The following is a 56,512-nucleotide window of genomic DNA, read 5'->3' on the forward strand; positions in this document are numbered from 1 at the left end:
CCACGTCACCACCGCGCCCGCCGCCGACCTGACGCCGCGGGACCTGCTGCGGGCGATGGTCGGACGCCCCGTCGACGTGCTGTACCCGGAGGTCGAGCCCGTCCCGGACGACGCGCCGGTCGTGCTGTCGGTCCGGGGCCTCGCGCGCGGCACGGCGGTGCGCGGCGTCGGCCTGGACGTGCGGGCGGGGGAGATCGTCGGGCTCGCCGGGCTCGTCGGCAGCGGCCGCACCGAGACGCTCCGCCTGGTCTTCGGCGCGGACCGGCGCGACGCCGGGGAGGTCGTGATCGCGGGCCGCCGGGTCGCCGGGCGGCCCTCCCCGTCCCGGGCGATGGCGCTCGGCGCCGGGCTCGTCCCCGAGTCGCGGGCCGAGCAGGGGCTCGTGCTCGTCCGGTCGGCGGCGGAGAACCTGGCGCTGGCGAGCCTGCCGGAGCGGCGGCGGCTCGGCTTCGTCCGCCGCCGCGCCGAGCGGTCGGCCGTCGCCGGGACGGCGGACACGCTCGGCGTCGGCGGCGTCGGCCGTCCCGCCTGGACGCTGTCCGGCGGCAACCAGCAGCGGACGGTCTTCGGCAAGTGGCTCGTCCGCTCGCCCCGCCTCCTCCTCGTGGACGAGCCCACGCGCGGCGTCGACGTGGCCGCCAAGGCCCACGTCCACCGGCTGATCGCCGGGCTGGCCGCGCGCGGCGTCGCGGTGCTCATGGCGTCGTCGGAGGTCGAGGAGGTGCTCGGCCTCGCGCACCGCGTCCTGGTCATGCGCGAGGGCCGCGTCGCGGGCGAGTTCCCGCGCGGCGCGCGCGCCGAGGACGTCCTCACGACGGCGGGCCTGCGATGAGGTACGCGGCGGTCCGCGACCACGGCATCGTCGTCGCGCTCGCCGGGATGGTCGTCGCGCTGTCGCTGTCGACCAGCACGTTCCTCACCACGGGGAACCTGGTGAACGTCCTCGACCAGGCCGTCGTGGTCGGGCTCCTCGCCTGCGGCATGACGCTCTGCATCGTGTGCGGGGTGTTCGACCTGTCGGTCAGCGCCGTGCTCGCGGTCAGCGCGGTCGTCGCCGTGCTGGTCACGCGGTCCGCCGGGGTCCCGGCCGGGTACGCGGCGGGCGTCGCGACCGGCACCCTGATGGGAACCGCGACCGGCCTCGTCGTCGCCCTGTCCCGCGTCCACTCGTTCATCGCGACGCTCGCGCTCAGCATCGTCTACCGGGGGCTCGCGGTCGTGATCACCGGCGGCGCCATCGTCTACCCGCGCGCGGGGCAGCTCGACGCGTTCCAGTCGCTGAGCTACCCGACCGTCCTCGGGCGGGTCACCGTGCCGACGCTCGTCCTCGCGGGCGTCGCCGCCGTCTGCTGGCTGCTGCTCGCCGCGACGACGCTCGGCCGCGCCGTCTACGCGGTCGGCGGGAACGCGGAGGCGGCGCGGCTGTCCGGCGTCCGGACCGCGCCCGTCCGGATCGCCGTGTTCGCGGTCAGCGGCGCCTGCGCCGGGACGGCCGGGCTCGTCCTCGCGTCCCGCGCCGGGTCCGCGCAGGCGAGCCTCGGCAGCCTGCTGGAGCTGACCGCGATCGCCGCCGTCGTCATCGGCGGGACGAGCATCCTCGGCGGCGAGGGCGCGGTCTGGCGGAGCCTCGTCGGGGTGCTGGTGCTGACGCTGATCTCCAACGGCTTCAACCTGCTCGGCTGGGACCCCACCTACAAGCAGGTCATCGAGGGCCTGCTGATCCTGGCGGCGGTCACGCTCGACCGGCTGCTGCGCCGTTCGGCGGGAGCCCCCTAGGCGTCCGTGTCCTAGGCGTCGGCCGGGGCGGCGCGGTCGATGATCGCGCCGACGTCCAGGCCGTCCGGGAGGGTGCCGAACGCGGCGCCGGAGTCGCGGCCGAGCCGGGACGCGCAGAACGCGTCCGCGACGGCCTGGTGGCCGTGCCTGACCAGCAGCGACCCCTGGAGGACGAGCGCGAGCCGCTCCGCGACGCGGCGGGCGCGGTACTCGATCGCGGCCGGGTCGGCGAGGTCGTCCTTGGCCTCCTTCACGGCCGCGTCCAGGCGCGCGTCCGCCCCGGCGGCCCGGCCGACCTCGTCGAAGAAGGCGTCCACCGCCAGCGGCTCGCGGAGCATGGCGCGCAGCAGGTCCAGCGCGGCGACGTTGCCCGAGCCCTCCCAGATCGAGTTCAGCGGCGACTCCCGGAACAGGCGCGGCATGCCCGACTCCTCGACGTAGCCGTTGCCGCCCAGGCACTCCAGGGCCTCGGCCGCGTGCGCGGGCCACCGCTTGCAGATCCAGTACTTGCCCGCCGCGAGCGCGAGCCGCCTGAACGCGCCCTCGGCCTCGTCGCCGCGCACCGACCGGTCGGTGGCGCCCGCGAGCCGCAGCATCGTGATCGTCGCCGCCTCGGACTCCACCGCGAGGTCGGCGAGGACGTTCCGCATCAGCGGCTGCTCGGCCAGCGGCCGTCCGAACGCGCTCCGGTGCGCCGCGTGGTGGACGGCCGTGGTCACGCCGAGCCGCATCCCGGACGCCGCGCCGATCACGCAGTCGAGCCGGGTCATGTTCACCATCTCGATGATCGTCCGGACGCCGCGGCCCTCGTCGCCGACCCGCCACGCGACCGCGTCCTCGTACTCCACCTCGGCGGACGCGTTGGACCTGTTGCCGAGCTTGTCCTTGAGCCGCATCAGCCGCAGCGGGTTCAGCGAACCGTCCGGCAGGACGCGCGGCACCAGGAAGCAGGTGAGCCCGCCCGGCGCCTGCGCCAGCGTCAGGAACACGTCGCACATCGGCGCGCTGGTGAACCACTTGTGGCCGACGAGCCGGTACGTCCCGTCGGCGCCGGGCTCGGCCCGCGTCGTGTTGGCGCGGACGTCCGACCCGCCCTGCTTCTCGGTCATGGACATCCCGGCCAGCAGCCCCCGCTTGCCCAGCGGGGCGCGCAGCCCGAAGTCGTACTCCCGCGCGGCGAGCAGCGGCTCGTACTCGGCCGCCAGCTCCGGCGCCCTCCGCAGCGCCGGGACGGACGCGTACGTCATCGAGACGGGGCAGCCGTGGCCCGCGTCCACCCGCCAGACGTAGAACTTCGCGGCCCGCGCGACGTGGGCGCCCGGCCGCTCGTCGGCCCAGGCCGAGCCGTGCAGGCCGTGCGTCACCGCGACGTCCATCAGCTCGTGCCACGCCGGGTGGAACTCGACCTCGTCGATCCGCCGCCCGTACCGGTCGTGCGTCCGCAGGACGGGCGGGTGCTCGTTCGCGAGCCGCCCCCACTCCTGCGCCCGCTCGGTGCCCGCGAGGCGTCCGAGCTCGCGCACCTCCGGCACGGCCCAGCCCGCGCCCTCGCGCTCCAGCCCGTCCAGCAGGACGGCCTCGGCGGACACGTCGTGCCCCACCAGCGGGGGGACCTGATTGAACACCTCGTGCGTCACCGCTCTGCTCCTGCCTGCCGCGCTCCCGGCGGCGGCGCGACCGCCGCTGCCGCCGCTGCCCGGCAGGATACAGAACCGCGTTCGGACGGGTAAACGATCATGCCTCCGGCGGGGGTCCGCGTCCATCCTCCTGAAGTGGTGGGACGATCTCGTCCGCGCGGCGGATTGTCCCGGGGCGCGGGGGGCATACCTTCGAACCATGAGTCAGTCCAGTCCGCAGCCGGAGCGGCAGTCCGCGTGCCGCCCGCCGGACCTGCGGCCGGGCCCGCGCCCGGTCGAGGTCGCGGCGTCCGACGCCGGGCTCGACCCGGTTCCGGGGCAGGCCCCGGAACCGCCGCCCGAGGTGATCCGCGCCTCGGACGCCGAGCGCGAGGCCGCCGTCGAGCGGCTGCGGATCGCCTCGGTCGAGGGGCGGCTCACCTTCGAGGAGCTCACCGAGCGGACCGAGGCCGCCTACGCCGCCGTCACCCGCGGCGACCTCGACCGCATCACCGCCGACCTGCCCGGCATGGGCGCGCCCGGCGCGAACCCGGCGCCCGTCCAGGTCCAGCGCAAGTTCAGCGCCGTCATGGGCGACTGCAAGGAGCGCATCGTCGGCCGCATCGACGGCCCGCTGGAGGCCGTCTCGGTGATGGGCGACGTCGAGCTCGACCTGCGCGGCGCGCAGGTGCCGAGCGGCGTCGTCGACATCACCGCCACCGCCGTGATGGGCGATGTGAAGATCATCGTCCCGGACGGCGTCACCGTCGAGCTGACCGGCCGCGCCTTCCTCGGCGACCGCAGGGTCAACGTCCGCGACCCGCATCCGGGGGCGCGGGTGCCGGTCGTCCGCGTCACCGCGAACGCCGTCATGGGCGACATCAAGATCGTCGATGACCAGCACCACGCGCCGCTGCGCCGCGCGGTCGCCTCCTGGTGGCGCGACCGCGCCTGACGCGCGGCTTATCGAACGCCTCGCCTATCCGGCCGCCGCCGTGCGGGCCGTCTCCAGCGCCTCGGTGTAGCGCCGGACGACCAGGTCCGCGACCTCGGGGGCCGCCCCGAGCACCGGGGACACCGCCGCCGCGCCCGCCGCGAGGGTCTCCGCCCGGACCTTGTCGGCGAAGTAGCCGGGGGCGAGGAAGTACGACGCCACCGCCACCCGCGGGGCGCCCGCGGCCAGCAGCGCCGCCACCGCCTCCGCCGGACGGGGCCGCGCCGCCGACGCGTAGGCCGGGACGACGTCCCGCCAGCCGCGCGCCCGCCACTCCCGGGCGAGCCGCGCGATGACGGCGTTCGCCGCCGGGTCGCTGGACCCCGCCGACACCAGCACGACGGCCGTGTCCGGGTCGCCGATCTCCACCCCGGCGCCGGACAGGCGGCGCTCCAGGGCGTCGATCAGCAGCGGGTCGGGGCCGAGCGTCTCGGCCGTGCGGAGGCTCAGCCGCGGGTGCAGGGCCCGCACCCGGTTCAGCACGCCCGGGATGTCGGTCTTGCTGTGGTAGGCCGCCGTGAGCAGGAGGGGCAGGACGACCGCCGCGTCCGCGCCGTCGGCGGCCAGGCCGTCCAGGACGCGGTCGGGCGTCGGCGGGGCGTGGTCGAGGAACGAGGCGTGCACGGGCACGTCCGGCCGCCGCGCCCGGACGGCGTCGAGCAGCGCGGCGACGGTCGCGGCGGCGCGCGGGTCGCGGCTGCCGTGCGCGACCGCCACCATCGGACGGCCCGTGCGGTGCGGGGAGCTCACAGGTGGATACCGCACTCGGTCTTGCCCATCCCGGCCCACCGGCCGCTGCGCGGGTCCTCGCCGGGCGCGACCGGACGGGTGCACGGCGCGCACCCGATCGACGGGTACCCGTCGTAGTGCAGCGGGTTGACGAGCACCCCGTTGTCCTCGATGTAGTTGTCGATGTCGTCCTGGGACCAGTCCAGGATCGGGTTGACCTTGACCATGCCGCGCTTGCGGTCCCACTCGACGACCTTGCGGTCGCGGCGGCTCGCCGTCTCGTCCCGGCGGATGCCGCTGAACCACGCCATGTACCCCTCAAGGGCCCGGCCGAGCGGCTCGACCTTGCGCAGGTGGCAGCACAGGTCGGGGTTGCGGCCGAACAGGCGCGGGCCGAGCGCGGCCTCCTGCTCCTCGACCGTCCGGGACGGCGTCACGTTGATCACGTTCACCGGGTAGACGGCCTCGACGGCGTCGCGCGTCCCGATCGTCTCGGCGAAGTGGTAGCCGGTGTCGACGAACAGGACGTCGATGCCCGGCTTCACCTTCGACACGAGGTGGATCAGCGCGGCGTCCGACATGGACGAGGTGAGGCAGATGCGGTCGCCGAACGTCGCGGCCGCCCAGCGGATGACCTCCAGCGTGGAGGCGCCCTCCAGCGCGGCGGCGGCGGACTCGACGATGTCTTCGAGGTCGAGTGCGGGTCTGTCGGTCTCCAGAAGAGTCACCGAGGGACCTCCTTGCTCGCGGTGCGGGGAGCTCCGACACCGAGGAATTTCAACGTGAAGGAACGGACGCAGTCAGGGCAGAACCAGGACCCGTGCTCTTCGCGGGGTTCGAGGCTCTCCTCACCGCAGTAGGGGCAGTAGAAGGGCGCCATGCGCTCGCCTCCACCGCCGCCGTGCCGGGGAGCGCCCCCCGACGCCCCCCGGTTCGCTTCGCCCGTCATTGGAGATCGGCTTCGTCGGCGCGCCGCACCCACTCGGCGAAGGACTCTCCCTCGCCGCGCTGCTTGTCGTAGGCGCGGACGACCCGCTCGACGTAGTCGGTCAGCCCCGCCGACGTCGTCTTCAGCCCGCGGACCTTCTTGCCGAACGACGCGCCGAGCTGCCCGCCGAGGTGGATCTGGAAGCCCTCGACCTGGTCGCCGTTCTCGTCCAGGACGAGCTGGCCCTTCAGCCCGATGTCGGCGACCTGGATGCGCGCGCACGCGTTCGGGCAGCCGTTGACGTTGATCGTCAGCGGCTGGTCGAAGTCGGGGAGCCGCTCCTCCAGCTCGTCGATCAGGTCCATGGAGCGCTGCTTGGTGTCGGTGATCGCGAGCTTGCAGTACTCGATGCCCGTGCACGCCATCGTCTGCCGCCGGAACGTGGACGGCCGCACCTGGAGGTCGTGCTTGGCCAGCTCGTCGGCGAGCTCCTCGGTCTTCTCCTCCGGGACGTCGAGGATGACCATCTTCTGCTCGATGGTCGTCCGGACCCGGCCGGAGCCGTACCGGTCGGCGAGGTCGCCGATGACGCCGAGCAGCTCGCCGCTCACCCGGCCGACGCGCGGCGCGAACCCGACGTAGAAGTTGCCGTCCCGCTGCGGGTGGATGCCGACGTGGTCGCGGCGGGGGAGCGGCGCGGCGGGCTCGGGGCCGTCGGGAAGCGCGTACCCGAGGTACTCCTTCTCCAGCACCTCGCGGAACTTCGCGGCGCCCCAGTCCTTCATGAGGAACTTCAGCCGGGCGCGGCTGCGCAGCCGCCGGTACCCGTAGTCGCGGAAGATCGACGTGACGCCGTGCCACACCTCCGTGGCCTGCTCCGGCTTCACGAAGACGCCGAGGCTCTGCGCGAACATCGGGTTGGTGGACAGGCCGCCGCCGACGAAGAGCTGGTAGCCGGTCTCGCCCGCCTCGTTCACGACGCCGACGAACGCGATGTCGTTGATCTCGTGGACGGTGCAGTGCGCGGTGCACCCCGACAGGGCCGTCTTGTACTTGCGCGGCAGGTTCGAGAACTCGGGGGAGCCGATGTAGCGGTCGTGGATGTCGCGGAGCTGCGGGGTCGCGTCGATCACCTCGTCGGCCGCGATCCCGGCGAGCGGGCAGCCGATGATGACGCGCGGGACGTCCCCGCACGCCTCGGTGGTGTGCAGCCCGACGGCGTCGAGCGCCTCCCAGATCGCCGGGACGTCCTCGATCCGCACCCAGTGCAGCTGGATGTTCTGCCGGTCGGTGACGTCGGCGGTGCCGCGGGCGTACCGCGTGGAGATGTCGGCGACGGTGCGCAGCTGGGGGCCGCTGAGCTGGCCGCCGTCGATCCGCACCCGGAGCATGAAGTAGCGGTCTTCGAGCTCCTCGTCCTCCAGGGCGCCGGTGCGGCCGCCGTCGATGCCGGGCTTGCGCTGGGTGTAGAGGCCCATCCAGCGGAAGCGGCCGCGCAGGTCGGCGGGGTCGATCGAGTCGAAGCCGGACTTGGAGTAGATCTCGATGATGCGGCGGCGGACGTTCAGCCCGTCGTCGTTCTTCTTGTTCTCCTCGTTCTTGTTGAGCGGTTCCCGGTAACCGAGGGCCCACTGGCCCTCGGCCTTCTTGCGCTTGATCGCGGGTGGCACGGCGCGCGTCCTCGTCTGAGAGTGGGACGCGTAGCGCACCGGCAGTCAAAGCGGCCGGCTCGACGCTGAGCAGGAGGTGATTCAACAGTGACGCCGATGCACCACGCGCCCGGTTGTGCAGGGGCGTGGTCGGAGCGTCACCGACAGATCGCGCTGCGGACGCGGAGGAAGTCGACGTGCCGGCGCTTGGCCAGCAACGGGTCCGCGGCAGTCATACCTGAACTTTGACATGCCCTCTGTCGGGCTGTCCAGTTACGTCCGGCACCGGGGCGGGTGAGATGCGTCATCCCTGCCGCCTCCAGTTGACCGGGGGCTCGGCGTCGTCGCTGGTCGCCCCGGTGGGCGCGGCGGCGCGGTCGGCGGGCACCGCGGTGGCCGGACGGCGCTGGTGTTGGCAGTCACACCAGGAGCCGCCGCGGCACTCCTCGTGGCGGCGGTCACGGCATGACGGGCAGATCACGCCTTCCATTGTCGCCGATGGTGGCGGATGCTCTGAGCACGCGCCGGGCACACGTCGCGCCGGGTAAAAGACGATCATGGTCGGGTGGACGTTCCGTCCCGTCAAAGCGGGTATGGGCACAGGGACGTGCAGGGAACGGGCCGCCGACCGGCGAGACGATCGAGCGGGGGAGGCGGTCGGAACGGAACGTGCGAAGCGGATCACCAGGATGAGCGGAGGGGCCCGGGGGACGCGGGGGACGGGCCGGGCGCGGGAGACTCGCGAGGTCGATGCGGCATGTTCCGGACGCGGAACGCTCTACGGTGGGGCGGTGTGACCACCGTCTCCGACGCCGCGGGCGTCCCCCCGGCCGGGGACTCCGAACCCGGACCGGACCAGGACGCCCCAGCCCGGCACGCCCCGGACGCCCCTGCCCAGGACGCCTCCGCCCAGGACGCCTCCGCCCAGGACGCCTCGGCCCGGCGCGCCCCCGGCGCGGTCGCCGCGCACGCCCCGGGGCCGCGCGCCCGCGACCGGCTGCGCGCCCGCGCCGCGGCGGGCGCCCGCACGACCGGACGGGTCAGCTGGGCGCTCGTGAAGGGCACGGCGGCGGGCGCGTTCCGCTACCGGGTGACGGGCCTCGCCGCCGAGGCCGCGTTCTTCGCGCTGCTGTCCCTGCCGCCGCTCGTGATCGGGCTGATCGGGACGATGGGCCACCTGCGCGGCGCGATCGGCCCCGACGCCGTCGCCGACATCCGCACGTGGGTGATCGGGCACGCCCAGCAGGTGCTGACCGCCGAGGCGGTGAACACGACGGTCGTCCCGCTGCTCAACGACGTGATCAACGGCGGCCGGGTCGACATCGTCTCGGTCAGCTTCCTGATCTCGCTGTGGGCGGGCTCGCGCGCGACGAACGTGTACGTCGACACGATCACCATCGCCTACGGGCTGTCCGGCATCCGCGGCGTGATCCGGACCCGGCTGCGCGCCTTCTTCCTCTACCTCGTCGGCCTGCTGGTCCTGGTGGTCGTCATCCCGCTGCTGGTGGCCGGGCCCGCGCTGGTCCGGCAGGCGCTGCCGGAGAGCGCCCAGGCGGTGCAGCTGCTGTACTGGCCGGTCGTGATCAGCCTGTCGATCGTGTTCCTCGCGACGCTGTACCACGTGAGCGTCCCGGTGCGGACGGCGTGGTGGCGCGCGGTGCCCGGCGCGGCGCTCGCGCTGCTGATCTGGATCTTCGGCAGCATCACGCTCCGCATCTACCTCACCGGCTCGTTCAGCGGCGTCTCGGTCTACGGGTCGCTCGCCGCCGCGATCGCCGTGCTCGCCTGGCTGTACGTCGCCGCGCTCGCGGTGCTGATCGGGGCGACCCTGAACGCCGAGATCGACCGGCTGTGGCCGAGCGAGGTCACCGCCACGGCGCGCGCCGAGCTGGCGGAGCGGCACGCGGCCGCCGCCGACGCGGAGGCCGCCGCGGAAGCGGATGCCGAGGCGGGCGCCGAGCCGGGCGCGGAGCCGGGCGCGGGGGCGGATGCCGGGGGCGCCGCCGAAAGCGGGGCCGAAGCCGCCGCGGAAGGTAAAAAGAGAACCCGTTGAGGTCCTGAATAGGTCAAACATGTCGTAGCCTCGCGTGACATGACCCCCCGTGCGGAGGCCGGACGGCTGCGGACCGTGACCGGCACGATCCCGACGTCCGACATCACCGGACCCGTGCTGTCCCATGAGCACCTGCAGATGGACCTGCGCTGGCCGGCCCGTCCGAAGCTGGTCGAGTCCGACCCCGGGCGCTGGCTGGACGAGGAGAAGTCGGTCCAGCGGGAGCTGGCGGCGCTGCGCCGCGACCACGGGCTCGGCCTCGTCGTCGACCTGACCTGCTCCGGCATGGGGCGCAACGCCGCCGCGCTGGCCCGGATCAGCTCCGGCGCGCGGGTCGCGGTCGTCGCCGGGACGGGCGTGTTCACCGAGCCGTTCCACCCGTCGTTCGTCCGCGAGGCGATCGCGGCGGGCGACGCGCCGGACGGCCCGTCCGCCGCCGAGCGGCTCGCCGAGCGCTTCCTCGCCGAGGTCGGCTTCGGCATGGACGGCACGAACGCGCTGCCCGGCGTGATCGGCGAGATCGGGACCTGGGGCGAGGCGCCGACGGAGGCGGAGGAGCTGTGCCTGCGCGCCGCCGCCCGCGCCGCCTCGCTGTCCGGGCTGTCGGTGGCCACCTACGGCCGCGCCGGGCTCGCCCAGCTGGAGATCCTCACCTCCGCCGGGCTGCCCCCGCACCGGGTCGCGGTCGGCCAGCAGGACCGGGTGGACGACCCCGGCCAGCACCGCAAGATCGCCGAGACCGGCGGGTACGTCTCGTTCGGCACGCTCGGCCTCGCCGGGGACGACCACGCCGCGCTCGGCGCCCGCGTCCGCTCCGTGATGGACCTGCTGGAGGCCGGGCACGCCGCGCGGGTGCTGCTGAGCACGGGCGTGTCCCGGATGACGCAGATCGCCCGGTACGGCGGGACGGGCTTCGGCTACCTCTTCGAGACGTTCCTGCCCGCGCTGCGCGCCGCGGGCGCCGACGACGCGACGCTCCAGGGCGTCCTGCGCGACAACCCGCTGCGCTGGCTCACGGGCGCCTGACGCGCCGCCCACCTGGTCCCCCCCTGGGTCGGGCCTTCCGCGCCCGTATGGGACGCCCTGAGCGCCTGTAACGGCGCGGGGAGTGGGTAGGGGTGACCCCGGAAGGGGGTGCGCCGATGTCCTGGAACAGGCCCGCGAACAGATCCGCTCGCGACGACCTGGGGCAGACCGAGACCGTCCGGCTCCCCTACACCGACCGCTCCGAGGCGGGCCGGGTGCTCGCCGAGCGCCTCGCGCCGATGGGCCTCGACGGCGCCGTCGTGCTGGCGCTGCCGCGCGGCGGGGTCCCCGTCGGCCACGAGGTGGCGCGGCGGCTCGGGTCGCCGCTCGACGTCCTCGTCACCCGCAAGATCGGGTATCCGCCGCAGCCGGAGCTCGGGGTCGGGGCGATCGCCGAGGGCGGCTCCCCGGTCTTCGACGCCGGCCTGCTGCGCCGGCTCGGGCTCAGCGCGGACGACCTCGCCCGCACGGTCGAGGCCGAGCGCGCCGAGCTGGCCCGCCGGGTCGCCGCCTACCGGGGCGGGCGGCCGCTGCCGGAGACGGCCGGGCGCCCGGTGATCGTCGTGGACGACGGCCTCGCCACCGGCGGGACGGCCCGCGCCGCGGTGCGGGCGATGCGCGAGCGGGGGCCGTCGCGGCTCGTCCTCGCGGTCCCGGTGGGGGCGGCGGAGACCGTCCACGACCTGGAGCCCGAGGTGGACGACATGGTGGTGCCGGCGGCGCCGTGGGAGTTCCGCGCGGTCGGCCAGTGGTACCGCGACTTCGACCAGCTCAGCGACGCCGACGTGACCGCCTGGCTGGACCGGGCGGCGCGGGCGCGCGGCGCGGGCTGAGCCGGGCCGGGCGCCGGGAGCCGGGCGCCGCCGGAATTTAGCGTGGCGAATTTTCGGAAATTGGCCACGCGCGGGGGACGCTTGCGGTAAAAGCCCGGCGTTCCCCGGAAAGGCGTGACCGTTGTGACGCACATGTGACTCACATGTGACGAAGCGGCCCGGGCCCGGCCCCTCGGGAGGGCCGGGCCCGGGCCAACGCAAACGGCCCCGCGGGGCGGGGCCGTGTCGTTTCTCGGTGGCGTGCCGGGGTGCGCGATGGGAGCGTTTTGGGCGGTCCGCGTCTCGGCTAGGCGGCGTTGGCGCGGCGCATCCTGCGGCGGCGCTCGGACGCGCGCTCGTCTTCGTTCAAGCCGCCCCACGTGCCGTACTTCTCGGGCCTGGACACGGCGTAGTCCAGGCAATCCGTGCGGACGGGGCAGCCCATGCAGATCTGCTTCGCCTTGCGCTCGCGGATCTCCCGCTCGGGCTGACGCTCACCGTCGGGACCGAAGAAGAGGACGAGGTCTTCCCCCCGGCACGCCGCGGCGTCCTGCCAGCCCCAGCTGGGACGAGGGAGGTTTGCCTGCCGACGTACCTGAGCCATGGAACACCCACCTTGATTGGTTTCGAACAATTTCTGGACATGGACGCTCGACATGCTTCAGGTGACACGAGTCAGAAGCGCCGAATGGTCCAACGTCTGGAGTTGCCGCTCTGTTCCCCGTCCGGTTACTCCGGAAACCTGGGGACGTGCGACAGGGAGACCCACGAATGGGGCCTCAGCGAGATTACACGAGGGCAGCCGCGTTGAGAAGGGTGAGGTCCCTAACAATGTAGGTTCTCAGGTTCTCGGCGCAGTCCGGCCCGCACGGGGCGGACTGCCGCACGGCCTCCACCACGACCCGGTAACGGCTGTCCTGAACTGAAACAACGGCTTCGTACGGAGATGTTCCCGTTACGGAGTGAACGGTGACGTCGTCCAGGCCGAGGCGCCCGGTGTGCGCGCGGACGAAATGCTCGGCGGCCTGCGCGGGCTCGGGCGTCCCGGCGCGTCCGCGCAGCCGGTCCAGCACGACCTCGCCCCGCAGGTAGGCGTGCGCCGCCCGGACGGCCTCGTCCTCGCCGAGGTCGCCGTAGGAGATCGCGTGCGGCAGGCAGACCAGGTTGGCCGCGAACCGGTCGCCGCCGACATGCGTGGTCTCCCACACCATGCGTCCGAAACGCCCGGTGAGGGCGCGGGCGAGCGGGGCGCCGGTGCGGGCGCAGCAGGCGTTGTGGCGCCCGTGCGTGCAGACGAGGAGGAGCGGGGCCGTCCGCCGCTCGCCGAGGCCGGGCGAGCGCCCGGCGGCGAGCGCGGCGAGGTCGAGGGCGTCCAGTTCGGCGGGGTCGGCGAGCTCGCGCGCCTCGATCCAGGCGTCGGGGCCGTTGGAGTAAGCCGCGTAGACCTGGACGGGCGGGGTGGCGCGGCGGCGTCCCGGCCGCCGGATGAGCTGGGGCCGCACGCCCGCCCGCTTCGCCGCGCGCACGGCGGCGGCGACCGGCGCGGGGGCGGCGAGGTCGGCGACGTGCTCGGGCCAGGGGCCGGGGTGCTCGACCAGCAGCCAGGAGCGCGCCTTCTCCGTCGCGCTCGCCAGGCACGGCCGCTCGCCGGTGTGGCTCCCCGGGCAATGCCCGCAGCCGTTGCCGCGCGTCACATGAACCCCCCGTGGCACAACCGATCAATTAGGTAAGGGTAACCTAAGAGGCCGTCGGAGGGCCAGGTGGGGGCAGGTCGCCGTGGCCGTCGGAGCACGCCCGTCGCACGCTCAGCGCAGGGCGCCGCGCGGCAGCAGCGCCTCCGCCGCCGGGAGCGCGGCCGCCCGGTCGGCGGCGACGAGCCCGATGCGCGTGCGGCGGTCGAGAAGGTCGCCCGCGTCGAGGGCGCCCTCGTGCCGCACCGCCCACGCCAGCTCCACGCCGAGCACCGGCAGGCCGGGGACGACCGGCTCCAGCAGCGCCGGGTCGTCCGCTCCGAGTGCGGCCAGCAGCGGCGCCTCGGTCCCGTACCGCTGGACGAGCCGCGCCGGGGCGTCCAGCGCGTCCAGCCGGTCGCGGGGCGCCGCGCCGACGAGCGGCAGCCGGGCCGTCCCGCTCGGCCCGGCGGCGAGGCCGCGGGCGCGGACGGCGGCGTCGACGGCGTCCCGCGCCATCCGCCGGTAGGTGGTGAGCTTGCCGCCGACGATCGTGACGACGCCGTCCCGCGAGGTGAGGACGGCGTGCCGCCGGGAGATGTCGGCCGTGCTCGCCGAGCCGCCGGGACCGGAGTCGAGCAGCGGGCGCAGCCCGGCGAACGCGCCGGCCACGTCCGCGCGCCGGACCGGGACGTCGAGCGCCGAGCCGAGGATGTCGAGCAGGAAGCCGATCTCGCCGTCGGTCGGCTCCGGGACGTCGGGGATCGGGCCGTCCAAGGGCTCGTCGGTGAGGCCGACGTAGACGCGGCCGTCGCCCTGCGGCATCACCAGCATGAACCGGCTGGCCGCGCCCGGCACGGGGATCTGGAGCCCGGCGGTCAGCCCGCGCAGCGTCTCGGCCCGCACCACGATGTGGGTGCCGCGCGACGGGCGCAGGCGGACGCCGTCCACGAGCCCGCCCGCCCAGACCCCGGCGGCGTTCACCACCGAGCGCGCCCGGACCGTGTACTCGCGGCCGGTGAGCTCGTCCCGGACGAGGGCGCCGTCGCCCGCGAGCGCGACCGCGTGGACCCGGGTGAGGATCCGGGCGCCGTGCCCGGCGGCCGTCCGGGCGAGCGCGGTGACGAGCCGCGCGTCGTCGGCGAGCTGGCCGTCCCAGGACAGCAGGCCGCCGCGCAGCCCGTAGGGCCGCAGCGCGGGCGCGAGCCGCAGCGTCTCCACCGCCGACAGGCGGCGCGGGCCGGGCAGCACCGAGCGGGGCGTGCGGGCGGCGAGGCGCAGCGCGTCCCCGGCGCGGTAGGCGGCCAGCGTGGCGGCGGCGCGGGCGCGCGGCACGAGCGGGGTCAGCGGCATCACGAACGGCAGCGCCCGGACGAGGTGCGGCGCCGTGTGCCGCATCAGCACGCCGCGCTCGACGGCGCTCTCGTGCGCGACGTCCACCTGCCCGGACGCGAGGTAGCGCAGCCCGCCGTGGATCAGCTTGGAGCTCCACCTGGACGTTCCGAACGCCAGGTCGTGGGCGTCGATCGCGGCGACCGACAGGCCGCGGGACGCGGCGTCCAGCGCGGCGCCCGCGCCGGTCGCGCCGAGGCCGACGACGAGGACGTCCACGACCTCGCCCGGGAGGGCGGCGAGCTCGCGCTCGCGGCGCGCGGCGTTCAGCGAGGTTCCGGGGGGCGGTCCGGTGGTCATGGCGCGAGCGTCCTCTCCAGGATGTGGCACAGTTCGGCGTCCAGGGCGTCGGAGGCCAGGTCGGGGTCGGCGTCGTCGATCATCGTCGGGGCCGACAGCACGAAGGACTGGACGATCAGCAGCACCGTCCGCGCCTGCCGGGCCGGGTGGGCGCGGCGGATCGTCCCGTCGGCGTGCCCGGCGCGCAGGGCCTCCTCGAAGGCGTCCAGGAAGACGAGCTGGCTGGCGCCGGTCCGGTCCAGCATGTAGGGCAGCAGCAGCTCCGGGTCCACCTCGATGATCTTGCGGAGCAGCGGGTGGTCGCGGAACGCGCGGACCCCGGCGACCAGGCCGTCCACGAACCGGGGGCGGACGGGGCGGCCGTCGTCCGGGGGCTGGATCGAGTCGCCGAGCCCGACCCACTCGCGGGTCATGAGGTCGGCGACGATCGTGCGGACGTCCGGCCAGCGGCGGTACAGCGTCATCCGCGACACGCCCGCGCGCCGGGCGATGTCGGTGAGCGTCGTGCGGCGGACCCCGACGGCGAGCACGCAGGCGCGGGCCGCGTCGAGGACGGCGTCGTCCGCCGTCCGGCGCGGCTTCTTGTGACGATTCGACGTCATGTGTCACAGTGTAAGCACAGGAACGGTCCGGTGGGAGTCCGGTGACGGGGGAGGCGCTGGTGGCGACGCGGGACATGCTCTGGAGCGGCTGGGGCGACCCCGGCCGGGCGGCGCCGCTGCCGGAGCCGGTGGTGCGGCTGCTCCACGACCTGCTCGGGGTGCGTCCGGCCGAGGCGCCGCCGCCCCCGCTCGCGGACGTCGCGGTCCCCGCGTCCCGGCTGGCCGCGGGCGACCTGGCCGCGCTCGCCCGGATCGTCGGCGACCGGCACGTCGCGGACGACGCCGAGGCGCGCGTCAGGCACACCCGCGGCAAGTCGACGCCCGACCTGCTGCGCATCCGCGCGGGCGACGCCTCCGCCGCGCCGGACGCGGTCGTCCTGCCCGGCACGCACGAGGAGGTCCTCGACGTGCTGCGCCTCTGCGCCGGGCGGGGCGTCGCGGTCGTCCCGTTCGGCGGCGGCACGTCGGTCGTCGGCGGGCTCGCGCCCGAGGGCGGGGCCGCGTTCGTCGCCCTCGACCTGCGCCGCATGGACGCGCTCGTCTCGCTCGACGAGGTGTCGCGGACGGCCGTCCTGCAGCCCGGCCTGCGCGCCCCCGAGGCGGAGGCGCTGCTCGGCGCGCGCGGCTACACGCTCGGCCACTTCCCGCAGTCCTACGAGTGGGCGTCGATCGGCGGGTTCGCGGCGGCGCGGTCCAGCGGGCAGGCGTCCGCCGGGTACGGGCGGTTCGACGACCTGGTGGTCGCGCTGACCGTCGCGACGCCGGAGGGGACGCTCGACCTCGGCCGCGCGCCGAAGTCGGCGGCGGGGCCCGACCTGCGGCAGCTCGTCCTCGGCTCGGAGGGCGCGCTCGGGGTGATCACCTCGGTGACCGTCCGGGTGCGGCCGGTGCCGGAGGCGCGGGAGTACGAGGGGTGGCGGTTCGCGTCGTTCGACGCGGGCGCCGCCGCGCTGCGCGGGCTCGCCCAGGACGGCCCGATGCCCGCCGTCCTGCGGCTGTCCGACGAGACCGAGACGATGGTCGGCCTGGCCGACCCGTCCGAGATCGGCGGAGACTCCGGTGCGGGGTGCCTCGCGGTGCTCGGGTTCGAGGGCGCGGCGGAGCGGGTCGCGGAGGTCCGGGCCCGCGCGGCGGACGCGCTGCGCGCCGCGGGCGGCGAGCCGCTCGGCGCCGGTCCCGGCGAGAAGTGGGAGCACGGCCGCTTCGACGCCCCCTACCTGCGCGACGCGCTGCTCGACGCGGGCGCGTTCGCCGAGACGCTGGAGACGGCCGCGTTCTGGTCGGACGTCCCGGCGCTGTACGAGGCCGTCCGGACGGCGCTGACCGCGACCCTGTCCGAACTGGGCACGCCGCCGCTGGTCATGTGCCATATTTCGCATGTGTACGCGTCCGGGGCGTCGCTGTACTTCACGGTCGTGTCGGCCCAGGGCGCGGACCCGGTCGCCCACTGGGCGCGGGCCAAGCGCGCCGCCTGCGACGCGATCATCGACGCGGGCGGCACGATCAGCCATCATCACGGGGTGGGCACCGACCACCGCGACTGGTACGCCCGGGAGATCGGGCCGCTCGGCGCGGCGGTGCTGCGCGCCGTCAAGGAGCGGGTCGACCCGTCCGGGATCCTCAACCCGGGCGTGCTCGTCCCGCCCGCCGTCTAGCCTGCCGTTAGGAGCGACGTATGGGCGAGGCACGTGCGTTCACCGCGATCGTCAACCCGGCGGCGGGCGGCTCCGCGTCCGCATCGTCGCTGATCACGCTCGCCCGGCTGCTGCGCGAGGCGGGCGCCGACGTCGCCGTGGAGTACAGCCGGGGCCTGGAGCACGCCGCCGACGTCGCCCGCGCCGCCGCCGGGACCGGGCGCGTCGTCCTCGGCGTCGGCGGCGACGGCATGGCGGGCTGCGTCGGCGGCGCCCTCGCCGGGACGGACGCGCTGTTCGGCGTGGTCCCGGCGGGCCGCGGCAACGACTTCGCGCGGCAGCTCGGCGTCCCGTCCGAGCCGGAGGAGCAGGCGAAGCTGCTGCTGGAGGGCGAGCCGCGCGCCGTGGACGCGATCGACGCCAACGGGACGGCCGTCCTCGGCAGCGTCTACGCGGGCGTGGACGCGGTCGCCAACGACAACGCCAACAGGACGCGGGTGCTGCGCGGCTCGGCCGCCTACTACTTCGGCGCGCTGCGCGCGATCGCGACGTGGCGGCCCGCCGACTACCTGATCACCGTGGACGGCGAGGCGTACGCGCGGCAGGGCTACACGGTCGTGGCCGCCAACTCCGGCTACTACGGGTTCGGCAAGCACATCGCCCCGGACGCGCGCGTCGACGACGGGCTGCTCGACGTCGTCCTGATCAAGACGGCGCCGAAGCGGCTGTTCTTCGCCGTCATGCGCGAGCTGGAGGCCGGGACGCACGTCCGCCGCCCCGAGATCGAGGTCATGCGGGGCAGGGAGGTGCGGATCGAGCTGGCCGGGACGTCCGGCCGGACGCTCCCGTACGGCGCGGACGGCGAGCTGCCGGGAACGCTCCCCGTCACCGCGCGGGTGCTGCCGGGGGCGCTGCGCGTCCTCGCGCCCTGACCTGGGCGCTCGCCGGATCTTGGCCCGTTGTTTGGGTCGATTTACGCGTCCATTACGGCCCCTCGGGTAGCGTCAGTTACGTCCCGCTTAGGGACCTTGGGGTTGTCTGCGGGCGACATCATGAGAAGGCGACTGCTCGCCGTTCTGGGGGGACTCATGATGACCGCGGACCCCCGCGTCGTGGTGGCGTCGGCGTCTCTGGGGGTGGCGCCGGCGTCCACCACGGTCACCTCCCCGCCCCGGCGCCCGCGGCCGCTTCCGGCGCGGCTCCGGCATGTCGCTTGACGCTCCGGATCGCCTCCGTACAGGCTGTGAGCACCCCCTGACTCACGCCCGGAGGCGTCCTGTGTGTGCCGCGGTCCCCCCCGATCCCGACGACCCACGCAGTCCCGACAACTCGCGCACCTCCGAGGCGGGCGCGGGCTGGGTGTGCGGCAGGCCGGGCACGTTCAACGACCTGCTCCCGCCGCGCGTGACCGACTTCTCCTGGCGCCGCCCGAAGGTGCTGTGGCGGTCCCGCAACGACGTGCTCGCGCGCTGGTTCGGCGACCCGTCGAACGCGATCCGCCGCCGCTGCGTCGCCGCGCTCCGCGAGCGGGGGACGCCCGCCGCGTTCACCGTCCACCGGGCGGAGCCGGAGTTCTCGTTCGTCCTGCTCGGCGACACGGGGGAGGGCGACAGGTCGCAGTACGCGGTCGTCCCGCCGCTGCTGCACGCCGCGGGCGACACCGACTTCATGGTCATCGCGAGCGACGTGATCTACCCGACCGGGGACGCGGGCCAGTACCCCGACAAGTTCTTCCGGCCCTACAAGGACTACCCGGGGCCCATCTTCGCCGTCCCGGGCAACCACGACTGGTACGACGGGCTGCGCGGGTTCCTGCACGTGTTCTGCGGCCTGGACGCCGACTGCACGCCGCCGCCGTGGCGCGGGCCGCTGTCGTTCGTCCCGCGCCTGCTGTGGCGGCGCTCGGGCGAGGTCGACGGACCGGCGCTGGCGGAGGCCGGGCGGCGCTTCCGGGGGGAGGCGGGGCAGCGGTCCCTCCAGCCGGGGCCGTACTGGGCGATCGACACCCCGGCCCTGCGCGTCATCGGGATCGACACGGGGATCACCGGCGTCCTCGACCGGGACCAGGGCCGCTGGCTCCGGGAGGTGTCCGGGGGACCGAAACCCAAGCTGCTCGTGACCGGAAAGCCGCTGTACGTGGACGACGACCACCGTCCCGGCGGGATCGAGGGCGGCGGGACGGTGGACGAGATCGTCCAGGACCCGGCGCACAACTACGTCGCGGCGATCGGCGGCGACATCCACAACTACCAGCGCTACCCGCGCAAGTCCGCGGACGGCCGGACGATCCAGTACATCGTGTCGGGCGGCGGCGGCGCGTTCATGCACGCGACGCACACGATCCCCCGCACGCGCGTCGTCGACGAGGGCGACTTCCGCTGCTACCCGCTGCGCGGCGACTCCCTCTCCCGCTACAGCAAGCTGTACGGGCGCTGGCTGCGGCTGCCGAGGCTCTTCGAGCTGACCCCGGAGGAGGCCACCGCCGCCGTCGAGCGGCGGCTCGGCATCCGGCCGGGGCGCGGGTACAAGAACCCGGCGCCGTCCCGGCGCGCCCGCTTCGTGGCCTCGGTGCTCGGCGTCCCGCGCGGGGAGCGGCGGCGGCCCCGGGCGCTGCGGTTCCCCGTCCACAAGCTGCCGCAGCGCTTCCGCTCCGAGTTCGCCGACTGGGACGACCCGCCGTTCTTCAAGAGCTTCCTGCGGCTGGACGTCACCGAGTCGGAGCTGCGCGTCCGCTGCTACGCGGCGACCGGCTGCGGCGACCACGAGAAGGCGCCGCCGTGCGAGGACGACTTCGTCATCCCGCTGCGCTAGCCGACGCGTCGGGGCGTTTCGCCCCGAACTGCCGAAGATTGGGATGAATGTCGGCGATCCTGCCGCGCGACGTGCGCGAATGCCGTTACAGTCTTGGGTCACCAAACGGGTGAACGGTAAACGGGCGGTCGGCCGGAGAACGACCGCCCTCCCAGGAGAGCGACTCAATGAGTTATCCCCAGCAGGGGCAGGGCCAGCACCAGCAGCAGGCGGCCCACCAGGGCGGCTACGCGCCCGCCCCCCAGCAGCAGCAGGCCCCCGTCGCCGTCGGCACGGGCATCAACATGAAGCGCCGCAACCCCATCGGCGCCTGGCTAGGCCTGCCCATCATCACGCTCGGCATCTACGGCCTGGTGTGGTTCTTCAAGGTCCACAACGAGCTGAGCGAGTACGACCGCCGCATCGACAACGCGGCCGTCAACGCGCTCCTGTCGATGCTGTTCGGCTTCATCACCCTCGGCATCTGGCCGCTGGTCATGTGGGTGAAGCTCGGCGGACGCATCGCCCAGGCGCAGCGCGCCGCCGGGCTCCAGCCGTCCTGCAGCGGCGGCATCGGCTTCCTGCTCGGCATCTTCGGCTTCGGCGTGCTCTACTACCAGATCCAGCTCAACAAGGTCGTCGACCGCTACGGCGACACCCCGGCCGGCCAGCAGGTCTCCCTGGTCGCCTGATCCCCCCAGGGGCTACGGCCCTGGCCCCCGCTGAAGACCGCACAGAACCCCTCCGCGCGCACCCGTCGCGGAGGGGTTCTCGCGTTTCCGGGACCGGGTTCTGTCGGTGGCGGGAGGGAGAATCGCGGGGTGAGGGTCGCGGTCGTGGAGGACGGGCGGGGCGGGGGCGTGCTGCGGGCCCTCACCGAGGACGGCGCGGCGGACGGGCCCGCGCACCGCGTCCCCGATCTCGTCGCGGCGATCGCGGAGCGGGAGCGGGACGGCGCGCCGCGCTGGGTGTGGGCGTCCACGGCGCGGCTGTACCCGCGGCTGCTGCGCGCGGGCGTGCGGGTCGCGCGCTGCCATGACCTGGAGCTGGTCGAGAGCCTCCTGCTCGGCCACGCCGGACGGTACGGGGAGCCCCGGTCGGTCCGGGCGGCGTGGGCGCGGCTGCGCGGGGAGCCGGTGCCGCCCGACCGCCCGCCCGCGGAGAAGGAGGCGCAGGCGTCCCTGTTCGAGGACGACCGAGAACGGGACACCCCGGGCGACGACATCGAGCAGGTCGTCGCCGTGCACGCGGCGCAGCGCCGGGCGATGGCGGGGCTGGACGGGTTCGCGCTGCTCGCGGCGGCGGAGTCGGCCGGGGCGCTGGTGGCGGCGGAGCTGACGCACGACGGGCTGCCCTGGTCGGCGGACGAGCACGACGCGCTGCTCACCGAGCTGCTCGGGCCGCGTCCGTCCGGCGGGCTGCGGCCGCGCCGGCTGCAGGACCTCGCCGACCGGATCAGCGCGGCGTTCGGCCCCCGCACGCACGTGAACCCCGACTCGCCGGCGCAGATCCTCAAGGCGTTCGCGGCGGCGGGCCTGCCGGTGCAGTCGACGCGGGCGCACGTCCTGAAGCGGCTCGACCATCCGGCGGTGCCGCTGCTGCTGGAGTACAAGGAGCTGGCGCGCCTCCACACGGCGCACGGGTGGGCGTGGCTCGACACGTGGGTCAGCGGCGGGCGGTTCCGTCCGGAGTACGTGGTCGGCGGCGTGGTGTCGGGGCGGTGGGCGACGAGCGGCGGCGGCGCGCTGCAGATCCCGCGCGTGCTGCGGCGGGCGGTCGTCGCCGACCCGGGCTGGTCGCTGGTCGTCGCGGACGCGGCCCAGCTCGAACCCCGGGTGCTGGCGGCGCTCGCGGGCGACCGCGCGTTCGCCGCCGCGGCCGCGCACGGCGACCTCTACGCCGCGCTGTCGGACGCCTTCCGCGACTCCGGCGAGGTGAGCGCCCGCGACAAGGCGAAGATCGGCCTGCTGTCCGCGATGTACGGCGGGGGGACGGGCGAGGCGGTGCAGTTCCTCGCCGTCCTGAAGAGCCGGTTCCCCGCCGCGTTCGAGTACGTGGAGGCGGCGGCGCGGGCGGGGGAGAGCGGGCGGCTCGTCCGGTCCCGGCTGGGCCGGACGTGCCCGCCGCCGTCCGCCGGGTGGCGCGAGCTGACCTCGGCTGGCGACGACGACGGCCCCGGCCGCGGGACGGCGGCCCAGGCGCTGCGCAGCCGGGGCCGCTTCACCCGCAACTTCGTCGTCCAGGCGACCGCCGCCGACTGGGCGCTCGCCCTGCTCGGCTCGCTGCGCCGCCGCCTCACCGCCCTCGGCGAACCGCGCCTGGTGTTCTTCCAACACGACGAGGTCATCGTCCACACCCCCGAGCCCCTCGCCGAAGCCGTAACCGCCGCCATCCACGCCGCAGCGGAAGAAGCGCGCCTCCTCCTGTTCGGCGACACCCCCGCCAGATTCCCCATGGAGATCGCCACCGTCCCCCGCTACTCCGACGCCAAGTAGTGCGGTTGCGTAGCAGTGACCGGACCGGGGTCGCTGGGCTGACCTGGCGGCGCACTTCCCCGGAGTTCCCGAAGAGATCACCTCTCTTCCCGGCCTCATGTGCACTCGATGTGCCCTGCCGGGAAGGCTTCGGGATGTGGTCAGCGCCAAGCTCCGCCGGACAGTTCGGCGGCGGCGAAGCCGCCCTCGGCGACACGGCGGGCGACCTCGTCCCATTCGCGGATCACGCGGCGCCTGTCGGGTGACCGGCCTGCCGGAGTACGCCGTGAACTGGCTGCTGCGCCACCCCACCCGCTGAGCCGGGGCGGCGCCGCCGGTCGACCCCGCCTCCGGCCGCGCCGCCCCTCCGACGAACGAGGGAAGGAACACCGATGCCCCAGTCCTACGGGCGGTTGGACCCGCTGTACGACGCCGTTCGGGCCCGCGCGCCGCAGGTGGACGCCGCCTGCGTCCACACCACCCCGGAGACGCAGCCGGAGGGCGCCACGCCGACGACGTTCATGCGCGTCGGCTACGGCCACATCGCCCCCCGCCGCGTCGTCTGGGACGACGACCTCGCCGAGTACCTGTGGGCCACCGGTCCGGACACCGGCGCCCGGCTCGGCAGCGACCCCGAGCAGGCCGCCGACCGCATCGCCCAGGCGCTCGGCGCGCCGCTCGCCACGGCCCCGGCAGCCGAGTGATGGCCTGGTGCTGCAGCTCCACCCCGAGCTACCCCCAGTGCTACTGCTCGGCGGGCTGCGACGCCTGCTGCTGCGACGGCGAGCACCTCGCCCGACTCACCGCCGCCGGAGGCATTGGCATGGTGTTCGGTCCCGCCGAGCGGCTCGACGCGGCCGTCCGGCGTATCGCCCCGCAGGTCTCGGTCGCCTGTGTGTGCGACGAGGAGGCCGGGTTGACCCGCGTGCACGTCATCTACTGCAACCGGGGGCCGCTGGTTCTCGGCTGGGACGGGCACAGCTACCGGCGCTGGACGTCCGACGACGGCTATGGCGCGATCCTGCCGTCCGACCCCGAGGACGCCGCCGAGATGCTCGGCGCCCGGGTCCGGATCGCCACCCGTAGTCCCAGGGACTCCGCGGCCTAGGTCAACTGGCGCGCGCCTGGGCCGCGGGCTCGGACCGCTCCGCTCGCTTTTCGAGGAGAGCGGGGCGGCCCCGTGCCGGAGGTCCGCAGACGGGCCGGGCGTGCGTTGAAACGCCCCGTCCTCCCCACCGGAGCGGGGAGGACGGGGCGTCGGTCAGCCCAAGGCCTGGAAGCAGCGGAAGGCGCCGCGAGCGGTACTGCCTGGGTTGATCACGGTGGGCGGGTAGCTGGTGCAGTTTCGGTCGGGGTAGGCCCGGACGACCTTGTCGGTCCGGTTGTCGATCTGCTCCGCTACACGGAGGTTGCCGCCGGCATCGGTCGTGTTGTACCGGATCCAGCCTCGCGGGTTGGTGACCTGTCCGTAGTCGAACTGCGCCGCGACCGGATCACGGTTGGGGAAGTGGTAGGTGACCGTGCCGGTCGCGGCGTGCGCGGCGGTCGGCGTGGCCAGGGGCAGGGACGCGGTGATCGCGAGCGCGGCCAGGGTGGCACCGGTGCGTCGGGTGATGGCTGGCATGGAAGCTCCTAGAAAGACTCGATAGCGGAGAACATCACCAACCGTAACTATGTGCCATTACTCAATCACAGTACGTGAACGGTGTTGGTTTCTTTGCCGCGTGGCGCCTACGCCAGCGTTTTAATCCCGCTCCCACTGCCTGCACCGTGAGTGAACCCGCCGCGGACGCGACGAAACGGCCCGCGTCTCGGCGGTGCCCCTTGGCACTGGAGGTCTGGGGTCTCCGTCCATTGGATTTCTACTCGGACGTCAAGTAGTGGGCGGACAGGGCGCGGATCGTGTTGGCGGCGGCGAAGGCGTGGCCGCGGGCGTTGAGGTGCAGGTTGTCGGTGCTGTAGATGCCCGGGTCGGCGGCGACCGGATGGTCGTACGGGTTGGCGACGTGGCAGCAGCCGTGCTCGGCGGCGACCCCGGCGGCGATGTCGTTCAGCTGCCGCGTCCGGGCGGACATGACCTCGCGGTAGCGGACGGGGCCGAGCCCCGCGACGGTGATGTCGAGCAGGCCGATCGTGACCACGTCGGCGCCGGTGGCGCGCAGCGCCGACACGATCGCGGTCAGCTCGCGCCGCACCTCGTCCGCGTCGAAGTGCGGGCGGAGCATGTCGTTGCCGCCCGCCGCGACGATCGCGAGGTCGGGGCCGAAGTCGAGCGCGGGGCCGAGCTGCTCCTCAGTGACCTGCGCGGCGACGCGGTCGCGGCGGCCGAGGTTCCGCGCGGCGAGGCCCGGCGTCGCGGCGCGCAGCGCCTCCTCGACTCGGTCGGCCCACGAGAGGTCGCGGTAGCCGGGGACGGGTTCGCGGACGCCCTCGGCGACGCTGTCCCCGAGCGTCGCCATCCGCGTCCAGGGCGCGCCCGCGAGCAGCGCGGCGGCGTCGGCGGCGGGCAGGACGGCGGGATCCGTCCACTCGGACAGGCTCGTAGCGGGCATGTCGGCTCCTTTCAGGACGCGGCGCGCCGCAGGGACAGGGGCAGCCCGGCGAGGGCGGCGCCGCCCGCGGCGAGGGTGCAGAACAGGTAGACGTCGGTGTAGTCGCCGTGCGCGGCCCGCGCCGGGAGCAGCGCGGCGAGGACGGCGATGCCGAGCGCGCCGCCGAGCTGGCGGGCCGTCGTGTTGAGGCCGGTGGCCCCGGCGAACCGCAGCGGGTCGACCGACAGCGCGGCGGCGGACGCGGTGCCGGTGGTGACCATCCCCATGCCGGTCCCGACGAGCAGGCCGACGGGGAGCCAGAACGTGGCGAAGTGCGGCTCGGACGGCAGCGCGGCGATCGTCCAGACCCCGCCCGCGACCATGATCAGTGCGCCGCCGGTCACCGCCGGGCGGACGCCGATCCGGCCGGTCAGCCGTCCCATGAGCACGGCGGCCGCGGTGGCGGTGAACGCGCCGGGCGTGGAGGCGAGGCCCGCCTTGAGCACCGAGTAGTCCCACTTGTCGGTCAGGTAGAGGACGCCGAGCAGGAGCCAGCAGTAGAGGGCCGTCCCGTAGAGGAAGGAGGCGGCGTTGGCGAGGGCGAACCGGTGGCTGCGCCACAGCGAGATCTCCAGGGCGGGCACCGGGTGCCGCGCCGACCGCCACAGCGCGAGCCCGACGACGGCGGCGCCGCCGAGCAGCAGGGCGAGGGTGCGGGCGTCCGTCCAGGACCAGTCCCGGGTCTGGGTGACGCCGAGCGCGACGGCGCCGACGCCGCCGCCGAGCAGGACGGTGCCGAGCAGGTCAGGCAGCCGTCCCGTGCCGCCCTCGGCGCGCGGCAGGCGGAGCGCGGCGCCGAGCAGCGCGAGGCCGACCGGCACGTTGATGACGAACAGCGACCGCCAGCCGAACTGGTCGACGAGCACGCCGCCGAGGCTCGGGCCGATCGCGGCGGCGAACGCGCCCGCCGCGCTCCACAGCCCGATGGCGCCCGCGCGGCGCTCGGGCGGGGTGTCGCGCAGCAGCAGCGCGAGCGACGCGGGGATCATCGCGGCCGCGGCGGCGCCCTGGACGGCGCGCGTCCCGAGCAGCACGGGCACGGTCGGCGCGAGCGCGCAGGCGAGCGAGGCCAGCGTGAACAGCCCGATGCCCCACCGGTAGAGGGCGCGCCGCCCGACCAGGTCGGCGAGCCGCCCGGCGGGCGCGAGCAGCGCGGCGAACAGCACCGCGTAGAGCGTGATCATCCAGGTCAGCCCGGACAGCGAGGCGGCCGGGAAGTCGGCGTGCAGGTCGGGGACGGCCAGGTTCGCGACGGTGGCGTCGAGCATGGCGAGGAACGTCGCCCCGGCCGCGAGCCAGGGGACGTCGCGCCGCGCGCGGGCCGCGGCGGGCGCCGCGGCGGTCTGGACGGACGACATCGGAGGAGCCTCCAAGAAAAATAAACGAACGGTCGTACACTCTTCCGTCCGAGGCCCTCCCGTCAAGGGGGTTCCCGCGTTGACTTTGTACGAACGGTCGTGCAGATTATTGGGTGTGAGCACCGACGGACGGCTTCTCAAGGGCGCGCAGACGCGCTCCGCCATCCTGTCCCGCGCCGCCGACATCGCGTCCGCGGAGGGCCTGGAGGGCCTGTCGATCGGACGGCTCGCCACCGAGCTGCGGATCAGCAAGAGCGGCGTCTTCACGCACTTCGGCTCCAAGGAGGAGTTGCAGCTCGCGACCGTCCGCAAGGCCGTCGAGCTGTACCGGGAGCACGTGATCCAGCCCGCGCTCGACGTGCCTCCCGGCCTCGGGCGGGTCCGCGCGCTGCTCGCCGCGTGGCAGCGCTACCAGCGCGAGCCGGTCTTCCCCGGCGGCTGCTTCTTCCACTCGACGATGGCCGAGTTCGACGCGCGGCCCGGCCGCGTCCGCGACGCGATCGCGACCTCGCAGCGCGACTGGCGCGGCTTCCTGGAGCGCTGCCTGCGCGAAGCGCGCGAGCTCGGCGAGATCGACGCGGCCGCCGACATCGCCCAGCTCGCCTTCGAGCTGGACGCGGTCTGCCGCGCCGGAGCGGCCCACGCCCTGCTGCACGACGACCCGTCCCAGTTCGACCGGGGCGCCCGCGCGGCCGAGGCGCGCCTCGCGGCCGTGTCCGTCAACGCTTGACGGAGTAGGACGGCCGCGTGTTCAGCGCCTCGGCGTCGTCGAACGACGTCCGCCGGTACGCGCCGGTGATCGTGCGCAGCTCCTCCGGGGTCAGGACGTCCTCGATCTTGTCGAAGCCGTCCGGGGCGCGCTCGCCCACGGCGTGCAGGACGCGGTCCGCGGGCATGTCGCGGCAGGCCAGCACGATCGCGTTGACCGGTTCGCGGCGCGCCCGCTCGTAGCCGAGCAGCCCCTCCGCCGGGTCGGCGGCCTTCGCCAGCTCGTGCGCGAGGACGCGCGCGTCCAGCACGGCCTGCGACCCGCCGTTCGACCCGATCGGGTACATCGGGTGGGCGGCGTCGCCGAGGAGGGTGACGCGGCCGGACGTCCAGCGGTCGAGCGGGTCCCGGTCGACCATCGGGTACTCCAGGATCTCCGCCGTGCGGGACAGCATGGCCGGGACGTCGAGCCAGTCGAACGTCCAGTCCGCGTAGTGGGGGAGGACGTCCTCCAGGCGGCCGGTGCGGTTCCAGTCGGCGGTCTGGCCGAGCGGGGCGCCGGAGGGGAGCCTGACCTCGGCGACCCAGTTCAGCAGGGCCCGTCCCGCGCGCTCCGCCTGGATGGAGATCGGGTACACGACGAGCTTGCTGGCGGTGTTGCTGCCCGCGACGGCGAGCGTCCGCCCGGACAGGAACGGCTCGCCCTCGGTGACGCCGCGCCACATCCGGATGCCGTTCCACAGCGGCGGCGGCTCGTCCGGGTTCAGCTGGGCGCGGACGGTCGAGTGCAGCCCGTCCGCCCCGACCAGCACGTCGGCGTCGACGGTCTCGGCGGTGCCGGACGCGCGGTCGAGCAGCCGCGCCCGCACCCGCGACCCGTCCTGCTCGAAGCCCTCGAACAGCGTGCCCGCGCGGACGGCGCCCGCGCCGAGCCGCGCCCGGACCGCGTCGAGCAGCGCCATCTGCAGCTCGCCCCGGTGGATCGAGTACTGCGGCCAGTCGTAGCCGAGCGCGCGGCCGCGCGGCTCGCCCCAGATCCGCCCGCCGTGCCGGTCGAAGTGGACCATCTCGGCCGTCGGGACGCCGAGTTCGGCGAGGGCGCCGCCGAGCCCCAGCTCGGTGAGCTCCCGGACGGCGTGCGGCAGCAGGTTGATGCCGACGCCGAGCGGCCGTAACCGCGCCGCCGACTCGACGACGAGCGTCTCCACGCCCGCCTCGTGCAGGCTCAGTGCGGCGGTGAGCCCGCCGATCCCCGCGCCGACGATGACCACGCGCATGAAACGCCCCCTTCGTTCCAGCCTGTCCTAGGCGCGGCCGCCGCTCGCGGGCGCCGCGCCGGGGACCTTCGCGCCGCCCCGCACGAGCCGTCCGACCTCGGCCCTGAGCTGGACGAACTGCGGCATCCCCCGCGTCTCGATCTGGTCCCGGTCGGACGGCAGCCCGACGGGCAGGTCGGCGTGCACGCGGGCGGGGGACCGGTTCAGCACGACGACCCGGTCGCCGACGTACACGCTCTCGTCGATGTCGTGCGTGACGAGCAGGATCGTGATCTTCTGCGTCCGGTGCACCTGGAGGACGAGGTCCTCCAGGTCCTCGCGGGTCTGCGCGTCGACGGAGCCGAACGGCTCGTCCATCAGCAGGAGGGACGGGCGGTAGGCGAGCGCCCGCGCGATCGACACGCGCTGCTGCATGCCGCCCGAGAGCTGCCACGGGTACTTGCGCCCGGCGTCCGGCAGGCCCACCGACTCCAGCGCGGCCTGCGCGGCGGCGCGCCGCTCCTGGCGCGACATGCCGCGGCGGCGCAGCGGCAGCGCCACGTTGTCCCGGACGGTCAGCCACGGGAACAGCGACCTGCTGTAGTCCTGGAACACCACGGCGAGGTCGTCGGGCACCCCGTTGATCGGCGCGCCGTTCAGGGTGAGCGTCCCGCCGGTGGGGCGGAGCAGCCCGGCGATGCAGCGCAGCAGCGTGGACTTCCCGCAGCCGGACGGCCCGACGATGCTGAGCAGCTGCCCGTCCGGGACGGTGAGGTCGAGGCCGTCGATCGCGCGATGGCCGTCCGCGTAGGAGTGCGTGAGCCCGGTTATCTGGAGCATTTCCTTCGCCTTCTCCGTCTGTGGGCGCTCCATGGGCGGGGGCGGGGAGTCCGTCGACGGGAGATCGTTCACCGCGCGGGGAGCGTAACGCACCACAGATCAACTATGAGTGGTATGAGAGGAATTTCCGTTGATTATCGCTCGGTGGCGCTCCAGTACATGGCCTCCTCGTCGGCGGCGACGGCGACGTCCACGATGAACGGGCCCTCGTGCGCGAGCGCCTCGTCGAGGGCCCCTTCGAGGTCGGCGGCGGACGTGACCGTCCGCCCCGGCACGCCGAGCCCGCCCGCGACGGCCGCGTAGTCGATGCCCGCGATGTCGGCGCCGACGACGCCGTCCATGCCGATCCGGCGGCCGAGCGCCCGCACCGCCCCGTAGCCGCCGTTGTTCATGACGATGACCGTCATCGGCAGCCGGTGCCGGGCGGCCGTCCAGAGCGCCTGCACCGAGTACATGATCGCGCCGTCGCCGAGGACGCACACGATGCGCTCCCCGGACCCGGCGAGCGCGCGTCCGACGCCCATCGGCAGGCTCCAGCCCAGCACGCCGCTGCCCATGGTCAGGAACGTTCCAGGCTTCGTGATCGGGAACCGCGCGTGGAACATGTCCCGGTGGCTCGGGATCTCCTCCACGAGCACCGCGTCCGCGGGCATCCGCTCCCGCAGCGCCTCGACGACCAGGGCCGCGTCGATCGGGTCGGCCCGCTGCGGCCGGGCCAGCCGGGGCCGCGGCTCGGGGGCCGGACGGTCGGCCTTGTCGACCAGCTCAAGCAACCCGGACAGCCCCGCCTGGAGGGTGGTGAGGACGCCCGTCCCGACCGGAGCCCACGCCGTCAGCGTGGGATCGCAGTCGAACAGGAACAGCTTCGTGCCCTCCGGGATGAACGGCCCCTCGGTGTGCACGTGGTAGTTGAACACGGGCGCGCCCAGCACCAGCACGACGTCGTGCCCCTCCAGCTCGGCGACGAGCCGGTTCCGGACGGGCGGCAGGAACCCCTTGAAGAGCGCGTGGTCCTCGGGGAAGCCGGACCGGCCGGACAGCGGGCTGATCCACACGGGCGCGCCCGTCCGCTCGGCCAGGCTCACGACCAGGTGGCTGACGTTCTCGTCCTCGACGCCGGAGCCGACGACGATGACGGGGTTCGCGGCGTCGTTCAGCGCGTCCGCCGTCTCGCGCAGCGCGGCGGGGTCGGCGGCGAACCCGGCCCGGATCTCGCGGTGCGGGACGGGCTCGGCCGGACGGTCCCAGTCGTCCTCCGGCACGGACAGGAACACCGGCCCGCGCGGCGGCGTCATCGCGACGCGGTACGCCTCGGCGAACGCGGCGGGCACGTCCTCCGCCCGCTCGGGCTGCCTGCTCCACTTCACGTACGGGCGCGGGAACTGCGCGGGCTCGTCCGCGCCGAGGAACGGGCGCGTCGGCAGCATCGCCCGCGTCTGCTGCCCCGCGACGATGACCAGCGGGATCCGGTCCCGGTAGGCGTTGAAGACGCCGCCGAGCGCGTGCCCGACGCCGCCCGCCGAGTGCAGGTTGACGAGGGCCGCGCCGCCGGTGCCGAGGGCGTGCCCCGCCGCCGCGCCCACCGCGACGAGCTCCTGCAGGCCGAGCACGTACTCGAAGTCCGCCGGGAAGTCGCGGAGCATCCGCAGCTCGGTGGAGCCGGGGTTGCCGAAGACGGTGGTCATCCCCATCCGCCGGCAGAAGTCGAACACCGCGTCCCTGACCGTGAACTCCGCCGTCATGAATCCGCCTTCCGCGCCCCGCGGTGCCAGGAGAGCAGCCGCCGCTCCACCGCGAGGAGAATCGTGTTGAACAGGTAGCCGAGGATGCCGAGCAGCACGATCACCGACCAGATCGTCAGCATGTCGGACTGGCTCTGCGCGTTCGTCAGCTCGAAGCCGAGCCCGTCGGACGTGCCGGGCAGCAGCTCGGAGAAGACCATCAGGATGAGCGACAGCGACAGCGCGAGCCGCAGCCCCGCGAAGATCTTCGGCAGCGCGGACGGGATGATCAGGTACCGGATCCGCTGCGGCCCGGACAGCCGGAACGCCTCGGCCGTCTGCATCTGCGTCGCGTCGACGCTGCGGGCGCCGTCGGCGGTGTTGAGCAGGATCGGCCACACCGCGCCGAAGACGATCGACGTGACCTGCATCTGCGTGCCGAGGTTCAGCAGGGCGATGAACACCGGCACCATCGTCGGCGGCGGGATCACCCGCGCGAACTGCAGCACGGGCTCCAGGTAGGCGAGGGCGCGCTCCGAGCGCCCGAGCGCCATCCCGAGGACGATCCCCACCACCGCCGACAGCACGAGCGCGATCGCCATCCGGGCGAGGCTCGGCGCGATCGAGTCGCGCGCCCCGCCGCTGAAGAACAGGTGGTTCGCCGGACCGGCGAACCACATGTCCCGCATCCGCCGGACGATGTCCGACGGCGGCGGGAAGAACGGGCTCTCGGCGATCCGCGTCGCCGCCTCCCACGCCGCGACGAGGACGGCGAGGGGGAGCAGCCGGTGCGCGAGGCCGCGGGCGAGCCGCCCGGCGGCGGCGCCGGGCCGCGCGGGGCGCCGGGTCACGGCGGCGGCCGTCATGACGCACCACTCCTCTGCGCCAGGTGCCACCGGAACGCGCGGTTCTCGGCCTGCACCAGCACGGTGTCGATGATCAGCCCGATGCAGCCCGCCCAGACGGTGCCGGCGAGCACGTCGCGGGTGCCGTCGGGGACCGTCCCGGCCTGGGCGATGAACATGCCGAGGCCGTCCCCGAACCCGGACAGGATCTCGGTCCCGACGGCGAGGATCAGCGCGACGGACGCCGACAGCCGCACCCCGGTCGCGATGAAGGGGGCCGCGCTGCGCAGCGAGACCCGGACGAGGACCTGCGCGCGGCCGAAGCCGAACGAGCGCAGCGTCTCCTTGGCGAGGGGGTCGACGTCGTGGAGCCCGTACATCGTGTTGAACAGGATGGGCCAGCTGCACGCGTAGACGATGAGCGGCACCTCCATGTTCAGCCCGGAGCCGAGGATCAGCCCGGCCAGCGGGATCAGCGCGACCGACGGGATCGGCCGCAGGAACTCCACGATCGCCCGGACCGCGGTGTTGACCGCGGGGACGCTGCCGAGCAGCAGCCCGAGCGGCACCGCGATCGCGACGGCGATGGCGAGCCCGAGCGCCCACGCGGTGAGCGTGACGCGCACGTTGAACAGGAAGTCGGTGTCGCCGAACAGCTCGATCGCGCGGGCCGTGACGCTCGACGCGGGAGGCAGAAAGGAACGGTCCACTATCCCGGCCCTACCGAGGACCTCGCTCACCAGGAACAGGACCGCCACCCCGGCGGCCCCCCGCGCCCACTTTCCTGGACGGGAGAGGCCGCGGGGCGGCGTCGTCTGGTCGGCCATAGATCGTCAGTGCCCCGCGTCAGGACGCCGGCTGGAACAGGATGGCCTTCAGGTCCGGCTTCTCCTTCACGAGGCCCGCCGCCGTCATGAGGTCCACGACCCGCTGCATCCGGGTGGTGTTCAGCGAGCTCGGGTAGCCGGGGAGCGTGATGACGCCCGCGACCTTCGCGTCGATCTTGGTGTAGGTGGGGAGCACCTGCTCGACGCGCTTGCGGTCGCTGCTGGCGATCTCCTGCGCCTTGAAGATCGCGCGCTGGAACGCGGCGGCGGTCTTCGGGTTGTCCTTGACGAAGTCCTGCGTGCTGAGGTAGCCGGCGATCGGGGTGTTGGTGACCGGCTCCGAGCCCGCGTCCACGGCCACCCGGGCGCCGAGCGCCTTCTCGGTGCCGGAGGTGAACGGCTCGACCGAGTGGATGGCGTCGACCTGGCCCTTCTGGAGCGCGGTCGCCATCTGCGGGAACGGCACCTGGATGTACTGGACCTTCGAGGCGTCGACGTTGTTGGCCTTCAGAATCGCGTTCAGCGTCAGCGACTGGATGTTGTTCAGAAGGTTGACCGCGACCTTCTTGCCCTCAAGGTCCTTGGGGGTGCGGATCTTCGAGTCCGGCATGACGAGGACGTCCATCATGTGCGAGGTCAGGGACGCGCCCTCGGCGAGGATGCTCAGCTTGAGCGTGCCCTTCGCGTTGGCCTGCAGGAAGGACACGTAGTTGCCGCCGGCGATCACGTTCACGTCGCCCTTGACCAGTGCCGGAATGGCCTGGGTGCTCTGCTGGACGGGCTTGATCTCGACCTTCAGCCCCTCCTTCTCGAAGAGCTTCTCCTTCTGGGCGATGTAGACCGCCGCGTCGTCGGCGAGGGGCAGCGCGGCCACCGTCACGGTGTCCTTCTCAAGTCCGCCGCCGCCGGACGAGTCGTCCGAGTCTCCGCAGCCGACGGCGGTGGACAGGAGGAGGGCGGCAGCGCTCACCAGCGCTGAGAGACGGAGGGATTGCCGCATGGGCACTCCTTAAACTCACGGGGGAAGTTGTATCGGCAGGGCTGTCGGCCGGGACAAGCGAGCCAGGGGAACGACTGTAGCCACCACGCCGGACGCCTGAAGATCACGTGCGTCCGGAGAGTATCGCGTACCGGGTGACTTGGGTGGTTTGGCTCCGAATTGTGTGACTGTCTTGTGTCCTGGGCGAGTGCCAGGCACGGTGGGCGTGCGAACCGGAGTGGCCTTCCATAAGACGTTCGCGCCGTTTTGTTTCATTGGCCGCCGGTGGCCTTCGTTGGGCTTCCCGGGCTTTCACCGCCGCAGGTGACGGTGCATCGCCGGGCTGCTCCGCAGAGTCACGGCCCCCGCGCCATCTGGCCCGGAACCGGTTTCCGCCGCCCGGGGGACGGGTCGGGACGAGCAGCGCCTGTTACGTTGTGAGAGTTTCCGATCACCGTAGGTGCGACTGCGGAGCGTGATCGCCCGTACTCAGTAAAACGGACATACGGGCATGAAGTCACGATCATGGCATTGGTCAATATCGGCTGGCCTATGGTCCTTTGCGGCCTATCCGTGGATGTGCTGCAATGTCGTGCGCCGAGGGTGAAGAAGATGTCGCAATTACCCTTCGCGTCCGTGTAGCCACGGAGAGTGCGACATCGTGGAGAGGGTGTTAACGGCGGATGCAACCAAGCGACGAAGGTCGCGACGGTCCTCGACCCGGTAACGTCGGGACGCAGTCGGGCCAACCGACACGGTCGGGCAGCAGGCTGAGCCTGCGGAACTGGCGGGTGCCCCAGCGGCTCATCGTCCTGATCCTGGTTCCGACGGTCGCCGCCGTCGCGCTGGCCGGGGTGCGCATCTCCAGCTCCCTCAGCGAGGCGGAGGCGTACGGCCGGGTCGAGCGCATGGCGGAGATGGGCGACGGGATCACCCGGTTCGTCCAGCAGTTCACGGCGGAACGGGACCTCGCCGTCGAGTACAGCGCGAGCAACCGCGCCGCCGCCCTCCTGCCCGAGCTGGAGGGCCAGCAGCGCAAGACCGACGCCCAGATCGAGCCGGTGCGCGCCGCCGCCGGCGTGATCAACGCGTCCTACGGGACGGAGGCCGTGCGCGACGCGCGCACCGTGCTCAACAGGCTCGACGGCGTGAAGGCGCTGCGCTCCCTCGTCACCGGCACCAAGGTGCCGGCCTTCACCGTCCTGCAGAAGTACACCGAGGCCACCGACGAGCTCGTCGCCATCCTCGACGGCCTCGCGCAGAACGTCGCCGACGACCGGCTCGCGGAGTCCAGCCGGGCGCTCGGCGCGCTCGCCCGCGCCAAGGAGGCGGTGTCCCGCGAGCGGGCGCTGCTGCTCATCGGCGCGCGCTCGCACCGGCTGGCCGCCGACGAGCTGCAGGAGCTCACCGCCGCCCGCTCCCAGGAGGACAGCCAGCTCGCCGCCTTCCGCGACTCGGCGCGGCTCGACCAGATCCAGCTCTTCGAGGACACCGTCGTCGGCCCCAAGGTCGACCAGGCCCGCGAGGTGCGCCAGCGCGTGATCGCGGGCGTCGGCGCGTCCGGCGGGAACCTGCTCCCCTCGCTCGGCACCGCCCGGTCCGCCGCCGTGATCCGCGACTCCATGACCGACATGGTCGGCAAGATGCGCCTGGTCGAGGAGCGGCTCGCCGACGACATCAAGGTGCGCAGCGACGACCAGGGCGCCGCCGCCCGGACGTCCACCATCACCGACTCGATCATCGTCGCGGTGCTGCTCGCCGCCGTCCTGCTCGTCACGATCCTGATGGCGCGCTCGCTGGTGCGGCCGCTGCGCCGGCTGCAGTCCGGCGCGCTGGAGATCGCCGGCACCCGGCTGCCCGGGCTGGTCGACCGGCTCCGAGATCCGGAGGCCGCCGCGGGCGGCATCGAGGTGCAGCCGATCGAGGTCGACTCCACCGACGAGATCGGCCAGGTCGCCCGCGCCTTCGACGAGGTTCACCGGGAGGCGGTGCGGCTCGCCGCCGACGAGGCCGTCCTGCGCGGCAACATCAACGCCATGTTCGTCAACCTCTCCCGCCGCAGCCAGTCCCTGATCGAGCGGCAGCTCCGCCTGATCGAGGAGCTGGAGCAGAGCGAGCGGGACGAGGAGCAGCTCGGCAACCTGTTCCGCCTCGACCACCTCGCCACCCGCATGCGCCGCAACTGCGAGAACCTCCTCGTCCTCGGAGGGCAGGAGCAGGTGCGGCGCTGGAACCAGGCCGTCCCGCTCATCGACGTCGTCCGCGCGTCGCTGTCCGAGGTGGAGCAGTACGAGCGGGTCGCGCTCCGGGTTCAAGGCGACATGACGGTCGCCGGGCCCGTCGTCAACGACCTCGTCCACCTGCTCGCGGAGCTGGTGGAGAACGCGACGGTGTTCTCGTCCGAGCACACGAAGGTGACCGTCTCCGGCCAGACGCTCAGCGGCGGCGGCGCCATGCTCCAGATCACCGACAACGGCGTCGGGATGTCGACCGAGGACCTGGAGCAGGCGAACTGGCGGCTGGCGAACCCGCCCGTCATCGACTTCTCCGCCGCCCGCCGCATGGGCCTGTTCGTGGTCGGCCGCCTCGCCGTCCGGCACGGGATCCGGGTGGAGCTGCGCGCCGCGCAGGGCGGCGGGCTCACCGCGTTCGTGGTCCTGCCGGACGCCGTGATCACCCCCGGCGACACCGCCGGGATCGGCACCCGCGGCCTCGGCCCGCGCGAGGCGGGCGCGCACGGCCAGCTCGCCGCGCTCACCACGTCGCCCGAGCCGCCCGCGCTCGGCGCGAGCGGCGCCTTCCAGCAGCCCGGCGAGCGCGGCCCGGCCGGGCCGATGACGGGGCCGATGACCGGGCCGATGACCGGCGGGACGGGCTCCCACCCGATGGTCGGCGGCACCGGCCCGCTGCGCCCGATCCGGCGCGGCACCGGCCCCCAGCCCGCCCTGAACGAGACCGGCCCCATCCCGACCGGAACCGGCCCGATCCCCACCGGGACGGGCGCGCATCCCACGGTGCCGGGCACCGGGCCGCAGCCCGCCGTCCCGCCCGCCGACGACCCCTACCAGCCGGGCGACCGGCGCCCGCCGCGCCGTCCGGGCGAGCTGCCCGTCCGGCGGCCGGGCGCGCACCTGCCCGGCGGCGGCGGAGCCGCGAACACCTCCGACGACGGCCCGAACGGGCTGTTCCAGCCGCGCAGCGAGCGGCGCGACGACACCGGGTCCAACGGGGTCTACCGGCCGAACCCCGGCCAGACGGGGCCGCAGTCGGTCGTCCCGGAGGCGCAGCCGATCGTGCCGGACCCCGGCTCCGGGCGGCAGATCCCCTGGGAGACCGGGCCGCTGGAGCAGGTCCCGGGCGAGCAGGGCCCCTACGCCGACGCCGCGCCGCCCGACCCGCGGGCCGCGCGCCAGACCGGGGCGCACGGCACCCGGTGGACGGACGCCGCCGAGCGGACGGGGGAGCGCCCCGTCCCGGTCCCGCCCGCCCCGCCGGAGAGCGCCGCGCCGGAACCCGCGGCCCCCGCCCCGCCGCAGGCGCCGCCCGAGCCGAAGCAGCCGCGCCGCCTCCCCGAACGCTCGCCCATCTTCGACGCGATGCAGTCGGAGTGGTTCCAGCGCCGGTCGGCCGACGCCGGCTCCGGCGAGGACCCGGTCCGCGGCTGGGAGTCCCCGGCCGACGCCGGGTTCCGGGCCGCCGAGGCCGCGCGCCGGCCGGTGGCCGCGAGCCGCACCAGCGTCGGGCTCCCGAAGCGGGTGCCCGGCAAGAACCGCATCCCCGGCGCGGTCGGGCACGCGGCGGCGCCGGCCGCCGCGCAGCCGCCGCCGGAGCCGCCGCCGGGGGCGGCCGAGCGGGAGACCCCCGCGCAGGGGCAGCCCGCCCAGGGCCGCCAGGGTCACGGCCAGACGGCCGACGTCGTACGCAACCGTTTCGCGAGTCTCCAGCGGGGCGTCCACCGCGGGCGCCACGAGATCCGCGATTCAGGCACGTCAGGTGAGGCGCCGTCGCAGCGCGACGACGAGACAGGAGGCACCCGGTGAGCGGGCAGGATCTCAACTGGTTGGTGACGAACTTCGCGGACCGTGTCGCGAAGGTCGCGCACGCCGTCGTGGTCTCCTCGGACGGCCTGCCGATGGCCTACTCGTCGGGCTTCCCGCCCGAGCGGGCGGACCAGCTCTCGGCGATCGCCTCGGGGCTGATGAGCCTGACCCAGGGCGCGGCGAAGATCTTCGACGCGGGGGGCGTGAACCAGACCGTCGTCGAGATGGACCGCGGGCTGCTGTTCGTCATGTCCATCACGAACGGGTCGGTGTTCGCGGTGCTGGCCGCGCCGGACTGCGACCTCGGCCTCGTCGCCTACGAGATGACGCTGCTGGTGGAGCGCGTCGGCCGGGTGCTCACGCCCGCGCTGCGCGCCCAGGACCAGCAGCAGCCGCCGTTCTCGGGGCCTCCCGTGACCGAGATGGGCGCCGGGCCCGCCCGTTATTGATCGTGACTGATTAGGCCGGAGGTCGGCGACATGGATCGAGGCAGTCCCTTCGGAGGCGGTCCCGGAGGGCCCGGACGCTGGCCGGGCGACCCCCAGGGGAGGACGCCGGCGCAGGGACGTCCTCCCGGGCGCGACGAGGGCGACCCCGGCGCGAGCTCGTCGCTGGTGCGCCCCTACGCGGTGACCGGCGGACGGACCAAGCCGCGCTACGACCTGGCCATCGAGGCCCTGGTCACCGCCGCGCCCTACCCGCCGCGGGACGTGGCCGTGCTGACCCCGGAGTACCGGGCGATCATGGACCTGTGCCGGTCCGCCCGCTCCGTGGCCGAGGTCTCCGCCCTGCTGCGCCTGCCGCTCGGCGTCGCGCGGGTCCTCATCGCCGACATGGCCGTCGAGGGGCTGCTGCGCCTGCACCAGTCCCAGCCCGCCACCACCGCCGGCGGACAGCCGGACCTCCGCTTGCTAGAAAGGGTGCTCAGTGGCCTTCGGAAGCTCTGACCAGATCCCGGGCCCGCCCGGCGGCGAGGCCGAGCTGACCTCGGTCAAGATCGTCGTCGGCGGCGGGTTCGGCGTCGGCAAGACCACGTTCGTCGGCTCCGTCTCGGAGATCATGCCGCTCACCACCGAGGCGGTGATGACCGCCGCGAGCGCCGACGTGGACGACCTGTCCGCCGTCCCGGACAAGACGACCACCACCGTCGCGATGGACTTCGGGCGCGTGTCGCTCGACAGCGAGCTGATCCTGTACCTGTTCGGGACGCCGGGCCAGCACCGCTTCTGGTTCATGTGGGACGACCTGGTCCGCGGCGCGATCGGCGCCGTCGTCCTCGTCGACACCCGCCGGCTGGAGGACTGCTTCGCCGCCGTGGACTACTTCGAGGAGCTCGGCCTGCCGTTCGTGGTCGGCGTCAACGGGTTCCACGGCGAGTTCCAGTACGCCGTCGAGGACATCCGCGAGGCCCTGTCGATCAGCGCGCACGTCCCGATCGTGCAGTGCGACGCGCGGAGCCGCGAGTCCACGAAGCAGGTGCTGATCACGCTCGTCCAGCACGCGATGACGGTGCACGCCGCGACGCCCGCCGCCGCGTCCGCGCCGCCCGCCGGCCCCGGCGCGCAGCCGCCCGGCGTCCAGCCGGGAACGACGTCGCCGAGCTGGACCTGACGCCCCGGCGCCGGAGGCCCTGACGCCCGCCGCCCGGCGCCCCCCGACCCGGCCGGAATCCGGTCGCGTGACTCGTGTGTACGATGCATGATCTACGTGATCTACCATGAACCGGTGTTGGGGGTTGCGATGCAAGAAATGGGGCGGATCAGGACGTACGTGGCCATCGGCGACAGCTTCACCGAGGGCCTGAACGACCCCTACCCCGGCGAGGACGACCGCTTCCGCGGCTGGGCCGACCGCCTCGCCGAACACCTGGCCGCGCGCCACCCCGGCCTCCGCTACGCCAACCTCGCCGTCCGCGGGAAACTCGTCCGCCAGATCGTCGACGACCAGGTCCCCCTCGCCGTCGACCTCGCCCCCGACCTCGTCACCCTCTGCGCCGGCGGCAACGACATGATCCGCCCCGGCGCCGACCCCGACGCGCTCGCCGTCGTCTACGACGACGCCGTCCGCAGACTCCGCGCCACCGGCGCCGCCGTCGTCGTCTTCACCGGCTTCGACACCCGCGGACTCCGCACCGGCGGCCGCATCCGCGGCAAGGCCGCCACCTACAACATGCACCTGCGCGCCATCGCCGACCGGCGCGGCTGCACCGTCGTCGACCTGTGGCCCCTCCGCGTCTTCAACGACCCCCGCGCCTGGTCCGAGGACCGCCTCCACCTCTCACCCGAAGGCCACCGCCGCATGGCCCTCCTCGTCGCCGACGTCATCGGCGTCCCCGGCGACGACGACTGGCGCGCCCCCTGGCCGCCCGCCGACCCCGCCGACTGGCTCACCCTCCGCCGCGAAGACGTCCGCTGGGCCCGCACCTACCTCCTCCCCTGGATCGGCCGCCGCGCCACCGGCCGCTCCACCGGAGACGGCCGCGCGCCGAAGCGCCCGACGGCTACGCCGCTGTAGCCCAGGGGGGACGACCCCCCTGGAACCCCCCGTCGCGGCGCAGGCGATCCTCGCGTCGCCGTTTCGGTCTGTCGTGCCTGTGCGGGTGTGTGCGGCGCCGCTGCGGTCGCCTGCGCCGACGGGCCGTGCGGCCTCCGGCGCTGGGGCGCCTCCGGCCGCACGGCCCGTGGCGCGGGTTTGGGGCTTGTCCAAGGAGCGCTCTTGCCGGTATGGGGTCCGGCCTGCGGCGTCGGGTTGGGCCCGTCCGTGGAGTGTTCTCGCTGGCCGCCTTCGGTCGTTCGGGCTGGGGGTGGGTTGGGGGGTTTTCGCGGGAGATCGGGGGGAGTGTGAATTGTCTTGGATGTATTGATTTGGGGTGGTTGGGGGGTTGGCGAGTCGGTTATGGGGTGGTCGCGGGGCGGGGAGCGGAAATGTGCGGGGCGCATGGGGCGGGGCTAGATTAGCCGTCGGTTCTGCGCGAATGTTCGTGCGCGGGCCTCGATTGACTCGAAAGGAATCCCAGGTGCGCTCTCCTCGGTTGCCTGATCATCTTGAAGTGCTGCTCACCGAGGAGCCCGTGCTGGATGTGTACGCGTTCGGGCCGTGGCGGGTGCCGGACGGGCTGTACGACGAGATGCGCGAGCGCGCGCTGGAGTACAACCGGGACCAGCGGGCCGTGGTGTTGACGCGGCAGCTCAGCGACTTCTACGGGAGCGACACCAGCGCGGCAGGCGCCGAGCAGTGGTCGCTGCTGACGTTCCTGCTCGGCGCGTCCGCCGTGCGCGGCGGGTCGCGGGGGGACGTCGACTACGAGCTGCTGTCGGCGTTCCTCGCGACGCCGGAGTCGGCCGTCCGGGAGCCGACCGCGTGGTTCACTCAGGGCGGGCGGTGGCGTCCGCCGGGGCTGTGGCTGCCCGAGCCCGCCGGGAACGACCGCGAGCGGCGCGCGGTGATGTTCGAGCTGGCGCGCGCCGGGCTGGACGTGTTCGACGGGCTCGAACCCGTCCAGAGGCGGCGGAAGGCGCTGATGGACCTGTTCGACCGGCGGGCCGCCGACCCGGAGTTGCGGGAGCTCGACATGAGCGTCCCGAACCCGCGGCTTGAGGACCTGTGGGTGTCCGGGCTGACCGAGGAGGAGTTGGCGGTCCTGCCGGAGCTGGCGGGGCCGGTCGCTTATCTGGGGTGGGCGTGCTCCGGGCTGGACGCGGCGCACGGGCGGCTGGCCGGGGCCGTCGCGGACGGCGACGAGCCCGACGTCTCGCTCGCGCGGCTGCTGCTCGCCGCCGAGGCGCGGGTCGTCCCGGCGGAGCTCGCGGTGGTGCTCGGGACCACCCGCTACGAGAACGTGGAGGAGCGGTTCCGCGCGGCGCGCGAGGGGTTCTCGGCCGACGCCTGGCAGCAGGACGTGCGGGCGTGGCTGGCGCGCGGTCTGGTCGCGGGCGAGGCGGACGCCGCCCGGGCTTGGCTGGACATGGCCGTGCGGATCACCGGGTCCGTTCAAGGTCTGCCCGAGGCGCCGGTGAGTCCGCGGTGCCGTGTGCCGGTCCGGATGTTCCAGGCCGACCTGCGGCGGCTGTTCACCGTGCGGCGCGTCTTCAACACGCTGACCTTCGGTGGCGGGGACGGGGTCGAGGAAGAAGAAGGCGGCGAGGAGGCCGCCGTCGCCGGCGGCGGTGTGCTCGTCGGGCAGCCGGAGCTCGCGGGGGCGGTCGGGGAGGCGGTGGCCGCGCGGCTCGCGGGGGAGCGGCCCGTCCGGCTGCTGGTCGCCGGGCCCGAGGGCACCGGCAAGGGGACGGCGGCCGAGCTCGTCGAGGCCCGGCTCGCCGCGGGCGGCGCGGTGCGCGAGGCGATGTGGATCTCCGACCAGGTGTTCGCGTCGCTCGGCGTGAGCGACGCCGTGCTGTGGCTGCAGACCCGGGTCCGCGACTGCCTGGAGGGGCGGATGCTCCTCGTCGTCGACGACCTGGAGAAGCTCGCCGCGCACGAGCGGTGCGGCGCGGCGGCGGCCGAGGAGCTGCGGCGGCTGATGGCGCGGTCGCCGTCGCTGGACGTCGTGGCGCTGTGCCGTCCCGGCGGCGACCGGCGGCTGTTCGACGCCAACCCCGCCCTGGTGCGGGCGTTCGACGTGGCGCGCACGCGCGACTTCGGCGAGGACGACTTCGCCGAGCTGTTCGCGCTCGCCGCCGCCCGGCGCGGCGCGCGCGTCGCCCCGGGCGTCGCCGCGACCGCGGGCGGAATGCTCCGCCGCACCCCGCCGCTGCGGAACCTGCGCGGCGCGCGGCTGGTCGAGCACATGGCCGCCGAGGCGGTCGCCGCCGCCTACCGGCGCGACGGGGAGGGCGCCCTTGAGGTCACGGCGGCCGACCTGCCGCAGCGGCTCGTCCCGGGGCGTCCGGCGGAGGCCGACCCGCTCGCCGAGCTGGCCGCCTGCGCGGGCATCGAGCCCGTCAAGCGGGAGGTGGACGCGCTGGTCGCCGAGGCGAAGGCGGCGCGGCTGCGGCGCGAGGCGGGCATGACCGCGCGGACCCGGCCCCGGCACCTCGTGTTCACCGGCAACCCCGGCACCGGCAAGAGCAAGGTCGCGGGCATCCTCGGCCGGATCTACGCCGACCTCGGCGTGCTGACGTCCGGGCACCTCGTCCAGGTGGAGCGGGCCGACCTGCTGGGGGAGTTCGCGAGCGAGAGCGTGCTGCGGGTCCGGCGGGCGGTGGAGCAGGCGCACGGCGGCGTGCTCGTCGTCCGGGACGCGCACGCGCTGGTGTCCGCCGCGTCGGACGCCGCGCGCGGCCGCGAGGTACTGGACGTGCTGCTCACCGGCGTCCAGGCCTACACCGAGGACCTCCTCGTCGTGCTGACCGGGCCCGAGGCCGAGCTGAACGGGCTGCTGAAGTCGCATCCCGACCTCGCCGCGCTGTTCCCGCGCACCGTCCGGTTCCCCGACCTCACCGTGGACGAGCTGGTCGAGGTGTTCGCCGCCAAGGCCGCCGACTCCGGCTTCGCGCTCGCCCCCGGCGTCCTCGACCGGGTGCGCGAGCTCGCCGACTCCGCGCCGCGCGACCGCGGGTTCGGCAACGCCCGCGCGATGATCAACCTGCTGGACCGGGCCGTCGCGCTGCAGGGCCGCCGCGTCCTCGCCGACGGCATCGTCGACGAGACCGAGTCGCTCGACGAGATCCTCCTCGACGACGTCCCCGGCACGCTCAGCCGGGGCCGCGACGACGTCCCCGGCGACCCGCTCGCCGAGATCGAGCGGCTGATCGGGCTCGCCGACATCAAGCGGGAGGTGGCCGCGCTGGTCGCCGAGGTCCGCGCCGAGCAGCTCCGGCGGGACGCCAAGGTGTCCCCGGCGTCGCCGTCCCGGCACATGGTGTTCATGGGCAACCCGGGCACCGCGAAGACGACGATCGCCCGGCTGGTCGCCGCCGTGTACGCGCGGCTCGGGCTGCTGTCGTCCGGCCACCTGGTGGAGGTCGCCCGCGCCGACCTCGTCGGCGAGTTCATCGGGCAGACCGCGCCCCGGGTGCGCGGCGCGGTCGAGCGGGCGCTCGGCGGCGTCCTGTTCGTGGACGAGGCCTACTCCCTGTCGTCCGCCGCGGGCGACAGCCGCGACTTCGGCCACGAGGCGATCGCCGAGCTGCTCCGCCTGATGGAGGAGCACCGCGGCGACCTCGTCGTCATCGTCGCCGGGTACGACGCGGAGATGGAGCAGTTCCTCAACGTCAACCCGGGCCTGAAGTCCCGGTTCCCGAAGGTGCTGCGGTTCCCCGACTACACCGACGACGAGCTCGTCGCGATCTTCGAGTTCATGGCGGCGGAGGCCGGGTTCGCGCTCGCCCCCGGCGTGCTGGACGCGCTGCGCGTGCTCGTCGGCGCCCAGCCGCGCGGCGCCTCGTTCGGCAACGCGCGGCTCGTCCGGAACCTGCTGGAGGAGTCGATCTCCCGGCAGGCGCGCCGGATCACCGCCGCCGACGACGCCGCCCCCGGCGGGATCGCGCACGACGAGATCGTCACGCTCCGCCCGGAGGACCTCCCCGACGTCCCGGCCCCCGAGCGGAGCATCGGCTTCGGTCCCTACATCTAGCCCGCGCGCGCTTGCGGGTCGGCCGCCCCGTACGCGGCGGCCTGGAGGGAGTACAGGTCGGCGTAGAGGCCGTCGCGCGCCATCAGAGCGGCGTGGTCGCCCTCCTCGACGACCAGGCCCCGCTCCAGGACGTAGATCCGGTCGGCGTACCTGACGCTGGCGAGCCGGTGCGTGATCAGCAGCACCGTCCGGCCGTCGGCGTGCGTGCGGATCCGCTCGAACAGCAGGTGCTCGGCCCGCGCGTCCAGCGCGGCGGTCGGCTCGTCGCAGATCAGCAGCGGCGCGTCCCGGTAGAAGCCGCGGCCGACGGCGAGCCGCTGCCACTGCCCGCCGGACAGCTCCGCGCCGCCCTTGAACCGGCGGTCCAGCAGCGTGTCGTAGCCCGCCGCGAGACCGTCCACCACCTCGTCGGCCCCGGACGCGCGGGCGGCGGCGAGCAGCGCCGGGTCCTCGTCCTCGCCGTGGACGTGCTCGCCTCCGCGTCCCATCGTGATGTTGTGCCGGGCGGTCATCGGCCAGTGCGTGTACTCCTGCGCGATGACGGCGACGCGCTGCCAGACGTCCTGCGGGGCGACCCGCGTCAGCGGCACGTCGTCCCAGCGGACCTCGCCCTCGTCCGGGTCGTACAGGCCCGCCATGATCTTCGCGAGCGTCGTCTTGCCGGACCCGTTCTCGCCGACGAGCGCGACCACCTCGCCCTGGCGGAGGTCGACCGAGACGCCGCGCAGGGACGGCTCGTCCGCGCCGGGGTAGGTGAACGCGACGTCCTCGACGCGGATGCGCGCGAAGTCGTCGGGCAGGCGCGCGCTCCGCTCCGCCGCGGCGGCGGGCAGGGCGCGGCGCGGGATGCGCTCCTCGGCGGCGTCGCAGAAGGCCACGTAGTCGCCGAAGTACAGTCCCTCCTCGTAGCACCGGTTGACGGCGTAGACGAGGTTGGCCAGGGACGTCTGGCCCGTCCTGATCGCGAGCACGGCCGTGCCCGCGACGGCCAGCGGCACGGCCCCCTTCCACAGCATGACGCCGAGCGCGACGTACACCGCGGCCGTCGCGACGCCCTTCAGCATGTCGCCGGTGATCTTCACGACGGTCTGCCTGCGCGCCACGTCCAGCTCGACGTGCCGCTGGTAGGACGCCGCCCGGTCGTACTGGCCGAGCAGGAACGCCCGCATCGTGAACGACCGCACCTCGGCCGCGTGGCGCCGCTCCACCATCAGGTCGGACAGGATCCACTTGCGCCGCGTCACCCCGACCAGGGAGAGCAGCATCAGGTACCGCATCCGCGCGCTGCGGACCGACGCCCACCCCTCCGGCACGGCCGTCAGCAGGAGCAGCGGCAGCAGCAGCGGGTGCAGGACGCCGAGCGTCCCGGCGGCGGCGACCATGCCGACCGCGCCGGTCAGCACGTCCACCGCGTACTGGACGACCATGGGCGCCGACATCATGCCGCGGCCCTGGGCGCGTTTCAGCTCGTCCAGGAAGTCGGAGTCGTCCAGCGCGGTCAGGTCGACGGCGGTCGTGGCCTCGAACAGCCGCAGCTCGACGAGCCGCTCGACCTGCGGCTGCAGCCGGGCCTGCGACCAGCCCGCGCCCGCCTGCAGCCCGGCCCGCAGCGCGACCGCGCCCGCCACCAGCGCCAGCGACGGCAGCGCGTCCCGGACCCGGGACGGCGTCGGCGCCTCGCTGAACAGCGCGGTGAGCACCCCGGTCGTCGCCAGCAGCCAGAACGCGGTGAAGAACCCGGCGGCGAGGTTCAAACTGACGGTGACGAGCGTGTCCTTCCTGCTCGCCCGCCAGGCGAGGCCCGCCGCCTGCGCGATCACGGCCGGAAGCCGCCGCGCCATCGTGCGCATCCCCGTCTCGGTGAGTTCCTTGTCCCGCGCGTGCCAGTTGAGAATCACCTCGGGAAGGCCGGGATCGGGGGGCGGTTCCCGGCGGCGACGGCTGCGCCGATTCGTCCCATTCTGGTGGTTACCTCGGGAGAAACGCCGTCCTGTGCCCATGCGCCGCCCTTCGCGCGTCCTGTCCGGCCCAGGGCAGTGTGCACCTTGAGGAGGACGGTGTCCGCTCCATGTGTCACAGAGCGAGGTGATTCGCCCTATTGGACATTCATTCGCCGGATGGACGCGGCGAGCGCTCCCGGTTGTCTATGGTCTACGGGACGACAGACGGCCGGCCCAGCGCCGGAGAGGCTGAGGAGGGCGACCGGGTGGCGCGCAGCAGGGACCGTTCCGTACGCGCGGAGCACCACCACGCGGCCTACGGGCGCGAGACGTACGGCGATCCGTACGACGACCCGCACGCGGGCGACCAGCTCGCCGGGCACCGCGCCGGCCAGGGCGGCGGCGCCTACGACGGGTACGGCGGGCCGCGGCGGCGCCGCCGCAAACGCTGGCCGAAGGTGCTCGGCGCCGTCGTCGTCGTGCTGCTGCTGCTGATCGTCGGCGGCTACTTCTACCTCGACTCGCGGCTCAAGCGGGAGTCCGTGCTCGTCGACTATCCGGGCCGGGTCGGCGACACCCCGGGGACGAACTGGCTGATCGTCGGCTCCGACAGCCGCGAGGGCCTGTCGAAGGCCGACCAGCGGCGGCTCCGCACCGGGTTCGCCTCGGGCCGCCGCACCGACTCGATGATGCTGCTGCACTACGGCTCGGGCGGGACGTCCCTGATCAGCCTCCCGCGCGACTCCTACCTCCCGATCGCCGGGCACGGGTCGAACAAGCTGAACGCGGCGTTCGCCTACGGCGGGCCGAAGCTGCTCGCCCAGACGGTGGAGAAGGCGACCGGCGTCCACATCGACCACTACGCCGAGATCGGCTTCAACGGCTTCGTCGGCGTGGTCGACGCGGTCGGCGGCGTGGACATCTGCGTCAAGGACGACATCAACGACCCGAAGGCCGGGCTGAACCTCAAGGCGGGCTGCCAGACGCTGAACGGCGGGCAGGCCCTCGGCTACGTCCGGACCCGCAAGTTCGCCCGCGCCGACCTGGAGCGGGTCGAGCACCAGCGGCAGTTCTTCGCCGCGCTGATGAAGAAGGCGACGAGCCCGGGGACGCTGCTCAACCCGTTCCGCGGCGTCCCGCTCGCCCTGAACTCCACCAGCAACTTCCTCGTCGACGACGGCGACCACCTGTACGACCTCGTCCGGATGATGTGGGCGATGAAGGGCGTCAGCGGGGGCGGCGGCGTGACGACGACCGTCCCGATCGGCGGCGCCGGAAGCTCGGCGGCGGCGGGCTCCTACATCACCTGGGACCGGGGCAAGGCGTCCCGCCTGTTCGACGCGCTCAAGCAGGACCAGAAGATCCCCGAGGACGTCATCACCAAGTGACCCCTTTTCGGGTGCGCGGGCCGTCCGGTTAGAGTCGGGTCATGTCCGATGTGACGCCGGACGGCGCCGCCGACCTGGAGGCGCTGCCGTCCAAGGAGCTGCACGACCGCGCGCTGGCCCTCGCGAAGGAGCGGCGCGACGTCGGCTTCCTGTGGGACCTGCTGCGCGCCATCCCCGCCGCGGCGGCCGCCACCGGGGAGGTCGGCCGCGCCAGGTTCGACCTGCTCCACGGGCTGTCGCTGCTTGAGGAGTTCACGCACGCGGGCGAGGGCGAGATGGCCGACGCGCTCCGTCCCTTCTACATCGAGTACCTCACCGAGCACCCCAAAGGGACCTGACGCTCTCTTTCCGCCCTCTTGATCTCCGTCGCGCCGCCCCGGGGAATCACTCTGCGTAGTCTGGAGACCGCAGAGGGTGGTTGAATTGAATAAGAAGCACATCAAGATCGCCGCGATCGCCTTCGTGGCGTGGTACGTGATCACCAGGCCGGAGGGAGCGGCGCATCTGGTCAACAACGCCCTGAGCGGGCTCGGCACCGCAGCCGAGTCGTTGTCGCAGTTCATGAGCGCGATCCCGAACTGACGGACGGCTCGAAGGCCCCGTACCGCCGGCGGTACGGGGCTTCTTAGCGCCCCGACACCAAGCGGTTGCCCGCGCGTCACAGTAAAATCGCGCTTTGCGGGCAGACGCGCGTGGGCACAATTGAATCGGGTCAGTTGTGTCGCTGCGCTACAACCAGGGACGGCGTACGGATGAAGAAGAACCTCCGCTATGTGGCGATCGCCTTCGTCATCTTCTACTTGCTGAGCTCACCGACCGACGCGGCGGGAGTGGTCAACAACGCCTTCAGCCAGCTCGGCAAGGCGGGCAACCAGCTTGCGTCCTTCGTGAACGCGTTGGGGACGTAAGGGCGCGCCGGCGGTACGGGCCCACCGTTCCCGGGGGCGCGTGGGGGTCCTCCCTCCACACGGGGCGGGTGCGGCCCGGCGGCGCCGGCGGAACGAGACGAACGACACGGCCGATCGGGGGGACGATCTCCTAGGATCGGCCTCATGTCTGTCTTCGACGTAGAGATCGAGGCTCTGCGAGGCGGCTCCGCGGACCTCGGCCAGTACCGGGGCAAGGCCGTGCTCGTCGTCAACGTCGCGTCCCGGTGCGGCCTCACCCCTCAGTACTCCGGTCTGGAGCGGCTGCAGGAGAGGTTCGCCGGGCGCGGCTTCACTGTCCTCGGCGTCCCCTGCAACCAGTTCATGGGCCAGGAGCCCGGCACCGCCGACGAGATCGCCGAGTTCTGCTCGACGACTTACGGCGTCACGTTCCCGATGACCGAGAAGATCGAGGTCAACGGGGACGGGCGGCACCCGCTGTACCAGGGCCTCGTCGGCTCGCCCGACGCCGAGGGCCACACCGGCGACATCCGCTGGAACTTCGAGAAGTTCCTCATCGCCCCGGACGGCGCGGTCGCGGCGCGCTTCGCGCCGCAGACCGAGCCCGAGGCGGACGAGGTCGTCGCCGCCATCGAGAAGAACCTCCCGTCCTGACCGCGGCCGCGCCCTCCGGGCCCCTCGGAGGGCGCGCCCCGTGAACCGCCGTGGGAAGCGCGGCACATCGCCTACCCGGTTGCCCTCTATTCGAGTCGGCGTCTAACTTGGGATTCGCGATGTGACCTGCGTGGAGGTGCGGCATGGGCGGTTGGACGGTGCGCGACATCCCCGGCCTGCGCGGCCGCAGGGCCGTCGTCACCGGGGCGAACAGCGGCATCGGCTACCACACCGCGCTCCAGCTCGCCCGGCACGGGGCGTCGGTCGTGCTCGCCTGCCGCAGCGCCGAGCGCGGGCAGGCCGCCTTCGACCGGATGCGGGCCGCCGCGCCGGACGCCGACCTCGTCCTCGGCTCGCTCGACCTCGCCGACCTGGCCTCCGTCCGGACGTTCGCGGACCGGCACGGCGGCGAGCCCCTCGACATCCTCGTCAACAACGCGGGCGTGATGGCGCTGCCTCGGCGCTCCACCGCCGACGGGTTCGAGATGCAGTTCGGCACCAACCATCTCGGCCACTTCGCGCTCACCGGGCTGCTGCTGGACGCGCTGCGGGCCGCGGCGTCCGCGCACGGGCCGGCCCGCGTCGTGACCGTGACGTCCGGCTTCGCGTGGACGGGCCGCCTGCGCTTCGACGACCTCCAGGGCGAGCGCCGCTACCGCAAGTGGTCCGCCTACAGCCAGGCCAAGCTCGCCAACCTGATCTTCGCGAAGGAGCTCGACCGGCGCGTCCGCGAGCTGACCAGCGTCGCCGCCCACCCCGGCTACGCGGCCACGAACCTGCAGCAGGCCGGGCCCAAGATGCGGGGCAGCTCGCTCATGGAGAAGGCGACCGGGCTCGGCAACGCGCTGATGGCCCAGTCCGCCGCCGAGGGGGCGCTGCCGTCGCTGTACGCGGCGACGTCCCCGGACGCGGAGGGCGGCGCATGCTACGGCCCCCGCCTGCTCCAGTACCGCGGCTCACCGGTCAAGGTCGCCACGCCCCCACAGGCCGACCGCCCAGCCCTGGCCGAACGCCTGTGGAACATCTCCGAAACACTCACCGACGTCACCTACACCCCCACCCCCGCCTAACACCCACCCACCGCACCAGACCCGCTTGGCGACCTACGCGCCGCGCCCGCGTGACGGCTTACGCGCCCGTGCCCGCCTCTGCGCTCAGCGCACGCCTTTGCGCTCGCGCCCGTCTTTGCGCTCGCGCCCGTCTTTGCGCTCGCGCCCGTCTTTGCGCTCGCGGCCGCCTTTGCGCCATGCCCGTCATTGCGCCCAACGCCCGCCTACGTGCTCGTGCCCGCCTTTGCGCCCAGCGTGCGCATTCGTGCTGCGCTTGCTTACGTGTTCGTGTTCGCTTGGGGGCTGAGGCCGTGGACGGCTTGTGCCACCGTTGCTGCGATCACGCCCTCCGCTTGGGACGGTGTGCGTTGCGCGAGGCGGGCGGCGGCGTCGACCAGGCCCTGGATCAGTTCCGCGCGCAGCGCGGGGTCCGGGACGCCGCCCTCGTCGAGTGCCGCGACCAGCGGGCGGAGCAGTTGCGCGTGCCCGTCGCGGATGCGGTCCAGGGCCGGTTCGGCGAGGGCGTGCTCGACGAGCGCGACGGCGGCGGCGTGCCGTCCGTCCGTCATGACCTCCAGTTGCGCCCGGACGTAGGACTCGACCTTCGCGTCCAGCCCGGCGGCCCCGGCGAGCGCCGCCTCCACGGCGGACGCCCAGCGGGGCAGCTCGTCCTCGACGATCGCGGCGACGAGGTCGTCCTTCGACCGGAAGTACTCGTACAGGCTCGGCCGGGACAGCCCGACGCGCCGCGCCAGCGCGGCGAGCGACAGCGCCTCGATGCCCTCCTCGGCGACGAGCGTCCGCGCGGCGTCGAGGAGGGTGCGCAGCTGCCGGGCCCGGTGCTCGGCGACGGTCGCCTCGCTGATCTTCGGCACCCGTCCATCCTAGGTCGGCCCCGGGCCCGCGGGCGGCGGGCTCAGGGGCCCCGGGTGATGTCCCAGTCGAGGGTGGCGGGGATCGCTCCCTCCAGCATGAGCAGCCAGCGCTTGACCTCCACGCCGGTGCCGCCGCTGTAGCCGCCGAGCCCGTTCGAGGCGACGACCCGGTGGCACGGGACGATCAGCGGGATCGGGTTGCCGCCCATCACCTGCCCGATCACCTGGGCGTGCACCTCGGCGCCGCTGCGGTCGCCGAGCCCGCCGTAGGTGATGACCTCCCCGTACTTGACCGTCTCATACAGCGTCGAGAGCACCTGCCGCTGCAGGTCGGACGTGAGCCGCCAGTCGATCGGGAGCTCGAAGTCCTTCAGGTCGCCCGCGAAGAAGTCCCGGAGGGCGGACAGGGCCGGGGCGAGGCGGTCGGGCGCGTCCACCACCGGCAGGCCGACCGCCTTCGCCGTGCGGGCGCGGTTGGCGGGCGTGTCGCGGAAGTGCAGGGCGGCGACGCCCGTCTCGGTCTCCGCGACGAGCAGGCGGCCGAGCACGGTGTCGACCGTGCCGAACGCGAGGGTCTCGGTCATCGTTCAGCGCTCCTTCCCGGGCGGGTCCAGCGTGTCATGCCGGACCGACATTCCGTTCAACACCGCCGGACGCCGTCACGTTGCGAGGGTGCGGTGCAGCCGCGCGGACTCCTTGGCCAGGCGGGACGAGCCGCCGCGGCCCGCCGCCTCCGCCACGGCCGCGATGGCGCCCCGCGCCCCGGTGGACTCGGCCGTCCGGGTGGCGAGGGCCAGCAGGTCGGGGACGCCCGCCGCCGCGCGCTCGCCCGGCGCGGGGAGCGCGTGCGGGAGGGCGGCGGCGAGGATCGTCCAGACGCCGGTGTGCGCGCCCGCGTCGGCGGCCGACGTGAGCGCCTTCACGGCGCGGGGGAGGGTGATGCGGCCGGCGGCGGTGAGGCGCCCGAGCACCGTGCCGGTCTCGGCGGCGGGGAGGGCGTCGCGGGCGGCGAGGGCGAGGAGCGCCTCGGTGGCGTCCGCGCGCTCGCGCTCGTGCCGGTTGGCGAGGCCGCAGGCGAGGAGCGTCCCGGTCGCGGCGCCCGTCGGGCCGTCGGCCTCCGCGAGGTCGAGCAGGACGGAGCCCTGGCCCCAGTCCCCGTCCTCGGTGCCCGCGGTGTAGGGGACGAGGTGCGCCGCGGCGACCTCGCGGTGGGACGGCAGGACGGACGGCCAGTGCGGGGCGGAGTCGACGCCGCGGACCCGGTGGACGCCGGCCCAGCCGGCCTCGGGAAAGCGGCACAGGTGCGCGATGTCGGACTTGCCCGGGACGTCCACCGTGGAGCGGACGCGGACGGGAAGGGAGGCGTTCCGCTCGCGGTCTCCCACGAACTGGCCGAGCACCCGGCACTCGACGGGCGGGTCGGCGAGCCCGCCGTCGGCCAGCCACGCCGCCGCCCTCCTCCCGGCCTTGGACGACAGCCCCTTCGCCCGCGCCACGGCGGCCTGGTCGAAGTCGCGCGGGACGCGCAGCAGCGCCTGCGTGAGATCGGCCCGGCCCGGCTCGGCACCCGCCTCCTCCAGCCGTTCCAGCCGCTGGACCAGCACGTCGGGGTCGATGTGGCCGCTGCCCTCGGTCGGCGTCGCGAGCAGGAGCGGGACCTTCCCCACCGCGGCCGCCGCCTCGTGCCGCCGCCAGGCGAGGAACCGCTCGATCTGCGGGCTGGACGTCCTCCCGCGGTCGCGGGAGCGTCCCTTGACGAAGTCGACGAGCGTCTCGACCACCTTGGGCGGGCTCTTCGGAAAGAGCAGGCTCCGCACCGGCAGGAGCACCCAGCTCTTCCGGATGAAGTCGTTCATGTACTGGTGGTTCTGGGTGATCCAGAGCGCGTGCGTGAAGGCCGCCTCCCGGATCGCCTTCCGCGTCCCGTCCGGGTCGAGGTAGGCGAACTCGACGAGCGCGCCGAGGAAGCGCTCGGCCGTCGCCCACGGCGTCGGGGACCGGGTGAGCACCGTGAACTCCTCGACCAGCTCGGCGAGCGAGCCGACCGGGACGGGCGCCGGGCGCGGCACGAACGGCGGCGGCCCCGCGAGCGGTGGCGGCCCGGTTCCGGCGTCCGCGGGCTCGACCGCGCCGAACGCGGCGGCGATCGTCTCACGGAGGTCGGCGGGCAGCCCGGCGGCGGCGTCGCGGACCTCGGCGCGGACCTCCTCGGCCGCCCGCGCCGCGTGCTTGGCCGCGCTCTTCACGGCCCGTTCGCGCAGGTCGAGGGCGTCGGAGGGGAACACCGCGACGAGGGCGCGGAGGGTGGCGTCGACGCGGTCGCGCCTGCGGGCCGTGCGGTCGAGCCAGGTCAGCCCCGCGCGGACGAGCTTCTTCTCCGGCCGGAACAGCAGCGCGCCCGCCGCGTCCTCGAACAGCGCCGCGTCGAGCCGCCCCTGGTCGTCGGCGCGGCGCACCTCGCGCAGCGCGAGGTCGGCGACGGTCGACGGCGCGGCCGGGAGCAGGTGGACGTAGTCGCGGACGCGGTCGGCGGCCTCCGCGTCGGTCGGCTCCAGCGCGTCGTGCAGCCGGACGAACCAGCGGAGGTCGCGGGCCGTCCCGCCGCGCAGGAAGCGGCCGACGCAGCCGTCCAGGAGGGCCGCGCGGTCGAGCCGCCCGGCGCGGGCCAGGGCGGCGAGGGCGTTCGCCCAGGGGCTCGGCACGGACGGGTCGGGCCGCACCTCTTCGGCGAGGGCCGCGCCGACGCCGTTCGCCTCGAACAGCGCGGGGACGAGCGTGTCCAGGAACGGGTCGGCGGCGAGGGCCTCCGGGTCCGGGGAGCGGCCGGCCACCCACCCGGCGACGAAGCCGTCCGACACCGGCGGGGCGACCCCGGCCGACCTGATCAGGGCCGCCGCCATGTCCCAGCGCGCCCGGTCGCCGTCGGCGGGGCGGATGCGGTCGGCGAGGCGCCGCCCGACGTCGGCCCGCCACTCGTCCGGCCGCGCGGCGGTGACCGCGCCGAGCGCCGCGTGGAACTCGGGGACGCGGTCCTCTGCCCACCACCAGATCTGCAGGTCGCGGCGGTTCAGCCAGGTCGCGGCCGCGGCCGGGCCGGTGATCGTGCCCGCGCCCGCGACCAGCAGCGCCGCGGTCACCTGCTGCGCGTGGACGCCGAAGCTCGCCCCGTCCCGCGCGGACCTGATCAGCGCCGCGAGGTCCTTGGCCACGGCGCGGCGGGCGTCGGCGTCGAGCGCGCCGACGAGGTCGGCCGTCCGGGACACGTCCCCGGCGGCGATGGCCTTCTGGATCTCGTCCCGCTCGCTCATCGCGCGGCCTCCACGGCGGCCTCGCGGCGGGCCATCCGGGCGGCGAGGACGTGCTTGCACGGCCCGCGCTCGCCCCGGTGGTCGAACCACCACGGGCACGTGCAGGTGGCGCGGTCGCCGTCGAGGCTGACCCGGCGCTCGCCGCCGTCCGTCCGCACGACGGCCGTGCCGTCGGACGCGAACCGCACGGCGTCCCCCTCGACGAGCGCCCGCGCCGACCGCAGCCGCGGGTTGAGCGCCGCCACGCGCGCGGGGTCGTAGGGCAATTCGCGGTGGAAGAACCCCGCCTCGGCGGCGTCGAACCCCACGCGGCCGGACGTCCCGAGCTGGGTCAGCGCGGCCTTCGTCCGCTCCAGGGTGAGGCCGGACCGCTCGGACAGCAGGTCGGGGTCGACGCGGGGCTCGAACGACAGCAGCGCGCCGATCAGGTCGGCGTCGCCCGCGGCCTCGTCCGTCGCGAGGGCGTCGAGCACGGCGCCCTCGCCGGAGAACCCGCGCGAGTTCTGCGGGGACAGGGTGAGGACGTAGCGCATGCCCGGCAGTTCCAGTTCCCACACGCTCGCCACCGGCCCGCTGCCGCCGGCGACGGACGGCCCGTACACGCGCAGGGCGCTCGCGAAGCGGAGCAGCGGCAGCATCGTCCGCAGCCGGTCGGGCCCCGCCAGGCACACCGCGCCGGGCACCGGACGGGACGAGACCCGCAGCGTCCGTCCGGCGGGCACCACCCAGAGGACGTCCCGCGCGCGCTTGGGCAGCGACCGGAGGAACCGGACCGCGTCCAACCCGGTCAGCTCGGCGCGCGGGTCGAACCCGGCCGTGATGACCTGGACCTCGGCGAAGCCCCGCAGCCACCGGTCCGGGAGCGGGACCTTCTTCTCCACGACGGCGCCGTCCATGGTCGTCACGGCCAGCTCCTCGGCGCCGACCGCCAGGTGCAGCGGGTCGGAGCCGCCCACCCGCGCGAGGGCCTCGCGCAGCGGTCCGTTGACGTCGACGTTGGTCGTGCCGCGCTCGTGGACCTCGCCGTCCATCGCGGGCTCCAGCACGTCCAGCCGGGCGTAGACGCCGCCGCACGCGGAGAACGACTCCATCCGCAGCCGGTCGCCGTTGCACGTGACGACCGGGTCCCGGAACGAGGTGGGACGCGGCTGGTGGTACCGGGTCTGCGCGACGTCCGCCAGCGCGATCAGCCCCGCCGCGGCGGGCGCCGCCTGGGTGAGGACGCCGCTGAAGAAGTGCGGGTGCGGACTCGGCCCGGCGCTGGTCGTCCCGCCCGAGGTGGACAGGCCGAGGAGCCCGCCGTCGAGGCCGGACGGCCGCGTGTAGGTGTATGCCTGGGCGGCCCCTGCCGCCACGGTGCTGCTCGCCATGCCGAGAACGTACGGGCACGCACCGACAAAGCGCGGCCCATCGGGAGATCAGTCGAGCTGACCTGGGAAGAGCAGGGCCAGCTCGCGCGGATGGCCGCCGATCAGGCGCAGTTCGTCGTCGGTCAGCGGGCGTCCCGTCTGGGCGTTGCAGAGCTGGACGAGCTTGAACGCGAGGTCCTCGTCGACGGGGTCGATGCCCAGTCCGTCCATGACGTGCCTGAACCCGGCCTTGCCGCCGTACTCGCCGGTGAGGACGACCCGTCCCGGACGGGCGTGCCAGTCGTCCGGGAACGGGCCGAGCGTCTCCTCGTCGTACAGCTCGTAGTTGCCGTGGTCTTTCAGCGCTCCGTCCGCGTGGATGCCGGACTCGTGCGCGAACGCGTTCCGTCCCACCCCGACCTGGTTGTAGGGGAGCGGCTGCCCGAACGCGTAACTGGCCCACAGGGCGAACCGCCGCGCCCAGGACAGGTCGATCGGATCCCCGATCTCGGCGCCGTGCTTCTCCAGCCCGAACCCGTGCCGGAACGCGAGGATGGTCGACAGCAGGTCGGCGTTGCCCGACCGTTCGCCGATCCCGTTGACGCACGTGTTGATCCAGGCGTCCTGCCCCGCCTCCAGGTCGCCGAGCGCGCCGCTGACGGAGTTCGCCACGGCCAGGCCGAGGTCGTTGTGGCAGTGGGTCTCGACCGGCATCCCCACGGCGGACGCCAGTCTGGCGAAGCGCTCCCTGACGCGCTCCGGCGTGTCGCCCCCGATCGTGTCGCAGTACCGGACGCGGTCGGCCCCGGCCTCCTTCGCGGCGAGCGCGAACTCGGTGAGGAAGCCGTCGTCGGTGCGGGAGCCGTCCTCGGCGTTGA

At 74.1% G+C, this 56,512-nt stretch carries 50 protein-coding genes (2 of these 50 cut by a window edge); 26 read left to right on the forward strand and 24 right to left on the reverse strand.

Annotated features, from left to right (window positions below):
- Together ACH01S_RS20130 and ACH01S_RS20135 are read left to right on the forward strand one after the other, a co-directional pair.
- Positions 1 to 832, forward strand: the 3' portion of a protein-coding gene (locus ACH01S_RS20130) for a sugar ABC transporter ATP-binding protein (RefSeq protein WP_067893459.1). The gene continues 638 nt to the left of window position 1, outside the view; 832 of the gene's 1,470 nt are visible here — the last part of the coding sequence; its start codon lies beyond the left edge, outside the window; the stop codon is at positions 830 to 832.
- Entirely contained in the window at positions 829 to 1,776 is a 948-nt protein-coding gene (locus ACH01S_RS20135) for an ABC transporter permease (protein WP_067893461.1), read from the forward strand. Before ACH01S_RS20130 ends, ACH01S_RS20135 begins: the two co-directional genes overlap by 4 nt.
- 11 nt (positions 1,777 to 1,787) lie before the next feature.
- Here ACH01S_RS20135 and ACH01S_RS20140 read toward each other — a convergent pair whose 3' ends face one another.
- A complete protein-coding gene (locus ACH01S_RS20140; protein ID WP_067893463.1) occupies positions 1,788 to 3,413 on the reverse strand; it encodes an acyl-CoA dehydrogenase family protein in 1,626 nt (541 codons plus the stop codon).
- Positions 3,414 to 3,612: 199 nt separating this feature from the next.
- On the opposite strand from ACH01S_RS20140, the gene ACH01S_RS20145 reads away from it, so the two are divergent.
- The gene (locus ACH01S_RS20145; RefSeq protein ID WP_246236994.1) at positions 3,613 to 4,347 is read left to right on the forward strand and encodes a DUF1707 SHOCT-like domain-containing protein; all 735 of its coding nucleotides are present in this window, start codon (positions 3,613 to 3,615) and stop codon (positions 4,345 to 4,347) included.
- Between the two features lie 24 nt (positions 4,348 to 4,371).
- Here ACH01S_RS20145 and ACH01S_RS20150 read toward each other — a convergent pair whose 3' ends face one another.
- From ACH01S_RS20150 to ACH01S_RS43680, 4 genes are all read right to left on the reverse strand, one after another.
- Complete coding sequence (locus tag ACH01S_RS20150) at positions 4,372 to 5,106, reverse strand: sirohydrochlorin chelatase (RefSeq protein ID WP_067893550.1); 735 nt, start codon at positions 5,104 to 5,106, stop codon at positions 4,372 to 4,374.
- Between the two features lie 26 nt (positions 5,107 to 5,132).
- Positions 5,133 to 5,843, reverse strand: coding sequence for a phosphoadenylyl-sulfate reductase (locus ACH01S_RS20155; protein WP_067893465.1), 711 nt, complete (start codon positions 5,841 to 5,843; stop codon positions 5,133 to 5,135).
- Positions 5,844 to 6,060: 217 nt separating this feature from the next.
- The gene (locus ACH01S_RS20160; protein ID WP_067893467.1) at positions 6,061 to 7,713 is read right to left on the reverse strand and encodes a nitrite/sulfite reductase; all 1,653 of its coding nucleotides are present in this window, start codon (positions 7,711 to 7,713) and stop codon (positions 6,061 to 6,063) included.
- A 283-nt stretch (positions 7,714 to 7,996) separates the two neighbouring features.
- On the reverse strand, positions 7,997 to 8,182 hold the full coding sequence (locus tag ACH01S_RS43680) for a hypothetical protein (RefSeq protein ID WP_148344606.1): 186 nt from the start codon (positions 8,180 to 8,182) through the stop codon (positions 7,997 to 7,999).
- 303 nt (positions 8,183 to 8,485) lie between these two features.
- Here ACH01S_RS43680 and ACH01S_RS20165 point away from each other — a divergent pair, with 303 nt between their 5' ends.
- The 3 genes from ACH01S_RS20165 (at position 8,486) to ACH01S_RS20175 (ending at position 11,604) form a co-directional block, all read left to right on the forward strand.
- Positions 8,486 to 9,745, forward strand: coding sequence for a YihY/virulence factor BrkB family protein (locus ACH01S_RS20165; RefSeq protein WP_246236992.1), 1,260 nt, complete (start codon positions 8,486 to 8,488; stop codon positions 9,743 to 9,745).
- A 39-nt stretch (positions 9,746 to 9,784) separates the two neighbouring features.
- Positions 9,785 to 10,771: a phosphotriesterase family protein gene (locus tag ACH01S_RS20170; protein WP_067893469.1), complete on the forward strand. Its 987-nt coding sequence runs from the start codon at positions 9,785 to 9,787 to the stop codon at positions 10,769 to 10,771.
- 116 nt (positions 10,772 to 10,887) lie between these two features.
- Positions 10,888 to 11,604: a phosphoribosyltransferase gene (locus tag ACH01S_RS20175; RefSeq protein ID WP_067893471.1), complete on the forward strand. Its 717-nt coding sequence runs from the start codon at positions 10,888 to 10,890 to the stop codon at positions 11,602 to 11,604.
- 286 nt (positions 11,605 to 11,890) lie between these two features.
- Here ACH01S_RS20175 and ACH01S_RS42440 read toward each other — a convergent pair whose 3' ends face one another.
- From ACH01S_RS42440 to ACH01S_RS20195, 4 genes are all read right to left on the reverse strand, one after another.
- Positions 11,891 to 12,187, reverse strand: a complete 297-nt coding sequence (locus tag ACH01S_RS42440) for a WhiB family transcriptional regulator (RefSeq protein WP_075901375.1) — start codon at positions 12,185 to 12,187, stop codon at positions 11,891 to 11,893.
- A gap of 184 nt (positions 12,188 to 12,371) precedes the next feature.
- Positions 12,372 to 13,277, reverse strand: coding sequence for a sucrase ferredoxin (locus ACH01S_RS20185; RefSeq protein WP_067893473.1), 906 nt, complete (start codon positions 13,275 to 13,277; stop codon positions 12,372 to 12,374).
- A 111-nt stretch (positions 13,278 to 13,388) separates the two neighbouring features.
- Positions 13,389 to 14,945: a glycerol-3-phosphate dehydrogenase/oxidase gene (locus tag ACH01S_RS20190; RefSeq protein ID WP_067893475.1), complete on the reverse strand. Its 1,557-nt coding sequence runs from the start codon at positions 14,943 to 14,945 to the stop codon at positions 13,389 to 13,391.
- Positions 14,942 to 15,547, reverse strand: coding sequence for a TetR/AcrR family transcriptional regulator (locus ACH01S_RS20195; protein ID WP_067893477.1), 606 nt, complete (start codon positions 15,545 to 15,547; stop codon positions 14,942 to 14,944). The genes ACH01S_RS20190 and ACH01S_RS20195 overlap by 4 nt, the downstream gene beginning before the upstream one ends.
- A gap of 74 nt (positions 15,548 to 15,621) precedes the next feature.
- Between ACH01S_RS20195 and ACH01S_RS20200 the strand changes: the two genes are divergently transcribed.
- The 7 genes from ACH01S_RS20200 (at position 15,622) to ACH01S_RS20235 (ending at position 23,553) form a co-directional block, all read left to right on the forward strand.
- Entirely contained in the window at positions 15,622 to 17,202 is a 1,581-nt protein-coding gene (locus ACH01S_RS20200) for an FAD-binding oxidoreductase (RefSeq protein ID WP_067893554.1), read from the forward strand.
- 20 nt (positions 17,203 to 17,222) lie between these two features.
- Complete coding sequence (locus ACH01S_RS20205; RefSeq protein ID WP_067893479.1) at positions 17,223 to 18,113, forward strand: diacylglycerol/lipid kinase family protein; 891 nt, start codon at positions 17,223 to 17,225, stop codon at positions 18,111 to 18,113.
- Positions 18,114 to 18,459: 346 nt separating this feature from the next.
- Complete coding sequence (locus tag ACH01S_RS20215; RefSeq protein WP_067893482.1) at positions 18,460 to 19,992, forward strand: metallophosphoesterase family protein; 1,533 nt, start codon at positions 18,460 to 18,462, stop codon at positions 19,990 to 19,992.
- Positions 19,993 to 20,159: 167 nt separating this feature from the next.
- Positions 20,160 to 20,663 (forward strand): DUF4234 domain-containing protein, encoded by a 504-nt coding sequence (locus tag ACH01S_RS20220; protein WP_067893484.1) that lies wholly within the window; start codon positions 20,160 to 20,162, stop codon positions 20,661 to 20,663.
- 129 nt (positions 20,664 to 20,792) lie between these two features.
- Complete coding sequence (locus ACH01S_RS20225; RefSeq protein WP_218010329.1) at positions 20,793 to 22,466, forward strand: bifunctional 3'-5' exonuclease/DNA polymerase; 1,674 nt, start codon at positions 20,793 to 20,795, stop codon at positions 22,464 to 22,466.
- 371 nt (positions 22,467 to 22,837) lie between these two features.
- Complete coding sequence (locus tag ACH01S_RS20230; protein WP_067893486.1) at positions 22,838 to 23,149, forward strand: hypothetical protein; 312 nt, start codon at positions 22,838 to 22,840, stop codon at positions 23,147 to 23,149.
- Positions 23,149 to 23,553: a hypothetical protein gene (locus tag ACH01S_RS20235; RefSeq protein ID WP_148344604.1), complete on the forward strand. Its 405-nt coding sequence runs from the start codon at positions 23,149 to 23,151 to the stop codon at positions 23,551 to 23,553. The genes ACH01S_RS20230 and ACH01S_RS20235 overlap by 1 nt, the downstream gene beginning before the upstream one ends.
- 153 nt (positions 23,554 to 23,706) lie before the next feature.
- Here the strand turns inward: ACH01S_RS20235 and ACH01S_RS20240 are convergent, their stop codons facing one another.
- The 3 genes from ACH01S_RS20240 to ACH01S_RS20250 all read right to left on the reverse strand — a co-directional run bounded on the left by ACH01S_RS20240 (position 23,707) and on the right by ACH01S_RS20250 (position 26,394).
- A complete protein-coding gene (locus tag ACH01S_RS20240) occupies positions 23,707 to 24,069 on the reverse strand; it encodes a hypothetical protein (RefSeq protein WP_067893490.1) in 363 nt (120 codons plus the stop codon).
- A 238-nt stretch (positions 24,070 to 24,307) separates the two neighbouring features.
- Positions 24,308 to 24,997, reverse strand: a complete 690-nt coding sequence (locus ACH01S_RS20245; protein ID WP_067893492.1) for an SGNH/GDSL hydrolase family protein — start codon at positions 24,995 to 24,997, stop codon at positions 24,308 to 24,310.
- Positions 24,998 to 25,008: 11 nt separating this feature from the next.
- Positions 25,009 to 26,394 carry an MFS transporter gene (locus tag ACH01S_RS20250; RefSeq protein ID WP_067893494.1) on the reverse strand — a complete coding sequence of 462 codons (1,386 nt, stop codon included), beginning with the start codon at positions 26,392 to 26,394 and terminating at the stop codon, positions 25,009 to 25,011.
- A gap of 115 nt (positions 26,395 to 26,509) precedes the next feature.
- On the opposite strand from ACH01S_RS20250, the gene ACH01S_RS20255 reads away from it, so the two are divergent.
- Positions 26,510 to 27,124 (forward strand): TetR/AcrR family transcriptional regulator, encoded by a 615-nt coding sequence (locus ACH01S_RS20255; RefSeq protein WP_246236990.1) that lies wholly within the window; start codon positions 26,510 to 26,512, stop codon positions 27,122 to 27,124.
- Here ACH01S_RS20255 and ACH01S_RS20260 read toward each other — a convergent pair.
- The 6 genes from ACH01S_RS20260 to ACH01S_RS20285 form a co-directional block, all read right to left on the reverse strand.
- Positions 27,114 to 28,379: a flavin-dependent oxidoreductase gene (locus ACH01S_RS20260; protein WP_067893498.1), complete on the reverse strand. Its 1,266-nt coding sequence runs from the start codon at positions 28,377 to 28,379 to the stop codon at positions 27,114 to 27,116. The two genes, ACH01S_RS20255 and ACH01S_RS20260, sit on opposite strands and share 11 nt — an antisense overlap.
- 27 nt (positions 28,380 to 28,406) lie before the next feature.
- Complete coding sequence (locus ACH01S_RS20265) at positions 28,407 to 29,198, reverse strand: ABC transporter ATP-binding protein (protein WP_067893558.1); 792 nt, start codon at positions 29,196 to 29,198, stop codon at positions 28,407 to 28,409.
- A gap of 134 nt (positions 29,199 to 29,332) precedes the next feature.
- The gene (gene mdlC / locus ACH01S_RS20270; protein WP_067893500.1) at positions 29,333 to 30,940 is read right to left on the reverse strand and encodes a benzoylformate decarboxylase; all 1,608 of its coding nucleotides are present in this window, start codon (positions 30,938 to 30,940) and stop codon (positions 29,333 to 29,335) included.
- Positions 30,937 to 31,785 (reverse strand): ABC transporter permease, encoded by an 849-nt coding sequence (locus ACH01S_RS20275; protein WP_083980904.1) that lies wholly within the window; start codon positions 31,783 to 31,785, stop codon positions 30,937 to 30,939. Before ACH01S_RS20275 ends, mdlC begins: the two co-directional genes overlap by 4 nt.
- Positions 31,782 to 32,591 (reverse strand): ABC transporter permease, encoded by an 810-nt coding sequence (locus ACH01S_RS20280; RefSeq protein WP_067893502.1) that lies wholly within the window; start codon positions 32,589 to 32,591, stop codon positions 31,782 to 31,784. The genes ACH01S_RS20275 and ACH01S_RS20280 overlap by 4 nt, the downstream gene beginning before the upstream one ends.
- Before the next feature lie 19 nt (positions 32,592 to 32,610).
- Positions 32,611 to 33,591, reverse strand: a complete 981-nt coding sequence (locus tag ACH01S_RS20285) for an ABC transporter substrate-binding protein (RefSeq protein ID WP_083980905.1) — start codon at positions 33,589 to 33,591, stop codon at positions 32,611 to 32,613.
- Positions 33,592 to 34,361: 770 nt separating this feature from the next.
- Between ACH01S_RS20285 and ACH01S_RS20290 the strand changes: the two genes are divergently transcribed.
- The 6 genes from ACH01S_RS20290 (at position 34,362) to ACH01S_RS20315 (ending at position 44,184) form a co-directional block, all read left to right on the forward strand.
- Complete coding sequence (locus tag ACH01S_RS20290; RefSeq protein WP_187414056.1) at positions 34,362 to 37,610, forward strand: nitrate- and nitrite sensing domain-containing protein; 3,249 nt, start codon at positions 34,362 to 34,364, stop codon at positions 37,608 to 37,610.
- Positions 37,607 to 38,059 carry a roadblock/LC7 domain-containing protein gene (locus ACH01S_RS20295; protein WP_067893504.1) on the forward strand — a complete coding sequence of 151 codons (453 nt, stop codon included), beginning with the start codon at positions 37,607 to 37,609 and terminating at the stop codon, positions 38,057 to 38,059. The genes ACH01S_RS20290 and ACH01S_RS20295 overlap by 4 nt, the downstream gene beginning before the upstream one ends.
- Positions 38,060 to 38,089: 30 nt before the next feature.
- Complete coding sequence (locus ACH01S_RS20300) at positions 38,090 to 38,557, forward strand: DUF742 domain-containing protein (protein ID WP_083980906.1); 468 nt, start codon at positions 38,090 to 38,092, stop codon at positions 38,555 to 38,557.
- 34 nt (positions 38,558 to 38,591) lie between these two features.
- Positions 38,592 to 39,221, forward strand: coding sequence for a GTP-binding protein (locus ACH01S_RS20305; RefSeq protein WP_246237041.1), 630 nt, complete (start codon positions 38,592 to 38,594; stop codon positions 39,219 to 39,221).
- Positions 39,222 to 39,359: 138 nt separating this feature from the next.
- Positions 39,360 to 40,124 (forward strand): SGNH/GDSL hydrolase family protein, encoded by a 765-nt coding sequence (locus tag ACH01S_RS20310; protein ID WP_370671579.1) that lies wholly within the window; start codon positions 39,360 to 39,362, stop codon positions 40,122 to 40,124.
- Positions 40,125 to 40,659: 535 nt separating this feature from the next.
- Positions 40,660 to 44,184, forward strand: coding sequence for an AAA family ATPase (locus ACH01S_RS20315; protein ID WP_067893511.1), 3,525 nt, complete (start codon positions 40,660 to 40,662; stop codon positions 44,182 to 44,184).
- Here the strand turns inward: ACH01S_RS20315 and ACH01S_RS20320 are convergent.
- On the reverse strand, positions 44,181 to 46,082 hold the full coding sequence (locus tag ACH01S_RS20320; RefSeq protein WP_067893513.1) for an ABC transporter ATP-binding protein: 1,902 nt from the start codon (positions 46,080 to 46,082) through the stop codon (positions 44,181 to 44,183). The genes ACH01S_RS20315 and ACH01S_RS20320 overlap by 4 nt on opposite strands.
- Positions 46,083 to 46,390: 308 nt before the next feature.
- Between ACH01S_RS20320 and ACH01S_RS20325 the strand changes: the two genes are divergently transcribed.
- From ACH01S_RS20325 to ACH01S_RS20340, 6 genes are all read left to right on the forward strand, one after another.
- Positions 46,391 to 47,512, forward strand: coding sequence for an LCP family protein (locus ACH01S_RS20325; protein WP_246236988.1), 1,122 nt, complete (start codon positions 46,391 to 46,393; stop codon positions 47,510 to 47,512).
- A 41-nt stretch (positions 47,513 to 47,553) separates the two neighbouring features.
- Positions 47,554 to 47,850 (forward strand): hypothetical protein, encoded by a 297-nt coding sequence (locus ACH01S_RS20330; RefSeq protein WP_067893516.1) that lies wholly within the window; start codon positions 47,554 to 47,556, stop codon positions 47,848 to 47,850.
- Positions 47,851 to 47,935: 85 nt separating this feature from the next.
- Positions 47,936 to 48,094 carry a hypothetical protein gene (locus ACH01S_RS44505; RefSeq protein ID WP_169809315.1) on the forward strand — a complete coding sequence of 53 codons (159 nt, stop codon included), beginning with the start codon at positions 47,936 to 47,938 and terminating at the stop codon, positions 48,092 to 48,094.
- A 170-nt stretch (positions 48,095 to 48,264) separates the two neighbouring features.
- Complete coding sequence (locus ACH01S_RS44510) at positions 48,265 to 48,420, forward strand: hypothetical protein (RefSeq protein WP_169809316.1); 156 nt, start codon at positions 48,265 to 48,267, stop codon at positions 48,418 to 48,420.
- Positions 48,421 to 48,564: 144 nt separating this feature from the next.
- Positions 48,565 to 49,053, forward strand: coding sequence for a glutathione peroxidase (locus ACH01S_RS20335; protein WP_067893518.1), 489 nt, complete (start codon positions 48,565 to 48,567; stop codon positions 49,051 to 49,053).
- Positions 49,054 to 49,196: 143 nt separating this feature from the next.
- Complete coding sequence (locus ACH01S_RS20340) at positions 49,197 to 50,123, forward strand: oxidoreductase (protein WP_067893520.1); 927 nt, start codon at positions 49,197 to 49,199, stop codon at positions 50,121 to 50,123.
- A 257-nt stretch (positions 50,124 to 50,380) separates the two neighbouring features.
- Here the strand turns inward: ACH01S_RS20340 and ACH01S_RS20345 are convergent, their stop codons facing one another.
- The 5 genes from ACH01S_RS20345 to ACH01S_RS20365 all read right to left on the reverse strand — a co-directional run.
- Entirely contained in the window at positions 50,381 to 50,977 is a 597-nt protein-coding gene (locus ACH01S_RS20345; protein WP_067893522.1) for a TetR/AcrR family transcriptional regulator, read from the reverse strand.
- Positions 50,978 to 51,018: 41 nt separating this feature from the next.
- Positions 51,019 to 51,561: a methylated-DNA--[protein]-cysteine S-methyltransferase gene (locus ACH01S_RS20350; RefSeq protein ID WP_067893523.1), complete on the reverse strand. Its 543-nt coding sequence runs from the start codon at positions 51,559 to 51,561 to the stop codon at positions 51,019 to 51,021.
- A gap of 75 nt (positions 51,562 to 51,636) precedes the next feature.
- Entirely contained in the window at positions 51,637 to 54,285 is a 2,649-nt protein-coding gene (locus tag ACH01S_RS20355; protein ID WP_067893525.1) for a DUF7824 domain-containing protein, read from the reverse strand.
- Positions 54,282 to 55,655 carry an SWIM zinc finger family protein gene (locus ACH01S_RS20360; protein ID WP_067893527.1) on the reverse strand — a complete coding sequence of 458 codons (1,374 nt, stop codon included), beginning with the start codon at positions 55,653 to 55,655 and terminating at the stop codon, positions 54,282 to 54,284. The genes ACH01S_RS20355 and ACH01S_RS20360 overlap by 4 nt, the downstream gene beginning before the upstream one ends.
- A gap of 48 nt (positions 55,656 to 55,703) precedes the next feature.
- Positions 55,704 to 56,512, reverse strand: partial view of a LeuA family protein gene (locus ACH01S_RS20365; protein ID WP_067893529.1) — the 3' portion only. The gene runs 433 nt beyond the window's last position; 809 of the gene's 1,242 nt are visible here — the last part of the coding sequence; the start codon falls outside the window, past its right edge — the gene reads right to left on this strand; the stop codon is at positions 55,704 to 55,706.

The sequence above is a fragment of the Actinomadura chibensis NBRC 106107 genome (assembly GCF_001552135.1).
Taxonomy (GTDB): Bacteria; Actinomycetota; Actinomycetes; order Streptosporangiales; family Streptosporangiaceae; genus Spirillospora; species Spirillospora chibensis.

What these genes read in the sequence shown, in the direction of transcription:
- ACH01S_RS20265 (WP_067893558.1), bottom strand. Translation starts at nt 29,198, where the DNA reads ATGCTCCAGATAACCGGGCTCACGCACTCCTACGCGGACGGCCATCGC.
- ACH01S_RS20195 (WP_067893477.1), bottom strand. Translation starts at nt 15,547, where the DNA reads ATGACGTCGAATCGTCACAAGAAGCCGCGCCGGACGGCGGACGACGCC.
- ACH01S_RS20350 (WP_067893523.1), bottom strand. Translation starts at nt 51,561, where the DNA reads ATGACCGAGACCCTCGCGTTCGGCACGGTCGACACCGTGCTCGGCCGC.
- ACH01S_RS20150 (WP_067893550.1), bottom strand. Translation starts at nt 5,106, where the DNA reads ATGGTGGCGGTCGCGCACGGCAGCCGCGACCCGCGCGCCGCCGCGACC.
- ACH01S_RS20135 (WP_067893461.1), top strand. Translation starts at nt 829, where the DNA reads ATGAGGTACGCGGCGGTCCGCGACCACGGCATCGTCGTCGCGCTCGCC.
- ACH01S_RS20340 (WP_067893520.1), top strand. Translation starts at nt 49,197, where the DNA reads ATGGGCGGTTGGACGGTGCGCGACATCCCCGGCCTGCGCGGCCGCAGG.
- ACH01S_RS20235 (WP_148344604.1), top strand. Translation starts at nt 23,149, where the DNA reads ATGGCCTGGTGCTGCAGCTCCACCCCGAGCTACCCCCAGTGCTACTGC.
- ACH01S_RS20300 (WP_083980906.1), top strand. Translation starts at nt 38,090, where the DNA reads ATGGATCGAGGCAGTCCCTTCGGAGGCGGTCCCGGAGGGCCCGGACGC.
- ACH01S_RS20190 (WP_067893475.1), bottom strand. Translation starts at nt 14,945, where the DNA reads ATGACCACCGGACCGCCCCCCGGAACCTCGCTGAACGCCGCGCGCCGC.
- ACH01S_RS20250 (WP_067893494.1), bottom strand. Translation starts at nt 26,394, where the DNA reads ATGTCGTCCGTCCAGACCGCCGCGGCGCCCGCCGCGGCCCGCGCGCGG.
- ACH01S_RS42440 (WP_075901375.1), bottom strand. Translation starts at nt 12,187, where the DNA reads ATGGCTCAGGTACGTCGGCAGGCAAACCTCCCTCGTCCCAGCTGGGGC.
- ACH01S_RS20330 (WP_067893516.1), top strand. Translation starts at nt 47,554, where the DNA reads ATGTCCGATGTGACGCCGGACGGCGCCGCCGACCTGGAGGCGCTGCCG.
- ACH01S_RS20280 (WP_067893502.1), bottom strand. Translation starts at nt 32,591, where the DNA reads ATGGCCGACCAGACGACGCCGCCCCGCGGCCTCTCCCGTCCAGGAAAG.
- ACH01S_RS20240 (WP_067893490.1), bottom strand. Translation starts at nt 24,069, where the DNA reads ATGCCAGCCATCACCCGACGCACCGGTGCCACCCTGGCCGCGCTCGCG.
- ACH01S_RS20310 (WP_370671579.1), top strand. Translation starts at nt 39,360, where the DNA reads ATGGGGCGGATCAGGACGTACGTGGCCATCGGCGACAGCTTCACCGAG.
- ACH01S_RS20260 (WP_067893498.1), bottom strand. Translation starts at nt 28,379, where the DNA reads ATGCGCGTGGTCATCGTCGGCGCGGGGATCGGCGGGCTCACCGCCGCA.
- ACH01S_RS20230 (WP_067893486.1), top strand. Translation starts at nt 22,838, where the DNA reads ATGCCCCAGTCCTACGGGCGGTTGGACCCGCTGTACGACGCCGTTCGG.
- ACH01S_RS20175 (WP_067893471.1), top strand. Translation starts at nt 10,888, where the DNA reads ATGTCCTGGAACAGGCCCGCGAACAGATCCGCTCGCGACGACCTGGGG.
- ACH01S_RS20145 (WP_246236994.1), top strand. Translation starts at nt 3,613, where the DNA reads ATGAGTCAGTCCAGTCCGCAGCCGGAGCGGCAGTCCGCGTGCCGCCCG.
- ACH01S_RS43680 (WP_148344606.1), bottom strand. Translation starts at nt 8,182, where the DNA reads ATGGAAGGCGTGATCTGCCCGTCATGCCGTGACCGCCGCCACGAGGAG.
- ACH01S_RS20360 (WP_067893527.1), bottom strand. Translation starts at nt 55,655, where the DNA reads ATGGCGAGCAGCACCGTGGCGGCAGGGGCCGCCCAGGCATACACCTAC.
- ACH01S_RS20245 (WP_067893492.1), bottom strand. Translation starts at nt 24,997, where the DNA reads ATGCCCGCTACGAGCCTGTCCGAGTGGACGGATCCCGCCGTCCTGCCC.
- ACH01S_RS20205 (WP_067893479.1), top strand. Translation starts at nt 17,223, where the DNA reads ATGGGCGAGGCACGTGCGTTCACCGCGATCGTCAACCCGGCGGCGGGC.
- ACH01S_RS20285 (WP_083980905.1), bottom strand. Translation starts at nt 33,591, where the DNA reads ATGCGGCAATCCCTCCGTCTCTCAGCGCTGGTGAGCGCTGCCGCCCTC.
- mdlC (WP_067893500.1), bottom strand. Translation starts at nt 30,940, where the DNA reads ATGACGGCGGAGTTCACGGTCAGGGACGCGGTGTTCGACTTCTGCCGG.
- ACH01S_RS20170 (WP_067893469.1), top strand. Translation starts at nt 9,785, where the DNA reads ATGACCCCCCGTGCGGAGGCCGGACGGCTGCGGACCGTGACCGGCACG.
- ACH01S_RS20200 (WP_067893554.1), top strand. Translation starts at nt 15,622, where the DNA reads ATGCTCTGGAGCGGCTGGGGCGACCCCGGCCGGGCGGCGCCGCTGCCG.
- ACH01S_RS20335 (WP_067893518.1), top strand. Translation starts at nt 48,565, where the DNA reads ATGTCTGTCTTCGACGTAGAGATCGAGGCTCTGCGAGGCGGCTCCGCG.
- ACH01S_RS20275 (WP_083980904.1), bottom strand. Translation starts at nt 31,785, where the DNA reads ATGACGGCCGCCGCCGTGACCCGGCGCCCCGCGCGGCCCGGCGCCGCC.
- ACH01S_RS20220 (WP_067893484.1), top strand. Translation starts at nt 20,160, where the DNA reads ATGAGTTATCCCCAGCAGGGGCAGGGCCAGCACCAGCAGCAGGCGGCC.
- ACH01S_RS44510 (WP_169809316.1), top strand. Translation starts at nt 48,265, where the DNA reads ATGAAGAAGAACCTCCGCTATGTGGCGATCGCCTTCGTCATCTTCTAC.
- ACH01S_RS20355 (WP_067893525.1), bottom strand. Translation starts at nt 54,285, where the DNA reads ATGAGCGAGCGGGACGAGATCCAGAAGGCCATCGCCGCCGGGGACGTG.